We start from the raw sequence: 55731 nt of genomic DNA on the forward strand, positions 1-55731 counted from the left end.
TTCGTCGCCTACGCACCGGCACCTGATCGTCGGGACGGCCGCGAACCGCCGCTTCGCGGCGATCCCTCCTCGAGGTCGGGATGTTGTGGCTGGGAATGCGGTCATGTCGGTCCCAGTCGTGTGTGTCTGCGAATGCGGTTTCGTCGGTGCTGTCGTGGGTGTCCGGGAATGTGGTTGTGGGGCTTTTTGAGTCGGTGGGTGGTGTGGTGTTCGGCGGATGCTCGGGTGGAGGTCGGCATAGGGTGGGGGCATGGTTTCTGAACGGGATGTCATCGAGTTCGTACCAAAGGGTTTGTGGATCGGGTCGGGGGCGGTGGACGCCACGGGTGGGGCCACATTTGCCGTGCACAATCCGGCTGACGGGTCGGTGATCGCGGAGGTCGCGGATGCGACGCCGGAGGACGCGATGCGGGCGCTCGACGCGGCGGTGGCGGCGGGGCGGGAATGGGCGGCGACGCCGTCGCGGGAACGGGGGGAGATCCTGCGGGCGGTGTTCACCGAACTCACGGCGCGGGCGGAGGAGTTCGCGCTGCTGATGACGCTCGAAATGGGCAAGGCGCTGGGGGAGAGCCGCAACGAGGTGCGCTACGGCGCGGAATTCTTCCGGTGGTTCAGCGAGGAAGCGGTGCGGGTGCACGGGCGGTACCTGCACGCACCGTCGGGCACGGGGCGGATCATGGTGGCCAAGCAGCCGGTTGGGCCGTGTCTGGCGATCACGCCGTGGAATTTCCCGCTGGCCATGGGCACGCGCAAGATCGGTCCGGCGCTGGCGGCCGGTTGCACGATGATCGTCAAGCCCGCCTCGGCGACGCCGCTCACCATGCTCGCGCTGGCCCGCCTGTGCAGCGAGGCGGGGCTGCCCGACGGGGTGCTGTCGGTGGTCACCACGAGCCGTTCCAGTGCCGTCACGGGCCCGCTGATCGACGATCCGCGCCTGCGCAAGCTCACCTTCACCGGCTCGACCGAGGTCGGCAAGAAACTGGTCGCGTCGTCGGCGAACCGGCTGCTGCGCACCTCGATGGAACTGGGCGGCAACGCGCCGTTCGTGGTGTTCGACGACGCCGACATCGACAGCGCGGTGGCCGGTGCCATGCAGGCGAAACTGCGCAACGGCGGGGAAGCCTGCACCGCCGCCAACCGCTTCCACGTGCAGCGCGGTGTGGTCGCGGAATTCACCGAGAAGCTGGTGGCGGCGATGACCGAATCGGTGGTGCTCGGTCCAGGCACCGACGATTCCACCACCCTCGGGCCGCTGGTGAGCGCCGAGCAGCGCGAGACGGTGGCCGAACTCGTCGACGACGCGGTGAGCACCGGCGCGAAGCTGCTGCTCGGCGGACAGACCCCCGACGGGCCGGGCTGGTTCTACCCGGCGACCGTGCTCGCCGACGTGCCGCCCGCCGCCCGCATCCTGCGCGAGGAAGTGTTCGGGCCGGTGGCGCCGATCGTCGCCTTCGACACCGAGGAAGAGGGGGTCGCCGCCGCGAACGACACGCGATACGGCCTGGTCAGCTACGTCTACACCCGCGACCTGGACCGTGCGCTTCGAGTCTCGGAGGCGATGGAGACCGGCATGGTCGGCGTGAACCGGGGCGTCATCTCCGACCCGGCGGCGCCGTTCGGCGGCGTCAAGGAGTCGGGCTTCGGCCGCGAGGGCGGCACCGAGGGCATCGAGGAATACCTCGACACCAAGTACATCGCGCTGTCCTGAGCGAAAAAAGAACCGCCCCGGGGGTGTTGTCGCACCCGGGGCGGCTTTTTGTCAGCGGCGCTCTTGGCGAGCGCCGCGTGGTCGGTGTGGCCTAGCGGCCGAGGCGTCCGCGACCGAGGCGGAGCAGGAGCATGGCGAGGGTGTGGCCCTCCTGGCCGAGCTCGCTGAAGCGTTCGAGCACCTTCATCTCACGGCTGTGCACCAGCCGCGGGCCACCAGAGGCCATCCGGGTACGCCCGATGATCCGCGAGATCTCGCTCCGACGTTTGATCGCGGCGAGGATGGTGGCATCGAGTTCATCGATTTCGAGACGAAGCTTCTCGATCTCCGCCTCCGATTGCGGCAGTGCCGCATCGGACCCGGCGGTTGTAGCGGGGGTGCTCATCATTCATCTCCTCGTGTCAGAACTGGGATCGGTCGATACGGACGTCCTGTTACTACCGATCTGTTCCTTCACCCTGAAAAACTTTCCGGCCTCGGCGCCTGCGGTCACGATATCGGATCGGTTGCCGATCCGGGCGGGCGAAGCAGCGCTGACCATGCGGCCCAGTCTGCCACGGGTCGGTAGGTATGCAAAACAGTTGTGTTTGTGAATCAGCTGAGAACATTCACACGGATGGCTACGACCGCGACGCTCGCCCGGTTCACCCCAGGTTTGCCGGTCGGTGGCCGGATCGACGGCGGTTGGCCGCTTGTCGGTGCCCGCCGGTAGCGTGGACAGACGATGGATATCACGGTCGCTCCCTCCGCAGACGAAACGTCGTCCACCGCGCCGAACACGCCGGTCGCGGCACCGGACAACACCGCCGAACCACAGGGTGACGGCGGTGGCGGTGGTGCCTCGACGCGCGGTCTGGCCGAGGCCGCGCTGCGGCACAGCGCCGAGCAGGAACAGCGCCGTAAGGAGCGCGAACAGCGTCGCGTCGAGGAAACCGAACGCCTCCTCGACGGACTCAATCCACAACAGCGCGCCGCGGTGGTGCACGCCGGGTCACCGCTGCTGATCGTGGCCGGGGCGGGCTCGGGCAAGACGGCCGTCCTCACCCGCCGCATCGCCTATCTGCTCGCCGCGCGCGGGGTGCAGACCGGGCAGATCCTGGCGATCACGTTCACCAACAAGGCTGCTGCCGAGATGCGGGAGCGGGTGGCCGGGCTCGTCGGCCCGCGCGCCGCGAGCATGTGGGTGTCGACTTTCCATTCCAGCTGTGTGCGCATTCTTCGCATGCAGGCGGCTTTGCTGCCGGGCTTGAATTCGAATTTCTCCATCTACGATGCCGACGATTCGCGCCGATTGCTCACCATGATCAGCCGCGATTTCGACATCGACACCAAAAAATATTCGGCGCGACTGCTGTCGACGGCCATCTCGAATTTGAAGAACGAATTGATCGGGCCGGAACAGGCCGCCCGCGACGCCGAGGCCGACGACACCGAACTGCCCGCGCTGGTCGCCCGGGTGTACGGCGAGTACCAGAAGCGGCTGCGCGCGGCCAACGCCCTCGACTTCGACGACCTGATCGGCGAAACGGTCGCCCTGTTGCAGAACCATCCACAGGTGGCCGAGTACTACCGGCGCCGGTTCCGGCACGTGCTCGTCGACGAGTACCAGGACACCAACCACGCCCAGTACGTGCTGGTGCGCGAACTCGTCGGGCACGACGGCGATTCCGGCGACGACCGGGTACCGCCGAGCGAGCTGTGCGTGGTCGGTGACGCCGACCAGTCCATCTACGCCTTCCGAGGCGCGACCATCCGCAATATCGAGGAATTCGAACGCGATTTCCCCGACGCCGAAACCATTCTGCTGGAACAGAACTACCGGTCCACCCAGCACATCCTGTCGGCGGCCAACGCGGTGATCGCCCGCAACGAGGGCAGGCGCGAGAAGAAGCTGTGGACCGATTCCGGTGAGGGCGAGCTCATCACCGGCTACGTCGCCGACAACGAACACGACGAGGCCTCGTTCGTCGCGAAGGAAATCGACCGGTTGGTCGACGCGGGTGAGGCCACCTACGGCGATGTGGCGGTGTTCTACCGCACCAACAACAATTCGCGTGCCCTCGAAGAGATCTTCATCCGCATGGGCCTGCCGTACAAGGTGGTCGGTGGGGTCCGCTTCTACGAGCGCAAGGAAGTGCGCGATGTGGTGGCCTATCTGCGCGTGCTGGAGAACCCCGACGACGCGGTGAGCCTGCGTCGCATCCTCAACACCCCGCGTCGCGGCATCGGTGACCGCGCGGAGGCCTGTGTGGCGGTGCACGCCGAGCAGCGCGACGTCGGTTTCGCGGCGGCCCTGCGCGACGCGGCCGACGGCAAGGTGGCGCTGCTCAACACCCGTGCGCAGCGGGCCATCGCCGGTTTCCTCGACCTGCTCGACGAGATCCGGGCGGCGGGGCAGCGCGCCGACAGTGAGTACCCCGATGTCGGCAACGTGGTCGACGCGGTGCTCGACCGCACCGGTTACCGCGCCGAACTCGAGGCTTCCGACGACCCGCAGGACGGCGCTCGCCTGGACAACCTCAACGAATTGGTCAGCGTCGCGCGCGAATTCAGTTCCGAGGCGTTCAACAACGCCGAGGCCGCGCGCGAGGAGGGCCTGCTGCCCGAGGCGGGCGACGGTGAACCCGAACCCGGTTCGCTCGCGGCGTTCCTCGAGCGGGTGTCGCTGGTCGCCGATACCGACCAGATCCCGGACGAGGGCTCCGGCGTGGTCACCATGATGACCCTGCACACCGCCAAGGGTCTCGAGTTCCCGGTCGTTTTCGTCACCGGCTGGGAGGACGGCCAGTTCCCGCACATGCGGGCACTCGGTGATGCGAACGAGCTGGCCGAGGAACGCAGGCTGGCCTACGTTGGCATCACCCGCGCGCGGCAACGCCTGTATCTGTCGCGTGCGGTGGTGCGGTCGGGCTGGGGGCAGCCGGTGTCGAACCCGGAATCGCGGTTCCTGCAGGAGATCCCGCAGCACCTGCTGGATTGGCGCAGGCTCGAGCCGGTGGTGTCGTCGGTGCAGCGTGGCCGCAGGCGCGGCGAGGACAGCGGATTCGATCGGGACTGGACGCGTGGCGACGGCTGGGATCAGCGGCCGGGGGTGCGCGGCGGCACCGGTACCCGTCGGCCCGCACCGGGTGGCGCGGTCAAGCGCAACAACACCGATCTCGTTCTCGCCGTGGGTGATCGGGTCACCGACGACAAATACGGCCTCGGCCGGGTGGTCGCCGCCGACGGCGTCGGCCCACTGGCGACCGTCACCATCGACTTCGGCACCGCCGGAAAGATCCGGCTGATTCCCCAGTTCAGCCGGACCATCGTCAAGCTCTAACCCGGCAACAGGTCGGTGAGGGCTTTGTCGAGGGTGGGGTAGCGGAAGGTGAAGCCGGTTTTCGGCAGCACCTCCGAGGTGGCGTGGCGGCCGGTGAGGCCGAGTGCCGGGTCCGAGCGCAGGACGACGGCGCCCACCGAAAGCAAAGCCTTCGGTGTCGGCGGGGCAGCCGGACGATGCAGGGTGCGGCGTAGGGTGGCCATGAGTTCCGCGTTGCGGACGGGGTTCTCGGTGGCGGCGACCAGGATGCCGTCGGGGATGCTCACCTCGGGCTCGAGGCCGAGGCAGGCGCGCACGATACGCAGCCAGTCCTCGATGTGGATCCAGCTGAACCACTGGTCGCCGGGGCCGACCCGTCCGCCGAGGCCCGCCTTGGTGAGCTGGCTCAGCCGTTTGAGCGCGGGGGCGTCCGGGTCGAGCACGATCGAGGTGCGCAGGATGGTCCAGTGGTCGGCCTGGGCCGGGTCGAACGCTTCCTCCCACGGTTGCGCGACCCCGGTCATCTGCGGGAGCCCCTCGGGCACCGGTGTCGTTTCCGTGCAGCGGGTTTCGCCCGCGTCGGACCAGATGGCAGTGGTGCTGGCCTGCACCCAGTAGTCGACGGGGGTGTCGCGGGTGCGTGCGGCCGCGACCAGGGCGGCGGTGGAATCGACACGGCTGCTACGCAGTTCGGCGATATTGCGTTGGGTCGGACGACAGTCGACGAGCTTGCCCGCGAGGTTGACGACCGCGATCGGGCCCGGCTCGCGCAGCTCGGCGGCCCAGGCACCGACCGAGCGGCCGTCCCATTCGGTCTGGCGGAACGGTAGTGCCGGGTCGCGGCGCCGGGTGAGCAGGGTGACGCGCTGTCCTCGGCAGGTGAGGTCGGCGGCGATCTGCACACCGAGTGCCCCGGTGCCACCGGCGATCACCACGTTCATGGCGTCATCGGCCGGGACGAGGCCCGCGAGCCGGGCCAGTCGCGAGAAGTTCACGCGCGCAGCGGTTTCGATGAACGGCCCGGCGGCCGCCCGCATGGCCGAGGCGGAGACGCCGGTGAAGCGCAGTTCCTGGGTGACGTCGGTTCCGCCGTCGCGCGGTTCGAGACGCCAGGTGAGCAGCATGCTTCCGGCTGGTTCGGGCTGTTCGACGGTCAGTTCACGTTCCGGCACAAAGGTTTTGACGGTGAAGGCGGCGCCGAACCGCTCGTGCACACGCGCCGCGAGATTCCCGTCGGGCACGTAATCGCCGGTGGCACCGGCCGCGACGGCCCCGTGCAGGTGCACCGCACGCACTCCCGGGTTCCACACGGGCCATTGCGTGAGATCCGCCAGTACCGCCCACACCGATTCCGGTGGCAGGGCGATGAACTGGGTGTACTTCGTTGTACCAGCCATACGAAAACGCTACCCCGCTAGCGGGGTAGCGGAACCGTGCTGCTGGTCACCCCTGCTCAGTCGCGCTGGGCACCGAGGCTGATGCCTCGGGTGGCGAGCCACGGGATGGGGTCGATCTTGTCGGTGCCGTTCTGCCACACCTCGAAGTGCACGTGCGGGCCGGTGGAGAAGCCGCGGTTGCCCATGGTGGCGATCTGGTCGCCCGCCATCACGCGTTCGCCCTGCGAGACCGTCGCGGTGTCGATGTGGCCGTAGATGGTGACGGTGCCGTCGTCGTGCAGGATGCGCACCCACATGCCGAAACCGGAGGCGGGGCCCGCCTCGATCACGGTGCCGTCGGCGACGGCGTAGATCGGGGTGCCGATGGGGCCCGCCACGTCGATGCCGAGGTGCTGGACACCCCAGCGGGCGCCGAAACCGGAGGTGTAGTTACCGGTGGTGAACTTGGCGAACAGGGGCCGCAGCTTGGCGGATTCCTGCGCGGCGAGGTCTTCGGCGAACTTCTGGCCCTTGGCGAGGATGTCGTCGAAGTGGCTCTTGTCGGCCACCGTGGTGGCGTCGAGTACCTGCGGCGAGGCGCCGGTGACGTGGTCGGTGACCTCGGCGGTGCTCATCGACTGGGCGGCGATCTCGTGGATCTGGCCTGCGGCTTCGTAGTCGACGCCAGTGTCGGGCTGCGGTGGGGAGGCCATGGCGGCCTGGCCCGCGGCGACGACCGCGCCCGCGGCGACGGCGATGACTGCGGCGCGGCCCTTCAGTGCGGTGGGCGGTGCGGGCACGCGGTGGGCACCGCCGCGGCGCTCGGCGCGACGCGGTGCGGGTGCCGGGGCCTCGGGTTCGGCGGGTGCCCAGTCGGTTTCATAGGTGCCGGAGTCGTAGGTGCCCGACTCGTCGGCGGTCCATTCGTCCTCGGCAGGGGTCCACGCGGTGTTCTCGGCCCAGGCGTCGTTTCCGGACCAGGAGTTCTCGGTGTGCCACGAGTCGGTGCTCGGCCAGGCGGGCTGCTGCGGTTGCGGCGCGGCGGCGCGGGGGCTGCGCGGGTGCGAGGTGAACTCGTCCGCGTACCGGTAACGGTGGCCTGAGCTGTCGCGATCTTCAACTGGGAAGGTGGAGCGGTGGTTCATCGGCTGCGCCTGACGTTCCTCAAGCTTGTCGTCCTCCTCAGTCCTGACCTGCCAGTCGTGACCTGGTTGTCGTGACCTGGTTGTGACATCGACCGCATTGACGGTAACGAAGCGATTGCAGAGTGGCAAGCGCTGGTCGAGAACCTACACTTTCTTGTGAGATTCGTCACCGTAATGCCGCAGAACAACTCACCGATTCGCGACATCTCGGGTGAGGTCTGTCGACGACATAACGTAGTAGATGGCAGGGCCTTTCCCCTTTAGGCGTTCCGACCTGCCACGGGTGGAAAAACTACTCGCCAGTAGCCTTGGCCAGCGGTTTTGGTGACCTCCCCGCACCCGTCGTGACCTGCGCCACTTAGGATGAATGTGGTCGTTTAGCCCTCCCCGTGACTAGTTAGAGTCCGACCGACCCGCTACCGACGTCGGGCCGCCAACAAAGACGTTGTCATAGCAACGCAGACGAGACGGTGAGTACATGGATCTCTTCGAATATCAGGCGAAGGAGCTCTTCGTTAAGCACGGAGTGCCTTCGTCCGAGGGTCGTGTTTGCGACACGGCCGAAGAAGCACGCGCCATTGCCGAGGAGATCGGCAAGCCGGTCATGGTCAAGGCGCAGGTCAAGGTGGGCGGTCGCGGCAAGGCGGGTGGCGTGAAGTACGCCGCCACCCCGGAAGACGCGTTCACCCACGCGCAGAACATCCTCGGCCTCGACATCAAGGGCCACATCGTCAAGAAGCTCCTGGTCGCCGAGGCCAAGGACATCGCGGAGGAGTACTACATCTCCTTCCTGCTCGACCGCTCCAACCGCACCTACCTGGCCATGTGTTCGGTCGAGGGCGGCATGGAGATCGAAGAGGTCGCCGAGAAGACCCCCGAGCGCCTGGCCAAGATCCCGGTGGACGCCGTCAAGGGTGTCGACCTGGCCTTCGCCCGTGAGATCGCCGAGAAGGGCCACCTGCCCGCCGAGGTGCTCGACGCCGCGGCCGTGACCATCCAGAAGCTGTGGGAGGTCTTCACCAAGGAAGACACCACCCTGGTCGAGGTCAACCCGCTGGTGCGCACCCCCGGCGACGAGATCCTCGCCCTCGACGGCAAGGTCACCCTGGACGAGAACGCCGAGTTCCGTCAGCCCGGCCACCTCGAGTTCGCCGACGTCGACGCGACCGACCCGCTCGAGCTCAAGGCCAAGGAGAACGACCTCAACTACGTCAAGCTCGACGGCGAGGTCGGCATCATCGGCAACGGCGCCGGTCTGGTCATGTCGACCCTGGACGTCGTCGCCTACGCGGGCGAGAACCACGGCGGCGTGAAGCCGGCCAACTTCCTCGACATCGGCGGCGGCGCCTCGGCGGCCGTGATGGCAGCGGGTCTGGACGTGATCCTTGGCGACGCGCAGGTCAAGAGCGTGTTCGTCAACGTCTTCGGCGGCATCACCGCGTGTGACGCCGTCGCCAACGGCATCGTGGGTGCCCTCGAGGTGCTCGGTGACGCGGCCACCAAGCCGCTGGTCGTCCGTCTCGACGGCAACAAGGTCGAGGAGGGCCGCAAGATCCTCGCCGAGGCCAACCACCCGCTGGTGACGCTGGCCCAGACCATGGACGAAGGCGCCGACAAGGCCGCCGAACTCGCCGCAGCCAAGTAAGGAACCGCAAACATGTCCATCTTCCTGAACAAGGACAACAAGGTCATCGTCCAGGGCATCACCGGCGGCGAAGGCACCAAGCACACCGCGCTGATGCTGAAGGCGGGCACCAACATCGTCGGCGGCGTCAACGCCCGTAAGGCCGGTACCACGGTCAAGCACACGGACAAAGACGGCAACGAGATCGAGCTGCCCGTGTTCGCTTCCGTGGCCGAGGCCATGGCGAAGACCGGCGCCGACACCTCCATCGCGTTCGTGCCGCCCGCCTTCTCCAAGGACGCCATCATCGAGGCCATCGACGCGGAGATCCCGCTGCTCGTGGTCATCACCGAGGGCATCCCGGTGCAGGACTCCGCCTACGCGTGGGCCTACAACGTCGAAAAGGGCGAGAAGACCCGCATCATCGGCCCGAACTGCCCCGGCATCATCACCCCGGGCGAGGCGCTGGTCGGCATCACCCCGAACAACATCACCGGCAAGGGTCCGGTCGGCCTGGTGTCGAAGTCGGGCACCCTGACCTACCAGATGATGTACGAGCTGCGCGATTTCGGTTTCTCGACCGCGATCGGCATCGGCGGCGACCCGGTCATCGGCACCACCCATATCGACGCCATCGAGGCGTTCGAGAAGGACCCCGAGACCAAGATCATCGTGATGATCGGCGAGATCGGTGGTGACGCCGAGGAGCGTGCCGCGGCCTACATCAAGGCCAACGTGACCAAGCCGGTCGTCGGCTACGTCGCCGGTTTCACCGCGCCCGAGGGCAAGACCATGGGCCACGCGGGCGCCATCGTCTCCTCCGGTGGCGGCACCGCGCAGGCCAAGCAGGAAGCGCTCGAGGCCGCGGGTGTGAAGGTCGGCAAGACGCCGTCCGCCACCGCCGCGCTCGCTCGCGAGATCCTGGAAAAGGCGTCCATCGCGTCCGCCTGACCCGGTCAGGGCCCGGAGGCGGTAGCTTGCGTAACCACGCAGGGCCTCCGGGGCAGGCGAATTGACACTGCCTGACCCGGTCAGGGCCCGGAGGCGGTAGCTTGCGTAACCACGCAGGGCCTCCGGGGCAGGCGAATTGACACTGCCTGACCCACAATTCACAACGTCGAAGGCCGCTTTCAGGTTTAGCCTGGGCGGCCTTCGTCGATTCATCCACAGGCGGTGGTTCATCCACAGCCGGTATCGGTAGGTGATGACCGCGAGCGTGGCGTGCAGTAGCGTCAGGTACCGGATCAGGCACCAGTCAGTTCGACGCGACCGATGCGCACGACTCGACAAGGAGACGACGACATGTCCTACCCGACAGGGGGCTCCGGGTACAACGCACCCGCGACACCCGCCGCGCCCACACCGGGCCCGAGCACCGGAGCCGCCGCGGCCGCGTCCGTGGACGACGCCGGTGCCAAGGGGCTGCCCTTCATTCTCACCGCCGCGGCCACCGGACTCGGTGTTGTCACCTTCCTGCTCGGCTTCGCACCGTTCCACGGATCCTCCGTCGGGGGAACCACCAGAACGTACGACATGTTCGAATCCGGTGCGGACGAGCTCGTACTGCTGATCCTGGCCGCCGCGATCGTGGCCGGACTGTCGTTGCTACCCAAGCTGGGCAACCTCCCGGTGGCCGTCGCGCTGGCCGCCGCGGGATTCGTCGGCATCGTGGTGTCGTTCATCACCTCCGAGAGCGACCTGGAGTGGGGCGCGATCGTCGTAGCCCTGTTCGCCTTCATCGTGACCGTTCTGCTCGTGGTCGCCGTGCTGTTCCAGTTGGGCATCATCAAGCCGCCCGCGCCGCGACCCGCGCAGCCGCAGCAGCCGGGTCAGTACGGGCAGTACGGGCAGCAGGGCTACGGCCAGCAGGGCTACGGCCAGCCGGGCCAGCAGCAGTCGTTCGGGCAGCAGGGCTACGGCCAGGCGTCGACCGGTGGGCAGTACCCCACGCAGTCGCCGTACGGTCAGCAGAGTTCGCCGTCGGTGCCGCAGGCGCAGCCGTCCTACGGTCAGCCGGGTCAGCAGCCGGGGTACGGTCAGGCGCAGCAGCAGTCGCCCTACGGCCAGCAGTACGGTGCCGCTCCGCAGCAGCAGCCCTACGGTGCGGCGCCGCAGGCGCAGCCGCGTCCGGACGAGAGCGCCACGCAGACCTTCGGTGGTCAGCCTGGTGGTCAGCCGTTCGGTGCGCCCAACTACGGTGGCGCGCAGCAGGGCTCGGCTCCCCAGCAGGGCCAGGCCAAGCCGTTCGGCGGCGAGCAGAACGCCGACCCGGCGGCCGACGCGACCACCGCGTTCCGTCCGAGCGACGACCAGAAGTAGAAGAACCGACGGCTGTCGTGGGCACCGCTTCCCCGGCGCGCCTGACCCGCGCTCGCCGGGGAAGCTGCCACGCTGAATTGTCATGAGTTCTCGTAACGCCCTCGTGCGCCGGACCTCCGGGTCGCGCGGCGGGGCGAGTGCCGCCGCACCGTCCGGGCCGGAACCCGCCTGGTGGTCGCTGCCACCGGAGCGGGCAAGGACCCTGTTGCTCGTCGCCGCGCGGCCGACGATCTGCGCGCTGACCGTGATGGTCGTCGTGGTGCTGCTGGTGATGCTCACCTCGGGCACCGAGCTCACCAGTGCGCCCGGTGCCGTGGCGGCGACCTGGCTCGCGGCCCATCAGATTCCCCTCACCGTCGGCCGGACGACCCTCGGGCTGTTGCCGCTGGTGCCGACCGTCGTGCTGGTGTGGCTGGCTGCCCGCGAATGCGCCAGGGCAGTGCCGGATCGGCCGACTCCGGTCGATCTCGGCTGGCTCGCCGCCGCCGTCCTCGCCGGGCCGCTCGTCGTGACGTCGGTGTGTCTGGCCGTGGTCGGTGACGCCGCGGGCGTCACCCCCCTCGAGCCGCCGGGACCGGTCACGGCGTTCGGCTGGGTGCTGGTGCTGTACCTGGCCGCGGCCGCCGCCGGGATCTGCGGTCGCGCCTGGGATTCGCTGTGCGCGCTCGTCTCCGTCGACGTGCCCGAGTGGGCGGTGCTCGGTGCGCGCGCCGCCCGCCGCACGGTGCTGCGCCTGCTCGCCTGCGCGGCGATGGCGACGGTGATCTCGTTCTGCACGCACCTGTCTCGCGTCGGCGAGACGTACCGTCAGGCGCACGACGTGACCGATGTGCTCGGCATGACCGTGGTCTCGCTGCTCTATCTGCCGAATGTGATCGTCGGCGCCGCCGGGATGCTCAGCGGTGCCGCGGTGCAGTTCGGGGCCGGGTCGGTGGGGCTGTTCGGGGTCAGCGCCGGACAGGTGCCGCCCGTGCCCGCGTTGATTCCGCTGCCCACCGGGCCCGCCTCGGCCTGGTGGCCGGTGTTGCTGCTGGTTCCGCTCGCCGTCGGTGTGCTCGGCGGTGTGGAACTCGGTCGCACCAGCGACGACCGGCCGGGCGCCCCGTGGGCCACGCTCACCTGTGCGGGACTGTCCACCTTCACCTTTCTGGTCCTGGCGGTCCTGAGCAGCGGTCAGCTCGGTGCCGTGGGCTGGGTGGGGCCCGACCTGCTGATGCTCGTCGTGTTGATGGTCACCTGGATCGGGTTCGGTGGCTTCGTCGGCATGGTCTTCGCCCGCCGCTTCCTCGCACCGGCCACCGGGTACGCCGATTACGCCTACGACGAGGACGACGACTACTACTACGAAGACGACTACGCCGACGACGACGAGTACACCGACGACGACTACGCCGACGACGACGAATACCCCGCCGACCCGGCCGTGGAAGTCGACGCCGAACTCGTCGAGGACATCGACGACGAACCCGAGGTGAGCATCGCCGCCCCCGGCTCGGTGACCCCGCCGACGGACGAGATCGTCGACGCGGAGGTGGTGGAGCCGGACCTGCCGGAGGGTGACGGGGACACCGGTCGTTAAGCTCGACCCGGCGCACTGTCGACCGCCGCCACCCGACCACACGCAGGAGTAGAGCGCTGACGTCCTCGTTTGCCCCGTGGAAGCCCGCACGGACCCCGGCCACCGTCGTCGTCCTCGCCTCGGGCACCGGCTCGCTGCTCAACGCACTGCTGGCCGCCGCCCGCGAGCCCGGTTATCCCGCGAAGATCGTCGCCGTCGGTGTGGATCGCGTGTGCCAGGCCACCCAGCACGCCGAGGCGGCGGGGATCGACCACTTCCGCGTCGCGGTCAAGGATTTCGACGACCGTGCCGCCTGGGATCGCGGGCTCACCGATGCGGTGGCCGCGTTCGAACCCGACCTGGTCGTCTCCGCGGGCTTCATGAAGATCGTCGGCCCCGCGTTCCTGGAACGCTTCGGTGGCCGGTTCATCAACACCCATCCCGCGCTGCTGCCGTCGTTTCCCGGTGCGCACGGCGTGCGGGACGCGCTGGCCTACGGCGCCAAGGTCACCGGCTGCACGGTGCACCTGGTCGACGGCGGGGTCGACACGGGCCCGATCCTCGCGCAGGAGGCGGTCGACGTGCTGCCCGGCGACGACGAGGCCGCCCTGCACGAGCGCATCAAGGTTGTCGAGCGACGGTTGCTGACGCAGGTCATCGCCGCCGTCGCGACGCGAGGCATTGTCTCCGACGGACGAAAGGCAGAGATACCAGATGAGCGAGCACACCGGTGAGTGAACGTAAGGCGATCCGCAGGGCGCTGGTGAGCGTCTACGACAAGACCGGGCTCGTCGAGCTGGCCACCGGACTGCACGCCGCGGGCGTGGAGTTGGTGTCGACCGGTTCGACCGCGGGCAAGATCGCCGAGGCGGGCATTCCGGTCACCCGGGTCGAGGACCTGACCGGTTTCCCGGAGACCCTCGACGGCCGCGTGAAGACGCTGCATCCGCGCGTGCACGCGGGCATCCTCGCCGACACCCGCCGCGCCGAGCACCTCGACCAGCTCACCGAGCTCGGCGTCGAAGCGTTCGAGCTGGTGGTGGTCAACCTCTACCCGTTCACCCAGACCGTTGCCAGCGGCGCCGGGGTGGACGAGTGCGTGGAGCAGATCGACATCGGCGGCCCGTCGATGGTGCGTGCCGCCGCCAAGAACCACCCGTCGGTCGGCGTGGTCGTCGACGTCACCGACTACGACGACGTGCTCGCCGCCGTGAAGTCCGGTGGCTTCACCCTCGCCGAGCGGACCGCGCTGGCCGCCAAGGCTTTCCAGCACACCGCGAACTACGACGTGGCCGTGGCGAGCTGGATGGGCTCGGTCGCCGTGCCCGCCGTGCAGCCCGAGACCGAGCAGTTCCCGGGCTGGGTCGCCGGTTCGTGGGAGCGTGCCGCGGTGCTGCGGTACGGCGAGAACCCGCATCAGGCCGCCGCGCTGTACACCAGCAACGACGGCACCGTCGGCATCGCCCAGGCGCAGCAGTTGCACGGCAAGGAGATGTCGTACAACAACTACACCGACGGTGACGCCGCCTGGCGCGCCGCGTTCGACTTCGACGAGCCCGCCGTGGCGGTCATCAAGCACGCCAACCCGTGTGGCATCGCCGTCGGCGCCGATATCGCCGAGGCGCACCGCAAGGCGCACGCCACCGACCCGGTGAGTGCCTACGGTGGCGTGATCGCCGCCAACCGTGAGGTGAGCGTCGAGATGGCCGAGCAGGTCGCCGAGATCTTCACCGAGGTGATCGTGGCTCCCGGCTACGCGCCCGGTGCGGTGGAAGTGTTGCAGCGCAAGAAGAATGTGCGCGTGCTGGTGGCCGAGCCGCCGCAGCGCAAGGGGGTGGAGCTGCGTCCGATCAGCGGCGGCGCGCTGCTGCAGGACCGCGACGTGCTCGACGCCGCGGGCGACGATCCGGCCAACTGGACCCTCGCCGCGGGCGACCCGGCCGACGCCACCACCCTGGCCGACCTCGAATTCGCTTGGCGCGCTTGCCGTGCCGTGAAGTCGAACGCGATCCTGCTGGCCGACGACGGCGCCGCTGTCGGCGTCGGCATGGGTCAGGTGAACCGGGTCGACTCCTGCAAGCTCGCGGTGGAACGCGCGGGGGAGCGGGCCAAGGGTTCGGTCGCCGCCTCGGACGCGTTCTTCCCGTTCTCCGACGGTCCGCAGATCCTGGTGGCCGCGGGCGTGCGCGCCATCGTCCACCCGGGTGGTTCGATCCGCGACAAGGACACCGTCGAACTGTGCAAGGAAGCGGGCGTCACGCTGTACCTGACGGGTGCGCGCCACTTCGCGCACTGAGTCAGCTCGTCCCGCAACGGGTGCCGCACCGTACCGGTGCGGCACCCGTCGCCGTTTCAGGCCGCGTCGAGGACCTGCCGGGAGCCCAGCGGCGCGTCGAGGGTGAGTTCCAGCGTGCCGAAGACGGCCTCCATCGTGCACATCCTGCCGACGGCGTCGGCGGGGGTACCGGCGCGCAGCGCGACGGTGACCGTGTCGGCGGTTTCGGTGACCGTGGCGTCGACGCCGTTGCACTGCGGATTGCCGGTCTGGAAGTCGACCGCGATCGTGGTCTCGCCCACCCGCCGCCACGCGGTGAACGGCAGCGGACGCGGGTCGACCAGGTTCGGGTCGGTGGTGAACGGTCGGCCGACACCGGGAGCGGTGCTCTCCGGGCGGGTGTTCGTCGGTGCCGAGGTGGGTGCGATGTCCCCGGAACTCGCACAGGCCGGTACCAGCAGCACGGCCAGGCTCGCGACGAGGGCACAGCGGCGCGACAGCGATCTCATGGCGTCCACCCTAGTCACGCCACGAAAAGGCCCCGGAGCACCAGCTCCGGGGCCATCTCTCACCAGCTCACTTGGTGGTCGTGAACGGCAGCAACGCCATCTCGCGCGCGTTCTTCACCGCGACGGCGACCTGACGCTGCTGCTGCGGGGTCAGACCGGTGACGCGACGGCTCCGGATCTTGCCGCGATCGGAGATGAAGGTGCGCAGCAGGTTGACGTCTTTGTAGTCGACGTATTCGATGCCCGCGGCGATCAGCGGGTTCTTCTTCGGCTTGCGGCCCTGCTCGGCGCGTGCCTTCTTGGACGGTGCTCGCTTCACTGCCATGGGATTTTCCTTCTCACGAGATCAGTGGGTGTCTACCAGCTCGATTTGTGGACCCCAGGGAGCTCGCCCCGGTGGGCCATCTCGCGCACACGTACTCGGGAGAGCCCGAACTTCCTGAGATGGCCGCGTGGCCGACCATCGGCCGCATCCCGATTGCGCAATCGTACCGGACTGGCATCGCGGGGCTGGGCGCGCAGTTCGGCCTGGGCCGCGGCACGCTCGTCGTCGCCGGTGCTCGGCTTGCGGATGATCTCCTTGAGCTCGGCCCGGCGCGCGGCGCAACGCTCGACGATCACCCGCCGCTGCTCGTTACGAGCGATCTTCGACTTCTTCGCCATATCTATCGGCTCCCTTCACTGGGCCTACGTGGTTATGCTTCGCTGCCGCCTGGCGGCCCCTGAGCTCAGGGAGCGTCAGCGCTCCTCGCGGAAATCGACGTGCTTGCGCACGACGGGGTCGTATTTGCGCAGGACCATCCGGTCGGGGTCGTTGCGGCGGTTCTTGCGGGTGACGTAGGTGTAGCCGGTGCCCGCGGTGGACTTGAGTTTGACGATCGGCCGCAGTTCGGTCGACTTCGAGGCCATGCGTGCTCCTAGATCTTGTCGCCGCGAGCACGGATGCGGGCCACCACGGCCTCGATCCCGTCGCGGTCGATGGTCTTGATGCCCTTGGCGGAGACCGTCAGCGTGACGCGGCGGCCCTCGCTGGGCAGGTAGTAGGTCTTGCGCTGGATGTTGGGGTTCCAGCGCCGGTTCGTGCGTCGGTGCGAATGCGAGACGGCTTTTCCGAAGCCGGGCTTGCGTCCGGTGACCTGGCAGTGGGCCGACATGCGACCTCCCTCCACGGTTATGACAACCATTTTCGACAATGCTTATTCCGCACTGTACCGTTGCCGTCGGAGTAAATGAAAATCGTTATCGAAAGGGGTACCGGGTGCTTGACCAGTCCGACCGGAGAACACCCGTGGTGCTGCTGGCCGGTTTCGCCGGACCCGCCATGACCGGCGTCGAGCACATCGCGGCCGTACTGAGCGAGGACGCGGGCACGGTCGTCGTGCACCACGACCTCGCCGAACTGCGCGAGGGCGTGGTCCGGCGCACGGTGCGCACCTCGGGCAACGTGACCACGACGGTGCTCGAACTGGCCCACGGCTGTGTGTCGTGCACGCTGCGCGCCGATCTGCTGCCCATGCTGTGCACGCTCGCGGCGCGCGAGTCGGTGCGGCGCATCGTGCTCGCGCTCGATCCGGCCATCGAGGCCGAGGCGCTGTGCCACGCGATCCAGACCGTCGAGGTGACCGGGGTGGCCGACCGGGTCGACGGCCCCTCGGCCCGGAATGTGCGCATCGAGGCCGTGCTCACCTGCGTGGACGGTAACCAGTGGCTCGCCGACGCCACCGGTGACGAAGCGCTGGCCGACCGCGGGCCGGCCTCCGCCGACGACGAACGCACCGTCGCCCAGGTGGCCGTCGGTCAGGTCGACTTCGCCGACGCGCTGGTGGTGCTCGGCGACGTCGAACCGCTCGACCGCGAACGCCTCGGCGCGGTGCTCGCCCGGTTGGCCCCGGGCGCCCCGACCGCATGGCTGGACGACGCGTCCACCTTCGACGCGATGGAGATCGGTGCGCTGCTCACCCGTGTACCCGCCGACGCCCGGCGCGGCCGCGTCTTCGACGCGCACGCCCCGCTGCTGCGCGGCCAGCCGCCGCTGAGCACCGACTGCGGTGTGTCGATCATCGAATTCGCCGCCCGCAGACCGTTCCATCCGGCCCGGCTGCACGAGGCCCTCGACGTGCTGTTCGACGGTGTGGTCACCGCGCGCGGCCGGATCTGGCTGGCCACCCAACCCGAACAGGTGGTGTGGCTCGAGTCGGCCGGTGGCGGGCTGCGCGTCGGCGGCGCCGGGAAGTGGTTGGCCGCGATGACCCCCGAGGAGCAGGCCGAGGCCGATCCCGCGCGGCGCGCGATGGCGGCGCTCGGCTGGGACGACCGGTTCGGCGACCGCGACGTGTCGCTGGTGATCCTCGCTCACGACGCCGATCCCACCGAGATCCGCCATGCCCTGCACTGGGCGCTCGTCGAGGACGACGAACTGCTGCTCGTCGATCGCGCCCCGGAGCGGGTCGCGCGGTGGGAGGACCCGTTCGGCGAATGGCACGAAGACCCGTGCGCCGACCCCGCCGAGGCTCCGGCCGCGGCGAGCGAGCGCACCAACCCGAGAGGAGAAACGGCATGAAAGCGGGCATCCATCCCGACTACCACCCGGTCGTGTTCGAGGACGCGAGCACCGGCAAGAAGTTCCTGACCCGGTCGACGGCCACCAGCGACCGGACCGTCGACTGGGAGGACGGGAACACCTACCCGCTGCTCATCGTTGACGTGACCTCGGATTCGCACCCGTTCTGGACGGGCACGGCGCGCAATCTCGACACCCAGGGCCGGGTGGAGAAGTTCGAGCGCCGCTACGGCAAGCGCTCGCGCCCGGGTAAGGAGGGCTGAGCGATGGCGGTTCCCAAGCGCAGGATGTCGCGGTCGAACACCAGGAGCAGGCGTTCGCAGTGGAAGGCGGAGGCGCCGCAACTCGTCCCGGTGACCGTGGCGGGTGTCGAATATCGGGTGCCACGTCGTATCGTTGGTGCCGTACGGAAGGGCTTGATCGATCCCGCGCGGATCTCCTGACCTTCCCAGGGTGTTCGAGAGCCGGTTCGGAGGGGACAACCCGAAGCGGGGTATCGGACAAAAATGCAACGGCCTGTCGAGGTGTGAACCTCGACAGGCCGTTGCCCTGTCCGGTGCTAGCCCTCTTGCTCGGCGAGTGCGACCAGGGCGACGGCGAGCTTGATGTACTTGTTGGTGCCCAGGTCGGCGATGGTCTTGATCTTCAGCGCGTCGAGCAGCTGCTGGTCGACGCCGGCGGCCAGCCCGGCCAGGGCCGACGGCGGCGCGGACAGGATTTCCTTCAGCGTCTTGTTCTCGTATTCCTTGTCGAGAACTTTGTCGAGCACCACGTTGACGGCCATGCGAACTCCTTCGAACGAACCTTGGATGTGCCGGGCGAGACGAAAGCGCCCTGCGGGGACGATAACCCGCGCGAAGCACGGATGGGGCCCAACGGCACCATCTTCCGGTCGAGCGGGGAACCTTGGCGTTCAGGGGGCTTGCTGGCCACTTGTCATGCCTGATCAGCGGCTTGCCCGCAGGGGTGGGGCAATCGGCCGGTTATCGGTGTGACGCATGCCACGTGGTCTTGCCGCCGGAGCGGGCTTGCCGGGAGATTGCTGCATACCCAGATACCAACTCGGAGTTTGTTTTTCAGCACAGGAAAAATCCTGAATCACTGATGCGGAGTCATGCACGGGTATGTACTCTCGTGCGGGAGGGCGGGTTCTCCTACCAAGGAGAACCCGCTCATCGCCACTTCAGGGGCTGTTTTCGCCCGAATCCACCACCGCCGGACGGCATTCACGCAGCGGGCTGGAAGTTGGTAACGATCCCGACAAACCGGACGTTAGCCAGTTATCGCGCACCCACGGTTTCAGCCTTCTCGGCCGCCGCGATGGCATCCCGCCGATCGGGCGCCACCAGGATCGCCGTGATGGGCACCGTGAGGCCGAGCGAACCGAGCACGAACATCGGGAACACCAGGTCGAACAGCTGCAAACCGTCGGGCGTGCGCGCACCGGGATTCACGTCGAACTCCAACGCGCCGACCGCCGTGTAGTACAGCGCCGCGACGCCGACGGCGAACAACAGCGCCAGCACCACCCGCAGCGCGATCAGGCGCACCGTCTGACCGGCCCACAGCACACCCGTGCACAGTGCCATCGACATCAGCAGCACGAGCCCGATGAGGCCGAGCGATTCCTCCACGCTGCCCTGCACCGCGAGCGCGTCCAACGTGAGATACGTCGACAGGCCGACGCCGACCCCCATCGTGAGCCCACCGATCACCAGCCGAGGCAGATCGAGACGGCGCCCACCGATCAAGAATCCGGCGAACACGGCGACCACCGCGATGGCCGCGGAGGCCGTGCCGAGCGCGAGGTTGTAGCGCACCGCGCTGCCCTCGACGTGGATGCCGAGCAACGCAACGGAATTCGCCAGCCACAGGCCGACCCCACCGAGCGAGACGGCGGCCATCGTGAGCCAGACGATCCGGAAACGCACCGAATACTTCGCGTGCCGCACACAGGCGAACGCCACGACCGCGCCGACGGCCGACAGATCGAACGCCAGCCACGCCACACCCGTACCGCGACCGAACACCTCCGCTCCGGTCGCGAGGAGATCAACCACGCCTGCCAGCTCCCTCGAACTGCTGCGGCTCGAGCTGGGCGATGGCGTATTCGGTCACCGCCGCCAGCGCCTGACGGACCTCGACGGCATTGCGCGCGTCGATGTCGACGATCGGAATGCCCTCCCGCACCGAGAGCGCCTCGCGCAGTTCGGCGATCGGGAAACGCGGGGCGTTCGGGAAGCGGTTCACCGCGATCAGGAACGGGAGACCGCGCGCCTCGAAGAAGTCGACGGCGGCGAAACTGTCCTCCAGCCTGCGGGTATCGATCAGCACCACCGCGCCGATGGCGCCGCGGATCAGGTCGTCCCACATGAACCAGAAGCGTTTCTGGCCGGGGGTGCCGAACAGGTACAGCACCAGGTTCCCCGGCAGCACGATGCGACCGAAGTCCATCGCGACGGTGGTGGTCTCCTTCTCCGGTGTCTCGGCGAGATCGTCGATACCGTCGGAGAAATGGGTGACCATCGCTTCGGTACGCAGCGGAACGATCTCCGACACCGAGCCGACGAAGGTCGTCTTCCCGGCGCCGAAACCGCCCGCCACCACGATCTTCGTCGAGGCGACCCGTTGCTCGGGTGCCTGCTGGCGCGGTGCGCCCTCAGAGGCCACGGAGTCCACGCAAAGTCCTCTCCATCAGTGATCGGCGTTCGTCGTAGCTCGCCTGCTCGGTCAGCGTCGAGTGCACTCGAAGTATCCCGCCCACAACGAGATCGCCGATCATCACCCGGACCATACCCAGTGGGCGTGACAGGTATGCCGCGATCTCGGCCACCGACAGGCGATGTGTGGCCAGGCGCACTATTTCACTACGCAGATCGCCTGCGGGCCATTCCAGGTGCGCGGTATAGGAAACCGTCTCCACGACCGCCTCGAGTGGCAACGCGATCGCGGGTTCGGTGCGGCCCGCGGTCAGGGCATAGGGCCTGACCCGTGTGGTGGGCCGGATTTCGGATCCGTACGGGCTCGACATCTCACCTCAGCCGGCGGAGCGGGCGGTGGCGGTGACCGCCGAGCCCACCCGGTCGACGAGCAGCGCCATCTCGTAGCCGATACGGCCGATGTCATGGCTCTTGTTGGCCAGAACCGCCAGGTGCGAACCGTTTCCGACGCTCATCACCAGCAGGTACCCACGCTGCATCTCGACGATCGACTGCATCACCTTGCCGCCGTCGAACAGTTGCGCGGCACCGGTCGACAGGCTCGCCAGACCCGCGGTCACCGCGGCCAGCTGCTCGGCGCGATCCGCGGGTAGATGTGGACTGGTTGCCTGCAGCAGTCCGTCGGCCGAGACCAGCACCGCGTGCGAGACACCGGGCACGTCCCGGGTGAAGCGGGCGACCAGCCAGTTCAGATTCTCGTCTGTGGGGTGCGCGTTGCTCATTCGAGGCCTCCGTCGTTGTACTGGATCTCGGCACGGCCACTGCGGACGCCGCTGAGATGTCGGGTCAAGTTGTTGCGGATCTCCTCGGGGTCGCGGGCGCCCGCCTCTTCGGCCGGTGCCAGTCCGCCGGGCACCAGTTGTGCGCCCGGTTTGCGGATCGGCAGGCCACCGGAGGTGCGTGCGGAGGTCGGCGGGGAGTCCGCGCTGGCCGCCGCCGACCATCCCGCGTCACCGGGGGAGCTCCATGATGCCCCGTTCGGCGTGGATTCGCTTGCGGCTGTGGAAGGTTCGACGAGCCATTCGGAAACCATGCGCTGATAGATCGGCGTCGGCGCCTCACCGTTGACCGGCTGCAACCTGGTCGAGGAGGTGGGCACGGGGTCCTGGGTGGTGTCCTCGGCAGGAGCCGGGGCAGCCTGCTCCGGTGCCGAGGCGACCGGTTCGAGCGGCTGGGCGGAGGATGTCGTGTCGTCGTCTTCGCCGCCGTCGGGTCGGTTGAGGTCGGTCGGCTTGTAACGGCGATCGTCGAGGGGTTCCGAATCGGGTCGGCGCGCGGTGTCCGCGGTCTCGTCGCCCAGCAGGTGCGGGCGGGCCGCCGCAGTCTCGTCGGCGGGCGAGTCCGGACGTGGGTCGAGTGGGTGCGGGGCGGACGTGTCCGCGCCGAAGCCATCGAGCGGTTGCAGGCGGGCGGGAGCAGACCGTCCCGAGGCGTCGGAGCGGTCGCGGGTCGGCAGCGGCCAGGCGGCCGTCGACTGGTCGGTCGACGGCCGGACGGGCGGCGGGACCTGCCAGGTCGCGGACGGGGTGCGCTGCGGCAGCCCGGTGGTCTCGGCCTTCGGCTCGGGGAGTTCCTCGACCGGGTGCTCGGCCCACAGACCGCTCGGCACCTCCTCCACCGGCTCGGGTTCGGGGGTCGTCGAAACACGTTGCGGCAGCCCGGCCTTGGTGAGCGGCGCCCGGTAATCACTCGCGTCGTAGGCGCCGGTGGTCGCACCGTACTGCGGCGGCACGAGCGGGTTCGCGGCCGGGATCAGCGGATTCGGGGTGCCGAGACCCACGATCGGGTTGGGCCCGGTGACGTCGGCGGCCGTGAGCCCCGCCGGGACGAGCGGATTCGGCCCGGTCGACACCAGCGGGTTGGGCCCGGTGGCCGGGCCCGACGAGGGCGGCGGCGGCGCGACGAGCGCGCTGGGCAGGTGCACGCTCGCGGTGATGCCCGGCTGCGGCGCCGAGCCGTTGGTGCGGCGCAGGCTCACGGTGATGGTGTGCCGCTTGGCGAGTCTGCCGACGACGAAAAGACCCATCCGGCGGGCGGTTTCGATGGTCACCTCACCACCGGAGGCGAGCCGTTCGTTGGTGGTGCGCAGGTCGTCGGCCGACATGCCGAGGCCGCGGTCGGTGATCTCGATCAGGTACCCACCGTCGACCGCCCGGCCGACGATCACCGCCACCGAGGTGCTCGGCGGCGAGTAGCGCAGCGCGTTGTCGATGAGCTCGGCCAGCAGGTGCTCGATGTCGACGGCCGACTCACCGGCCACCACCCCGTCGGGCACATTGCCGATCTCGACGCGCTGGTAGTCCTCCACCTGCGACACCGCGCTCCAGAGCATGTCCGACAGCGGCACCGGCGGCAGGTGACCTCGGCGCAGCGCGGTACCGGCCAGCACGAGCAGGTTGTCGCCGTTGCGGCGCATGCGGGTGGCGAGGTGGTCGAGGCGGAACAGGGTCTGCAGGCGCGAGGGGTTGTCCTCGTCGTGCTCGAGTTCCTCGATGAGCGCGAGCTGCTGCTCGACCAGCGACTGGCTGCGCCGCGACAGCGTCTCGAACATGTTGCCGATCTGCAGGCGCAGCCGCGCCTGGTCGGCGGCCAGGTTCAGGGCCTGCTCGTGCATCTCGTCGACGGCGCGGGCGAGCTGACCGATCTCGTCGGTGGAGTGCACGCCCACCGGCGCGATCTCCGGCGTCGCGCCGCCGCTGCGCACCACGGCGAGCTCGTCGGGCAGCTTCACGTGCGCCACCTCGAGCGCGTCGCGGCGCAGCCTGCGCACCGGCACGACCAGCGTGCGTGCCACCGCGAGCGCCAGTGCCAGGCCGGAGAGCAGCATGCCGAGGACCAGGGTGGCCTCACGCAGCGCGGCGGTCTGGGCGGTCGAGGTGTTGAGGTCGAGGGTCTTGTCGATCTCGTCGAGCAGGGCCGAGATGGTTGCCGCGTAGGTGTCGGCGCTGACCTGCAGGGTGTTGAGCACCGCCGCGTTGGTCGTCGGGTCGCCGTTGTTCTGGCTGAACACGCTGATCCTGGTCTGCACGGCGTCGAGCAGCGAGGCCATGCTGCCCGCGTTGCCGGGCAGGATCATCGCGTAGGTCTTGATCATGGTCTGCTCGGAACCGAGCTCCACCAGCATCCGTGAGCGCGCGCTCTGGCTCGTTCCCGCGTCGGGCGAGACCACGAGCGTGCGCTCGCGGGTGAGCACCCGGCGCGCCTGGTGCAGCGCGGTGAGCTGCAGGAAGTAGCGCTGCACGACGTAGTCCTCGACCACGGGCGTCTTGGCGAGGGCGTTGCCGATGCGTTCGCCGATCTCGTCGGTCTGCTCGCCGACCATCGCGGGCGAGCCGCTGCGCACGGTGTTGCGCAGGGTGGCGCCGGTGGTGGTCGCGGCGGTGAGTTCGTCGGCGACCGCCCGATCGATGCTTGCCATCCGCAGCGCGCTCTGCACCTCGGCGAGGGCCTGGTCGTAGGTGGTGAGCGCGGCGTCGGTCTGCGGGTCGGCGATCGCACCCCAGTTGGCGGTCGCGGCGACGGCGAGTTGTTCGGTGGCGGTGGCGAATTTGACGACGGGCCGGATGACGGCGGCCTGTTCGGTCGCCGCACCGAGTTGGGTCATGGTCTCGAGTTCGGCATTGATGCGCAGCACGGCGAACGTGGTCGCGAGCATCACCGGCAGCACGAGAACCACACCGACCTTGCGCGTTACCGACCAGTTCGACAGGCTGAATTGCCAGGAGCGCGATGCAGGTTCCATCCGCGTGCGTTGCCTCTGCTTCCACGTGTGACCCCGGCCCGCGCGGGGGAGGTCGCGGACCGATGCGAGCGCAGAACCAACTGAAGGTCTTCTTTTATCGCAGGAAAGATACCGTGCCGGGTGGTCAACGGCAATCCGGGCCGGACAGCGGAGAAATCGCCGAATATGTGCTGACGCAACGCCGACCCGCGACCCTCTCAGTACGTTCTCAGTCGGTCACGGCAAACTGAGGACATGCGCATTCTGGTTGTCGACGACGATCGCGCGGTGCGGGAATCACTGCGCCGATCACTGAGCTTCAACGGCTACACCGTCGACCTGGCCGTCGACGGCATGGATGCTTTGGAGAAAGTCACAACTGCCAGGCCCGATGCGCTCGTTCTCGATGTGATGATGCCCCGTCTCGACGGGCTCGAGGTGTGCCGTCGGCTGCGCAGCACGGGCGACGATCTGCCGATTCTCGTTTTGACCGCGCGCGATTCGGTCTCCGAACGGGTGGCCGGGCTCGACGCGGGTGCCGACGATTATTTGCCGAAGCCTTTCGCGCTCGAGGAATTGCTCGCGCGTTTACGCGCTTTGCTGCGCAGGCGGGCGCCCGATCTCGGCGAAGCGTCCGAAGCGATGGTGTTCGCTGATCTGTCGCTGGACCCGGTGACCCGGGAAGTTTCGCGCGGCGAACGTTCGATCAGCTTGACTCGTACCGAGTTCTCGCTGCTGGAGATGTTGATGACCAATCCGCGCCGGGTGCTCACCCGTGGGCGGATCCTGGAAGAGGTGTGGGGTTACGACTTTCCCACCTCCGGCAACGCGCTCGAGGTCTACATCGGCTATTTGCGGCGCAAAACCGAGGCCGACGGCGAGGAGCGCTTGATCCACACGGTGCGCGGCGTCGGGTACGTGCTGCGCGAGACACCGCCCTAGGCCGCGCGGATGGCACACAAGGAACCCGTGGTCGCCGGGCTCGGCCGCCCGCTCGACCCCGGCGAGATGCGTCCACCGATGCCGCTCACGCGCTCGGTGTCGCTGCGCTGGCGGGTGACCCTGCTGGCCGCCTCGGTGGTGCTGATCGCGGTGGCCGTCACCTCGATCGCGGCGTACGCCATGGTCGCGCGTGCCCTCTACGCCGATGTCGACGCCCAGTTGGAGGCGCGGGCGGCGACCATGATCAACAACAATTTCGAGTCGATCGGGTTCCAGTCGATCGTGCTCGCCGGGTTGTACTCCAACGAGGTCGGTGTGGCGCTGATCTACGCCGATCACAAGCCGTACATGCCGCCGCAGCAGACGATTCCGCCGGTCGGCGCCCAGGAACTCGCGGTGGCCGACGGCAAGCTCAACTCCTCGTTGCGCACCGTCGGTGACCAGCGGGTCCTCGCGGCGCGCACGCACAGCGGCGCGACGCTCATCATCTCGCAGAAGCTCTACCGCACCCGCGAGGTGCTCGACCGGCTGGCCTGGCTGCTGTTCGTCGTCGGCGCGTGTGGCGTCGTGCTCGCCGCCGCGGCCGGAACCGCCGTCGGCCGCACCGGCCTGCGCCCGATCGCCCGCCTGACCGCCGCGACCGAACGGGTCGCCCGCACCGACGACCTGACCCCGATCCCGGTCACCGGTGACGACGAATTGGCCAGGCTCACCGAGAGTTTCAACACCATGCTGCGGGCACTCGCCGAATCGCGCGACCGCCAGCGCAGGCTCGTCGCCGACGCCGGTCACGAACTGCGTACCCCGCTCACCTCGCTACGCACCAACATGGAACTGCTCATCGCCTCGAGCAGGCCGGGCGCGCCCCAGGTGCCCGACGAGGACATGGTGGAGCTGCGCGCCGACGTGGTCGCCCAGATCGAGGAGCTGTCCACCCTCGTCGGCGACCTGGTGGACCTCGCCCGGGAGGATGCCCCGGAAACGGTCTACGAGCGGGTGGATCTCGGGGAGGTCGCCGAGCGGGCGCTGGAACGGGCCAGGCGGCGGCGCGCGGGCATCACCTTCGTGGCCGACCTGTGCCCCTGGTTCGTCTACGGGCACGAAACGGGCCTGGAACGCGCCGTCCTCAACGTGCTCGACAACGCGGCCAAGTGGAGCCCGCCCGACGCCGTCGTGCGGATCACCATGCGCCCCGCCGGCCCGGGACTGCTCGAACTCGCCGTCGCCGACGCGGGACCCGGCATTCCGCCGGGTGAACGCGAGCTGGTGTTCGAACGCTTCTACCGGACCACCGCGTCCAGGTCGATGCCGGGTTCCGGGCTCGGGTTGGCGATCGTGAAACAGGTCGTCACCAAGCACGGCGGGACGATCGCGATCGATACCTCCGACCGGGGCGGCGCTTTGGTCCGCATCGTGCTGCCCGGTGAGGCGGCGCCCGTGGCGGACGATTCGGACCCGGCGTCGTGAGTCTCGGGTAACTGACGGTCCGGTCTCAGGCGCCTCTCAGTAGCCGTCGCCAAGCTTGTCGACAAGCGTGAGAGAAGGTGACCATGAACGACGATGCCAAGCAGTGGTCCGCCGACCACCCCCTCGGGCCGGGGCAGGCGGATCAGCCCGCCACCGTGCCCGGTAGCCACCCGTACGGGCCCGCGCAGCACGGCTTCGGGCCGCAGCCGTATCCCCAGCAGCCTCCTGTCGCCCCGCCGACGCCGCCACGAAAGCCGTTGCGGCTCGGTCTGATCGCCGGGGCCACGGCGCTGGCACTGGTCAGCGGCGGTGTCGGCGGCGTGGTCGGCGTGCTCGCCGCCGACACCGATCCGGCGCCGGTGACCAACGCGCTCGAGGCGCCACGACCCGAGGTGAACAACGCCGCCAACGCGCCCGCCGGGTCGACCCAGGCGGTCGCGCAGCGGGTGCTGCCGAGCGTGGTGATGATCAAGGTCGCGGGCACCCGCGCGTCCGGCGAGGGGTCCGGGGTGGTGCTGTCCTCGGACGGGTTGATCCTCACCAACAACCACGTCGCCGCGGGCGCCGGGTCAGGGGCGAAGATGGAGGTGGTGTTCAACGACGGCAGCACCGCGCCCGCCACCATGATCGGCGCCGACCCTGTGTCCGACCTGGCCGTCATCAAGGCCGACAAGACCGGCCTCACCCCGATCGAACTCGGCACCTCCGACGGGCTAGCGGTCGGGCAGCCGGTGATCGCCATCGGCTCGCCGCTCGGCCTGGCGGGCACCGTCACCACCGGCATCGTCTCCGCGCTCAACCGGCCCGTCTCCACCAGCGGTGAGGGCACACCGAGCCAGGTGAACCCGGTCATCGACGCGATCCAGACCGACGCCGCGATCAACCCGGGCAACTCCGGTGGCGCGCTCGTCGACGGCCAGGGCAAGCTCATCGGCATCAACACCGCCATCGCCAGCCTCGGCGGCGAGATGAGCGGTGCGCAGAGCGGATCCATCGGCCTCGGCTTCGCCATCCCGGTCGACCAGGCTCGCCGCGTCGCCGACGAACTCATCAAGACCGGCAAGGCCACCTACGCCCAGATCGGCATCAAACTGCGTCCGCTCGACACGGCCGCCCGGGTGCTCGAGGCGACCCCGGACGGGCCCGCCGCCAAGGCGGGCATCCCGGCGGGCGCCGTCATCACCCGCCTCGACGACCGGCCCATCGATTCCGGCGACGCCCTCATCGCCGCCGTCCGTTCCCGCCAGCCAGGAGACACTGTGAAGATCACCTACACCGACGAACAGGGCGGAAACGCCAGGACCGTGGACGTCACCCTCACGGCCGCCGCGGCGGAGAGCGGCCGATGATGCGATCGAACGCGGCACTGTCGTGCGTAGGCGCTACGGTGATGACCATGGACATCGATGCTCCCGTGGCAGGGCGGGCACTGGTAGTGGTCGTCGACGACCGGACGGCGCACGGCGGCGTCGACTCGCTCGGCCCGCTCGTCACCGAATTGCTCAACGAGGCGGGTTTTCTGGTCGACGCCTCGGTGACCGTGCAGGCCGACGAGGTCGAGATCCGCAACGCGCTCAACACCGCCGTGATCGGCGGGGTCGACCTGGTGATCTCGGTCGGCGGCACGGGGATGTCGCCGCGCGATGTCACCCCTGAGGCCACCGCGCAGGTGCTCGATCGGGAACTGCCCGGCATCACCGAGGCGCTGCGGGCGTCGGGTCGCGTGGCCGGGTCGCTCGACGCGGGTCTTTCGCGCGGGGTCTCCGGCATCTCGGGCAGCACCCTGGTGGTGAACCTGCCGGGCACCCGTTCGGCGGTGCGCGACGGTATGGCCACCCTCGGCCCGCTGGCGAGCCGGGTGATCGGCGAACTCTCCGGTCTGGACGAGTGATTCGATGAACGCGGCGGACAGCACATCGCCCGAGGAGCGCGAGGCCGCGCGGCACAAGGCCGCCGAAGCGGCTCGGCTCGCGCGGATCTTCGGCGATGTGCTGCCCGAAACCACCGCTGACGAGCGCGGCGACGGTTCGCGCGGTTCCGACGACGACGAGTGGCTGCGTTCGCAAATACCGCCACATCACGGGTGACCGGCCCGTTATCCGCCTATCCCGCTACGTGATAGCCAGCCTCCGTTAATCCGGCATTAACCCGTTGCGAAGCCGCTACATTTCCTCAGGACCACACGCGAAGTGTGGTCCTTTGTCGTATAAGCGACCGTTTCGCGGTTTTGGAAGTGGAGCCGTTCATCCCACTTGACAGGCCCGGGGATCGCAGCATTAATGCACGTCAAAGCATGTGGCAATGTATGAACTTGTGGTGGTTGTCACAGTGAAATTTACGAACTCTTCGGTTGCTGGAACTGCCGCGCGGCGTTTAATGTTCGCCATCCAGAACCACCACAATCGGTCCCCGCAGTACTCAACTTCTGTGTGTTGAACACCGGTGCAGACCTACCCCCGGGTAACTTCACCGACCCCTTCCTCGTATCGCCGAAATAACAGTCGGTTACGTGATGGCAACAAAGGGGCGACACACTGAGCTGGGCCTGTGAGGTCCACCCGTCCGGTCACGAAAGTCGAGACCGGCTGTTAGAGAACACTGATGAGGGGAAGTATGAGCGAGAACCGCACCACCGGTGTGCGCCGCGGCGCCCGTGCCGCGGGCGTCGGCGCTGCCGCGGCCGCCATGGCCATCGGCCTGCTGTCGACCGGTGCCGCCAACGCAGATACCTTCGTGCCGTTGCCGGACGGCCAGAAGGCAGGCCCCGGGGTGACCATCACCCGCACCGGCGAGCACGCCCTGATCTCGCCGTCCCTGGCGGCCAACGGCGCCGGTCGCGTCGTGTGGGTCTCCGGCTCGGCCATCGCCGACGTCACCGCGACCCCCGAGGGCGAGGCAGGCCCCTGGAACGGTCCGAGCGGCCGCGACGGCTCCAACAACTCCTCCACCCACGGCACCTCCCAGCTGAACACCGGCTACATCGTCGGTTGCCAGGTGAGCATCGCCGACGACGCGATCGGCGCCGGTGTGTCCGGTGGCGTGAGCACCGGCGGCGTGAGCGCAGGCGGTTCGATCGGTGTCAACCTGGGCCCCGGTGAGGTCAAGTTCGTGCAGATCAGCTCGAAGGACATCCTGAAGGCCGGTGTCTACGCGATCGATTACCAGGACGCGGAGATCGAGATCCAGGGCTGCGCCGGTTACGCGCAGGCCCGGGCGTACACCGTGGTCGAGATCATCGGCGACCACTACTCGAAGACCACCCTGTACGGCGCGCCGTTCAGCATCGGCTGACGTCTTTCGATCCGGTACGAACTTTCCTCTCGCTACGGCGAACTCACTCCTCGAGGGACAAATCCTATGATCAACCGTAAGTTCATGGCGCGGATGGCGGGCGTCGGCGCCGCGGCCACCGTGGCTGTCGGCCTGTTCTCCACGGGCGCGGCCAATGCCGATACCTTCGTGCCGCTGCCGGGCGGCCACATCACCAAGACCCTGTCCGACGGCACCGTCGTCGACATCAGCCTGGTCGGCGAGTCCGCGCTCATCAGCCCGTCGATGGGTTCCACCCCGGTCCACCGCAACGCGTGGGTGTCCGGTAGTGCCCAGGTCAGCGTCTCCGACGGTGGCAGCGGCAAGATCTACCCGGGCTACACCGTCGGTTGCCAGGTGAACATCGCCGGTGGCGGTGTCTCCGGTGACGGCTCGGTCGAATCCGATTGGGAAGGCAACGCTTCCGGCGGCATCGGCACCGGCGGCGAGCTCTCGCTCGGCCCCGGCCAGGCGAAGTCGTTCTACGTTCTCGACATCGAGAAGGCCGACGACTACGGCAACGAATCGCACAGCAAGAACAACAAGTTCAAGAACGGCAACGGCTCGGTGACCTGGTCGGACACCACCATCGGCCTGTCCGGCTGCGCCGGTTACGCGCAGGCTCGTGCCTTCGTGAGCGTCGAGGTCGAGACCGACAACGTGATCAGCTGGGTCACCCTGTGGGGCCAGCCCTTCAGCCTCGGCTGACCTGTTGTCCCGCCTCCCCGCGAATTCAGGCCAGACCTGGGCGCGGGGAGGCTTGCGTCGGCGGCCGGACCAGGATGGTGGCGGGGTCAGCCCGTCCCCGGCGAGTTACCCATGTCGGTGCGAGATCAGCTGATCGGTAAGCGAAAGGGCCCGTGCGTGTGCACGGGTCCTTTCGGTGTTCGCTGGACATAGCCAAGGGCTCTCATTATGTTTGTTGCGAATCGACCGCTCTCGCGGTCGGATTCGTCCGTGTTTCGTTCGCCGATCGGCTGAGCTCGCGCCGATTCGGCGACCGCCAGCTTCTCGATCCACCTCCCGGCAGGACTGTCTGTCCTGTTGCCAGCGGTGCTCTGCCCTTGCGGCACACTCGGCTGGGTCCGGGCGCTCGACAGATATCGACCTCGATGGTCGAGGTCGATTTGCGTATACCTCGAGGGGAACAATGAGCGAGAACCGCACCAATCGTGTGCGCAGCGCCTGGAGCGCAGGCGCCGCGGCGGCGGTGGCGATCGGCCTGCTGTCGGCCGGTGCCGCCAACGCCGATACCTTCGTGCCGCTGCCCGACGGCCACAAGGCTGGGCCCGGTCTGAACATCACCCGCGTTGGCGAGCGGGCGACCATCTCGCCGTCGCTGGCCGCCAACGGCGCGGGCCGGGTGGCCTGGGTGACCGGCAGCGTCGTGGCCGACGTGCAGCAGACACCCGAGGGCGAACCGGGACCGTGGAACGGTCCGTCGGGTCGTCCCGGCTCCAACAATTCGTCCACCCACGGCACGTCGCAGCTGAACACCGGCTACATCGTCGGTTGCCAGGTGAGCATCGCCGACGACGCGATCGGCGCCGGTGTGTCCGGTGGCGTGAGCACCGGTGGCGTGAGCGCCGGTGGTTCGATCGGGCTCAATCTCGGCCCGGGTGAGGTGGCGTTCGCGCAGATCAGTTCGAAGGACATCACCAAGCCCGGCGTCTACGCCATCGACTACCAGGACGCCGAGATCCAGGTCCAGGGCTGCGGCGGCTACGCGCAGGCCCGCGCGTACACGGTGGTCGAGATCATCGGCGACCACTACTCCAAGACCACGCTCTACGGCATGCCCTTCAGCATCGGCTGAGCCGGGCGATTCACCGAAAAACCTGCCAGCTCGATCGAATTCACCCTCGAGGGGTCTACTGAGATGATCAATCGCAAGAGTCTGACGCGGGCGGCGGGCGTGGCTGCCGCCGTGTCCTGCACCATCGGATTGTGCTCCGTCGGTGCCGCCCATGCCGACACCTTCATCCCGCTGCCCGGCGGCGAGATCACCAAGACGCTGTCGGACGGAACCGTCGTGACCATCAAGATGGTCGGCGAATCGGCAACCATCAGCCCGTCGATGGGTTCCACTCCCGTGCACCGCAATGCCTGGGTGTCGGGCAGTGCCCAGGTGTCGGTGTCCGGTGGTGGTGATGCGTCCGGAGGCAAGATCTACCCCGGCTACACCGTCGGTTGCCAGGTGAATATCGCCGGTGGTGGAGTGAGCGGCGAGGCCGAGGGCGAGATCGACAACGCGGGCACGGGAACCGGCGGCATCGGCACCGGCGGCGAGCTGTCGCTCGGTCCGGGCCAGGCGCAGTCGTTCTACGTGCTCGATCTCGAGAAGGCCGACGACTACGGCAACGAATCGCATTCCAAGAACAACAAATTCAAGGGTTCCAACGGCTCGGTGACCTGGGCCGACGAAACCATCGGCCTGTCCGGCTGCGGCGGCTACGCGCAGGCGCGCTCGTTCGTCAGTGTTGAGGTCGAGACCGACAACGTCATCAGCTGGGTGACGCTGTGGGGGCAGCCCTTCAGCCTCGGCTGATCGCGCATCGGAACAGTCCGCGCTACCGGGGTTTCGGGGTCGTGCTGTGTGCGCGACCCCGAAACCTCGTGTCCGCGAACCGAACCGGTCGCCGAGCGGCATCAATGGAAAACCACCGTCAGTGCCGTGCGTAACGACGCACCGGCCACAGCGGTCGCGTACTCGGTGGCCAGCGCTACGAGCACAACTCGCTCAGCTCGCCGATCGGCTGACGCGGTGACCAGCACGACGGCCGCATCCGTGGCGAGAGTGCGTGCCCGGGCAGCCGAGTCACCTGTGTCTTCCACGCCGACCACGTCCACCCGGTCACCCGCGCGCAGCACCTCGGCCACCGCCGAATCGGCCAATCGGATCGGCACGATGCGGGCGTCCTCGGTACCCGCCGCGGCTGCCGCCAATCGTGGCCCGACCACCCGCAGATCGGTGAATGTCTCGCCCGCGCGCATCGCCCCGGTGAGGGTCGCACCGAGTAGGGGAGCGGTGTCGGTGGCGAAACCGGTTGGCAGCGTTCGGGTTTCGTGCTGATCGACTCGCATGTCGTCGGCGGTGAGCACCCGGCCCGGCGCCAGATCGTTGGCCGCGACCACCACGGATTGTCGCGCCCCTCCCGGATCGCCGCGCACGAACAGGACCACCGCGACCACCGCGAGCGCGGCGGCGACGATTCGCCGCGCCAGCAGAGCATCGGCCCAGGCGGGGCGATTACCGAGGGCGAACCGCCAGGAGCTGCCACGTCCCAGGTCGGCAAGGCTGCGAGTCATGCCCGAAGCCTAGGAACGCGGCGGGGTCACCGACAGCGGCGAAAGCCCGCCTGTGGACAACTCGGGGGTGTGGAGAACTTTCGATCAGCTGGCGGCGGCCGGAGCGGCGGCGCTCGACGACGACCCGCTCGACGACGACCCGCTCGTGGAGCTGCCGTTACCGTCCGAGGTCTTCGCGGGCTCGCTCGCGGTCGACGCGCCACCACGGCTGTCGGTGCGGTAGAAACCGCTGCCCTTGAACACGATCCCGACCGAGTTGAACAGCTTCCGCAGCTTCCCCGTGCACTGCGGGCATTCCGTCAGTGAATCCTCGGAGAAGGACTGAACGATGTCGAAGCGGTTGTCACACTCGGTGCACGCGTATGAATAAGTTGGCACAGGATCCTCCGCAAGTCTCGTCGATCTAGCACTCTACCGCCGACACTGCCAACCTCGCCAATCGCCTTTTCATTCCGCCGCTCGCGCGGGGGAATCGCCCAGTTCGCCGAGCCCTGCTCCGGGGGTCAACGCCCAGCCCATCCGCCGGTCGTGCGGTTCCTCGGGCAGCTCGGCCACCAGCTCGGCGTCCCGGACGACCGCGATCAACCGAGCGTCCGCGTCGGCCGCGCCGAGCGTGCGGTCGTAGTAGCCCGCACCGCGGCCGAGCCGTACGCCACGCCGGTCGACCGCCAGCGCGGGCACCAGAATCGTCGCGGCGTCGGCGACCGTCGCGGGCGGCAAGGTCTCGGTGGTCGGTTCGAGCAGGCCGTAGCGCGCGCGACGCAGCGAATCGGCGCCCGCGTAGCGCGCCCAACTCAGCGGACCGGGCGCTCCGGTGACCGGCAGCAACACTGTGGCGCCGCGCTCGCGCAGGGCGTCGAGCATGCGTAGATCGCCCGGTTCGCCACGGGTCGGCACGTAGGCGCACACCACCTCGTCCGCCCCGGCCAGCAGGGCCGCGGCCGCCGCGAGGGCACTCGCCTCGCGGGCGTGTTCGGCGGGTCCGAGGGCCGCCCGGGTGGCCAGGATCTCACGTCGCCACGCATATTTCGTGCGCTCACCGGGCATCTCCACAGCGACCACCCTAAGCTCTTGCCGACGCCGGATCGTCGCGACGGGCGATCGGACGGCACGCTGAATGGATAGGGTATGCGCATGACAGACAAGACTTCCGGTTTCCGCACTGCGGTTGTCCCCGCGGCCGGACTCGGAACGCGTTTTCTGCCTGCGACCAAGACGGTGCCCAAGGAGCTGCTGCCGGTGGTCGACACGCCCGGCATCGAACTGGTCGCGGCCGAGGCGGCCGATTCCGGCGCCGACCGGCTGGTGATCGTCACCTCGCCGGGCAAGGACGGTGTGGTCGCCCACTTCGTCGAAGACCTGGTCCTGGAGAGCACGCTCGCCGAGCGCGGCAAGTTCGCGCTGCTCGAGAAGGTACGCAAGGCGCCGGGCCTGCTCGACGTCACCTCCGTCGTGCAGGAGGAGCCGCTCGGTCTCGGTCATGCCGTCGCCCAGGCCGAGCCCGTTCTCGACGCCGACGAGGACGCGATCGCGGTGCTGCTGCCCGACGACCTGGTGCTGCCCTGCGGTGTGCTCGAGACGATGAGCCGGGTGCGCCGGGAGCGTGGCGGCACTGTGCTGTGCGCCATCGACGTGCCGAAGTCACAGGTCAGCGCCTATGGCGTGTTCGACGTGGAGGACCTGGCCGAGGGCGCGGAGGCCGACGTCCTGCGGGTGCGCGGCATGGTCGAGAAGCCCGACCTGGCCGACGCGCCGTCGACGCTGGCCGCCGCCGGTCGCTACCTGCTCGACCGCGCGATCTTCGACGCCCTGCGCCGCATCGAGCCGGGCGCGGGCGGCGAGTTGCAGCTCACCGATGCCATCGCCCTGCTCATCGCCGAGGATCACCCGGTCCATGTAGTGGTCCATCGTGGGTCGCGCCACGATTTGGGCAACCCGGGCGGTTATCTTCGAGCTGCCGTCGATTTCGCCCTCGAGCGGGACGAATACGGGCCGCAACTGCGCGAGTGGCTGAAGTTCCGGCTCAGCCCGGAATGGGACCCGCAAGCGCCGGTCGCGTAAAACGATGGGAACCGGCGAAGCCGTCGCCGATACACACAGGAGCTCGATGCGCTCGGTTGAGGATCAGCTGATCAAGGTCACCGCGGCAGCGGTCGCGCCCCGGCCGGTCCGGGTGGCGATTTCCGAGGCCCAGGGTTTGCTGTGCGCCGAGGACGTGGTCACCGAACGGCCGCTGCCCGGCTTCGACCAGGCCGCCATCGACGGCTACGCGGTGCGCAGCGTCGACGTGAGCGCCGCCGGTGCCGAGGTGCGCGACGAAGAGGGCGAACTCATCGACCTCACCCTGCCGGTGGTCGGTGAGGTGGTCGCGGGTTCGCGTCAGCCGATCCGGCTGCAGCCGAGGCAGACGGTGCGCGTCGACACCGGCGCACCCATGCCGACGCTGGCCGACGCGGTACTCCCGGTCGACTTCACCGACGGCGGGCGGGCCAGGATCAAGGTGTTCGAGCCCGTGCGCTCCGGCGACTACGTGCGCCGCGTCGGCGACGATGTGCAGCCCGGTGATGTGGCGGTGCGTGCCGGAACCATCATCGGCGCGGCCCAGGTGGGCCTGCTCGCCGCCGTCGGCCAGGACAAGGTGCTGGTGCATCCGCGGCCTCGGCTGTCGGTGATCTCCATCGGTGGCGAACTGATCGATATCGACCGCACACCCGGCCCCGGCCAGGTCTACGACGTGAACTCCTACGCGCTGGCCGCCGCCGCACGTGACGCGGGCGCCGACGTGAACCGGGTTGGCATCGTCAGCGCCGACCCGCGTCGCCTGCGCGATGTGGTCGAAGGCCAGCTGGTGCGCTCGGAGGTCGTGGTGATCGCGGGCGCGGTCGGCGGGTGGGCCTCGGAGCAGGTACGCGAGGCGCTCGACGGGCTCGGCGAGCTCGAGGTGGACCGGGTGGCCATGCACCCCGGGTCCGTGCAGGGCTTCGGACGGCTCGGGCGCGACGAAGTGCCGACCTTCCTGCTGCCGTCGAATCCGGTGAGCGCCCTGGTGGTGTTCGAGGTGATGGTGCGGCCGCTGATCCGCATCGCGCTCGGACGGCGTCAGCCGATGCGGCGAATCGTGAACGCGCGCACCATCACTCCCATCACCTCGATGCCGGGCCGCAAGGGCTACCTGCGCGCCCAGCTGCTGCGTGACGAGGCCACCGGTGACTACCTGGTGCAGCCGCTCGGCAACGGCAACGGCGGTTCCTCGCACCTGCTCGCGACGCTGGCCGAGGCCAACAGCCTGATCGTGGTCGAACCCGACGACACCGATTTCCGCACCGGTGACGAGGTGCGGGTCGCGTTCCTGGCGCAGCGCGGCTGAGAAGTGGAGTCCATGAACGTCTTCCGGGCCGGTCAGCATCCCGGGTGGCCCGCTCGTCTCGGGCCGGTGATCGTGGCGGGCGGCCAGGTCACGTTGCGGCCGGTGCGTTTTCGCGACGCCGCCGCCTGGAGTCGCATCCGGCTGCGCGATCGCGACCACCTCGAACCGTGGGAACCGACCGGCCGTGGCAGTTGGGAGGCGCGCAATCACGCCTCCAACTGGCCGTCGCTGTGGACCAGTCTCAAGGCCGAGGCGCGGCGCGGCGCGATGATCCCGCTGGTCATCGAGGTCGACGGGCAGTTCAGCGGGCAGCTCACCATCGGCAACATCGTGCGTGGGGCGCTGCGTTCGGCCTGGATCGGGTACTGGGTGGCCAAGGATCTCGGTGGCCAGGGGGTGGCGACGGCGGCGCTCGGGCTCGGCCTCGACCACTGCTTCGGGCCCGTCGGACTGCACCGGGTCGAGGCCACGGTGCGGCCGGAAAACCTTGCCAGCCAAGCTGTCCTGCGCAACGTCGGGTTCCGGGAAGAGGGTTTGCTGCGGCGTTACCTCGACGTGGACGGTGCGTGGCGCGATCACCTGCTGGTGGGCTTGACTGTCGAAGAAGTAATGGGCACCGTCGTCGATCGCCTGGTCAGGGAGGGTCGAGCGGCGCTGCCGTGAAAATTCTGTTACTCATGTGGCAGGTGTGCACGGCGCGCCTGCCACACGGGCGCGCGTGCCCGAATTAACCTACGGACGTCGGTAGTGCGTCCACGGATGGACGACACGTTGGCGGGGACGGGAGGTGATGACCGCGATGCCTAATTCGATCCTGTGGATCGGACTGGTCGTTCTGTGGGTATTCGTCCTGTTCCCGATTCTCGCGGACCGGCATCCCCGGATCCGCCGCACCACCGACGCCGCACTCGCCACGCGCGTGCTGCACCGTGGCGGGGCCGAACGACGGATTCGCATCGGGGCGGCGGGCGGTCACGAGAGTGACCCCGACTACCGCCCCCGTGCGCTGAGCAAACGCCCCCACCGTACCGATTCGGAGGATCGGATGACGACCGATGAGCCCGTCACCGAAGGCGATGACGAAAAGCCCACCGTCACAGCAGAACTCGACAATCCCGAGCACGGCCCCGACGAAGATCCCGGCGACACCGCCGAACTCACCGACGCCGAGGTCGAAGACGAAGCGGCCGAAGCCGATCCGGACGAGGACGGCACGCAGGAGCCGTCGGTCGCCGCGCGCATCCCACCCGCGCCGCCCGCCCGCCTCGACGATCTGCCCGAACCCGCTGTCGAGGACGACGATGACGACTTCGTCCCGTCGCGGCGCGGACGCGGCGGCTACGACCCCGAGGCCGACGCCATCGCCCGCGCCGCCCGCTACAGCTTCCGTCAGCGCGCGGTGCTCGGTCTCATCATCGCGGTCATCCTGTTCGCGGCCTTCGGGCTGCTGCTGAACTCGATGTTCTGGTGGGCCTGCGGTCTGTCCGCCGCCGTGCTCACCGGCTACCTGGCGTACCTGCGCAAGCAGGTGCACGTCGAAGAGGAGATCCGGCGTCGCCGCATGGCCCGCCTCGCCCGCGGCCGCACCCGCGACACCGACACCGCCACCCCCGAGGCGGCCACCACCCGCCGCACCATGGACCGCGACACCGCCCGCGCCCTGCGCCGCCGCTCCACCCTCCTCGACACCGACGACGAGGACCCGATGTTCGAACACCTCGAAACCTTCGACCCGGCCACCGCCCGCGCCCTCCGCCACCGCGTCGAAGACCTCGGTCGAGCAGTCGGCGAATAGTCGAAGATCCGCAGGTCAGGATGCCGATTCGGTATCCGGCCGCACCGCCTGATACAGTGTCACAGCGCGGTTCGCCAGAGCCGCACGGGGCTATAGCGCAGTTGGTAGCGCGTCTCGTTCGCATCGAGAAGGTCAGGGGTTCGATTCCCCTTAGCTCCACAAAAAGGCTCATGTTCTCCGGAACATGAGCCTTCTGTGTTGTCCGGTCAGTGGGCTGGTGTGCCGTTCGCTGAGCGCTCACAACGGCTCCTCGGGGACAATCCCCCGGTGACGCTCACTCTCGCCGAACTCACCGGCTATACCGATCGGGGTCTCGACGCCGATCTGGCCCGCTGGTTTCCGGACGCCGACCCCGTATCGATCCCCACCGAAACCCGGGCGGTCGAACCATTTCTCGAACGACTCGCCCCGGCCGACGCCGCCGCGCTCGCGGCCTTCGATCGCAGAGTCCGCTCCGGACGGATGCCGCAATTCCTCGACATCTTCGAGTGGTCCTACGCGTTCGACTTCGCTGCCAACGGCTGCGGGATCCTCGACGCGGACTACAGCACCGAACTGGCTGACGACGACGTGTTCTCCCTCGGCGCCGACGGGGGCGGCAACCTGTATGTGCTGCTCACCACCGGGCAGGTCGCGGTGTGGTTCCACGAGGAGGAAGTGCTCGAGGGCGACACCCGTTTCGACAACCTCGACGTCTTCCTGTGGTCGTACGTGCGCTACCGAGCGGTGCGTGCGGGCAGGCTGGCGCTCGCCGATATCGAGGCCGACTTCACCGCGCTCGGCCAGGACGGTGCGCTCGCCGAGGAACTCGGGTTGTTGAGCCGGATCTCCCAGTAGCCGGGGCCGCCGACTCCGCTACGCGCTCACGTCCGCTCGGTTCAGCCGATCAGGGAGCGGAGGATCAGGAAGCGGGCCAGGCCCACGGTGGCCATGATCGCCAGCATGGTGGTGGCCTGGGTGAGGTTGCCGAGGGTGGGGGCGAGGGAGTCGAGGGTGGCCAGGGCGGCGGTGGTGATGCCGAGGCCGATCAGGGCGAGGCCGGTGCCCTGGCATTGGGCGGTGAACCAGGGGACGGCGGTGGTGCGGAAGGTGAGGCGGCGGTGTAGTTCGTTGGCGATCGCCGTGCTCACGACGGAGCCCGCGATGTTGGCGGTGAGGGGGCCGAGGTCGGCGCAGGCCGTGAACAGCAGGAGGTAGGCGATGTTGCTGGTGCCACCGACCACCGCGAAGCGCAGGAGCTGGGCGAGGGGGTGATCGCCGAGCGCGAAGCGACGGGCCCAGGCGTACAGACGGGACCAGTCCGGTGCGGGGACGACGAGGGGACCGACGACGGGGGCGATGGCGATGCTGTTCACGAGAAGAACCGTCGCCCGCTGTGCTGACGCGGAGCTGACGCCGGACTGACAGACACCGCCTCGGACAGATGTCAGCGGGGGTGTCAGTGCGCCGTCAGCACGGTATCAGCGGGCCGCCCGAATGTTGTCGGCATGAACAGCACAGCAATCGCCGCCTCGGGGCTGCGGAAGTCCTACGGGGACAAGAAGGTGCTCGACGGCATCGATCTCACCGTCGAGGCGGGCACCATCTTCTCCCTGCTCGGCCCCAACGGCGCGGGCAAGACCACCACCGTCAACGTCCTCACCACACTGCTGCGGGCCGACGCGGGCACCGCACGGGTGGCGGGCCACGACCTGACGACCCAGACCAGGGCGGTCCGCAAGGCGATCGGCGTCACCGGCCAGTTCGCCGCCGTCGACGACCTGCTCACCGGTGCGGAGAACCTGCGCCTGATGGCCGACCTGCACCGCCTGCGCGGCGCGGCGGGCAGACGGGTGGTCGCTGACCTGCTCGAGCGCTTCGACCTGGTCGACGCGGCGAACAAGCAGGCGGGCAGCTACTCCGGCGGCATGCGCCGCAAGCTCGACCTCGCGATGACGCTGGTGACCAAGCCGCGGATCATCTTCCTCGACGAGCCGACCACCGGCCTCGACCCGCGCAGTCGCCGCACCGTGTGGGACATGGTGCGCGAACTGACCGGTGCGGGCGTCACGATCTTTCTCACCACCCAGTACCTGGAGGAAGCCGACCAGCTCGCCGACAAGATCGCGGTGCTCGACCAGGGCAGCATCGTCGCCGAGGGCACCGCGAGCGAACTCAAGCGCCGAATTCCCGGCAGCCACATCAGATTCCGCTTCGCCGACAGCACCGAGCTCGCCGCCGCCGCGCGGGCCGTGGCCGGTTCGACTCCCGACGCGGACGATCTCACGCTGAGCGTCCCTGGCGACGGTGGCACGAGAAACCTTCGCGCGCTGATGGATCAGCTCGCCGCCCACCACCTCGAGGCCGACGAGGTCTCCATCCACACCCCCGATCTCGACGACGTTTTCCTCGCCCTCACCGGGCGAGCCACCCAGGAGGCCGAAACCCGATGAGCACCACCACCAATGCGCTGTTCGACTCGTCGGTGATGTTGCGGCGCAACTTCACCCACATCACCCGCAGCCCCGTCGCCCTCTTCAACGCCGCGTTGATGCCGGTGATGGCGATGCTGATCTTCGTCTACGTCTTCGGTGACGCCTTCGACGTCGGCGCGAACTACATCGACTACGCGGTGCCGGGCATGCTCATGCTCGCCATCAGCTACGGGCTGTCCGGCACCGCGGTGTCGGTGAGCTCGGACATGACCAAGGGGGTCATCAACCGGTTCAAGGTGATGGATGTGTCGCGGGGTGCCGTACTCACCGGCCACGTCGCGGCCAGCATCGTCACCAACGTGATCGCCCTGACGGCCGTGCTCGGCGTCGGCTTCGCGCTCGGCTTCCGTTCACCGGCGAGCGCGGTGCAGTGGCTCGGCGCGCTTGGTGTGCTGCTGGCCACCGCCTTCGCCGCCGCCTGGCTCACCGTCGCCCTCGGCATGGCCGCCGAAAGTCCGGAGGGCGCGGGGATGTCGGTGGTCCCGATGCTCATGCTGCCCTTCGTGAGCAGCGCGATCGTGCCCGCCGAGAAGATGGGGCCCGGAGTGCGGCAGTTCGCCGAGTACCAGCCCTTCACGCCCATCATCGAGTCGGTGCGCGGGTTCCTGGCCGGTACGCCCTCCGGCGGGCACACTCTCGCCGCGCTGGCCTGGTGCGCCGGGTTCGCCGTGATCGGCTATCTGTGGTCGCGTTCGACCTTCAGCAAGCGAGTGTGAGGCCGACCAGTTCGGCCACATCCGCGTCCGCACCACCAGCCACTGCCTCGGCGAAGCCCGCTTCGCCGAGGCTTCGGCGTGCCTGCTCCTCGATACGGGCCACGTCGGGCAGCGACACGTCGGGCACGCCTCGGGTGGCGGTGGCGGCACCGAGCAGTCGGGCGGCCTGTTCGGGCTGTCCGGCACGCAACGCCAGATCCGCGATGCCGACGACGATCTGGGCGAGCAACGCGGCGTGACCGGCCGCCGACGCCGCCTGGAAGGCCGCCCGGTGACTGGCCCGGGCCTCGTCGAGGTCGGCGGCGAGGTAGCCGCGCAGGTCGTGGGCCATCGCGCTGACCACGGGCTGGTCGGCCTCGTCACCGAGCAGCTTGCGGGCCAGCTCCATCTGCTGCTGCGCCGCCGCGGATTCGCCACTCCACCTGGCCAATTCGGCGCGGATGAGCGCGACCTCGGCCAGCGACGTCGGCCAGCCGGTGCGGTCCGCGCACTCCTGCGCGTCGGCCAGCGCCGCCTCGCTCGCCTCGGTGTCGCCGAGCAACCAGTACAGCTGGGCCTGTCGACCGCGCACCCGCACCACGGCCTCGAGCGTGCCGACCTCGGTGACCACCGCGACCGCTTCCTCGAAAAGGGCGCACGCGGCGTCGAATTCGCCGCGCAGGGCGGTGCGGTTGGCCAACTCGGTGAGCGCGAACGACATGCCCCAGCGCTCACCGATCGCGCGGAATTCGGCGAGTGCCTGTTCGAGGAGTTCGTCGGCCGCCCGACCCGGATGACCGAGCACGGTGCGCAGCTTGCCCAGTTGTAGCCGGGCCAGGGCGCGCACCCACGGGTCGTCGTCGGCGAGCAGCGATTCGAACGCGGGCAGGTAGTGCTCGGGACCGGCCAGGATGCGCTCGAGCGCCCCGGTGAACCGCAGCGCGGGATGGCCGCCCCTGATGTCGCGGCCGTACCGGTTGGCCTTGCGGATCCATTCGCCGACCTCGTGTTCACCGCTGCGACCGCCGCTGAGGAAGTGCACGACAAGGGCGCACACGGTCGCTCGCGTCTCGTCGTCCACCTCCCCGGGCAGTTCGGCGGCGGCGAGGACGAAGTCGGTGCCCTCGCCCTTGTGACCGGCCAGCCACCAGTACCAGCCCGCCGCGGCGGCCAAGCGCATCGCGGCGTCGGAGTCCGCCGAGGCGAGGGCGGTGCGCATGGCGACCGCGAGGTTGTCGTGGTCGGCCTCGAGCACGGCGAGCCAGTCGAGCTGCTCGGCACGGCGCAGATGCGGTTCGGCCGCGGCGGCCAGGGCTGTGAAGTGTGAGATGTGCGCTCGCCGTGCGGATTCGGTGTCGCCCGCCGCGTCGAGGCGTTCGGCGGCGTACTGCTTGATGGTCTCGAGCATGCGGTACCGGGGCTGCGGATTCTCCGACACGGTGAGCAACGACTTCTCGGTGAGTGTCGTGAGGTGTTCGAGGACCTCCCAGTCCTCGACCGTCGCACTCGCGCAAACCTTTTCGGCCGCCTCGAGGCTCGCGCCGCCGGAGAACACCGAGAGCCTGCGCAGTACCGTCTTCTCGGCGTCCGACAGCAGTTCCCAACTCCAGTCGACGACCGCGCGCAACGTGCGGTGCTGTGCGATCGCGGTGCGGCTGCCACCGGTGAGCAGGCGGAACCGGTCATCGAGGCGATGGGCGAGCTGCTCGAGCGACATGGTGCGCAACCTGGCCGCCGCCAGCTCGATGGCCAGGGGGATGCCGTCGAGGGCACGGCAGACCCGGGCCATCGTCGCCAACGCCGCCGCGTCGGAGCCGAGGTCGTTGCGCACCGCGCTCGCCCGATCACGCAGCAGGACGACGGCGGGGGAGGCCGCGATCGCCCGCGGATCGGCGTTCTCCCTCGGCACCGTGAGCGGCGCGACCTGCCACAGCGCCTCGCCGGTGATGCCGAGCGGTTCCCGGCTCGTCGCCAACACGCGCAGGCCCGTGCACTCACCGAGGATCCGGTGGGCGAAGGTGGCGGCCGCCTCGATCACGTGCTCGCAGTTGTCGAGGATGAGCAGGGTTTCCCGGTCGCCGACGGCAGCGACGAGCCGGTCCATCGGTTCGGCGTTCGGGGTGTCACCGATCAGAGCGTCGCGGCGGCCGAGGGCCGCGAAGGCCAGCTGCGCCAGGTCGCCGCCCGCGTCGGTGGCGGCCAGTTCCACCAGCCAGGCGCCCTCGGGGAGATCGTCGAGCATGGTGCGAGCGGTTTCCACCGCGAGCCGGGTCTTGCCGGAGCCGCCCGGTCCGGTGATCGTCGTCAGGCGATGGTTGGCGAGGAGTTCGCGCACCACCGCGATGTCGCCGTGCTTGCCGATATAGCTGGTGAGCTCGGCGCGCAGGTTGGTGCAGCGTTGCGTCGGCCGGGCGCCGACCTCGCCGCGCAGGAGCGCGACGTGCAATTCCGACAGCTCCGGTGACGGGTCGACACCGAGTTCCTCGGCCAGTGCCTCGCGGGTGCGCTGGTACACCACCAGCGCCTCGGGCCCGCGCCCCGCCGCGCCGAGCGCGCGCATCAGCGCGGCGACCAACCGTTCCTGAACCGGGTGCCGCGCAACGACTTCGGTGAGTTCCGCGACGACCTCCTGGCCGCGACCCAGCTGCACCTCGGCCTCGTATCGGTCCTCCAGCGCGGCCAGCCGCAGGCCGTGGAAACGGGTGACGACCGGGTCGAAGGGGGCGCTGTCGGCGACGTCCTGCAGCGGTTCGCCACGAAAGAGTTCCAGCGCCTCGCGCAGCAGTTCGGCACGGCGGAGGTCGTCGGTGCCCCGCGCCTCGTCGAGCAGCCGTTCGAACCGCACGGTGTCGACGGCATCGGGGTCGACGGCGAGACGGTAGCCGCCTGCCCGCACCTCGAGTGAACCGTCCGGGAGGAGTCGGCGCAGTCGGGACACCAACGCCTGCAAGGCGTTCGCCGCGTCGGCGGGCGGTTGTTCGTCCCAGATCAGGTCGACCAGGCGGGTTTTCGGGACGGCCCGGCCGGGTTCCAGTGCGAGGGCGATGAGCAGGGCCCGCAATCGGGCGCCGGGTATCGCTATCGATCCACCGTCCTGGGTCCGGATCTCCAGCGGTCCGAGCATTCCGATCTGCACGTCGCCCATTGTGCACCGGGTCACCTGGCCACGCCCAGCACAGCTGGTCGCTTGTCCGGATATGGTGTGCTCGGGTGCGTCAGGGTGGTGTCAGCTCTGTGTCAGCGCCGGTCGCGACAGTATGGTCATCAACCGAACGGATTCACCGAGGAGCACCCGATGTACACCTTCGCCACCACCGCGCCGGTCACCGTCAGCGTCGATGTCCTGTCGGCGGGGGTCACGGTCATCGCCTCCGACCGCACCGATGCCGTCGTCACCGTCGCACCGTCCGACGCGGGCAAGAAAGGCGATGTGCGCGCCGCCGAACAGACCCTGGTCGAATTCGCCGACGGCACCCTCACCGTGGTGACACCCAAGAGTTGGCGCACCCACAGCCCGTTCGGTGGCAACCCGTCGATCGAGCTGACCATCGAGGTGCCCGCCGGTTCGCACCTCACCGGCACGGCCGGGGTGGGCCAGCTGCGTGGCAACGGCGCGCTCGGCGCCTGCGACCTGTCGATCTCGCTCGGCGACATCGTGCTCGAATGCCCGCAGGGACCGGTCACCGCGAAGGTCGCCAAGGGCGACATCCGCATCGGCGAGGTGACCCGCGGCGAGATCCAGGTGGAGACCTCCATGGGTGAGCTGGAGGTGGGGATCCGTCCCGGCACCGCCGTGCAGTTGGAGACCGAGACGGCCGTCGGTGCCGTGCGCAACACCATCGTCCCGGCCGCCCCGAACGGCGAATCGGTGCGCCTGCACGCCCGGAACTCCGTCGGCGACATCATCATCCGACCGGCCGTCCCGGCCTGACGAGCGGCGTCCGGCACACGGGCGCCGCCGCTGAGTTCCCAGGATCCTTCCAGACAAGGTCCAGGGCCCTCCCCGGTTCGACACGAAGTATCGGTGGTACCGAGTTCGCCGAGTGTCAGACCGAAGGAGACACGGATGACCCGCATACCCGAACCCCTCTCGACCCCGGCGGGGCCCGCCTATGAAGGCCGCCTGCTCGACAGACCGACCGAGGAGGTGGTCGATCAGGGCGCGGGCTTCGACATCGCCACCCTCGTCACCCGCCGCCGGGTGCTGGGTGTCGTCGGTGCCGGGGCAGGCGCGATCGCACTCGCCGCCTGCTCGGGTGACACCGGTGCCGCGCAGCCCGCCGCCGCGAGCGCAGCCGTGCGCGAGATCCCCGAGGAGACCAACGGGCCCTACCCGGCGGACGGCACGAACGGTGTCAACATCCTCGGGGAATCGGGCATCGTCCGCAGCGACATCACCTCCAGCCTCGAGGGCGGAACCAGGATCGCCGGGACACCACTCACGCTCGACCTCACCGTCATCGATGTCGCCAACGGCGACAAGGCTTTCGCGGGCGCCGCCGTGTACGTCTGGCAATGCGACGCACAGGGCTTGTACTCGATGTACTCCGAGGGCGCCGAGGACGAAACCTATCTGCGTGGCATCCAGGTCGCCGATGCCGAGGGCAAAGTCAGCTTCCGGACCATCGTGCCGGGTTGCTACGCCGGTCGCTGGACCCACATCCACTTCGAGATCTACCCCGACGCCGCCGCCGCGACCGATGTCGCCAACGTGATCGCGACCTCGCAGATCGCCTTCCCGAAGGACCTGCTCGACCCGGTCTACCAGCTCGACGCGTACCCGGCATCGGCACAGAACCTGGCCCGGGTCGGCAGCATCGACGACGACGGGATCTTCCGCGACGGCTACGACACACAGCTGCCGACCTACTCCGGCGACGCCGCCTCGGGCTTCGTCGCAGCGCTGACGGTCGCGGTGGACACCACCACCGAACCCGGCGCACCCGGCGGTGGCGCGCCCCCGATGGGCAACGGCGCGCCCCCGACGAACTGACCACCATCACCCGAAGGGAAAACCCATGCTGCACAACCTCACCGGCTGGCACGCCCTCATCGTGCTCGCGATCCTGCTCCTCGTCTTCGGCTCGACCAAACTGCCCTCACTCGCCAAGGGCGTCGGTCAGTCCCTGCGCATCCTCGAGGACGAGGTGCGTGAGGAGACACCGGCGCGCGACCGCGCGGCATGACCGCGACCACCGCCGCGCGGGGCACGATGCCGCTCAGCGGGCACCTGCGCGAGGCGCGCCGCCGCGCGACGCGTGCGGCGGTATCACTGCTGGTCGGCATCGTGCTCGGATTCGTGCTCTCCGATCAGATCCTCGACATCCTGCGCGCACCCGTGGAAGAACTCGCCCGCACCCGGCAGGCCAGTCTGAACTACGACACGGTCACCGGTGCGTTCGACCTCGAACTGAAGATCGCGCTGTTCTCGGGCGTGATCCTGTCGAGCCCGGTGTGGTTGCGTGAACTGTTCGCCTACATCACCCCCGGCCTGACCCGGCGCGAGCGCGCACACGTCCTCGGTTTCTCGGCTGCCGCCGTCCCGCTCTTCGTCGCCGGGTGTGCGTTCGGATTCCAGATCTTCCCGCGCATGGTCGGTGTGCTCGTCGGCTTCTCCGCCGACCAGGACAGCACGATTCTCAACGCCTCGTACTACGTGGATTTCGTGATGAAGATCGTGCTTGCCACCGGTCTCGCCTTCGTGCTGCCCGCACTGCTGGTGATGCTGAACTTCCTCGGCATCGTTTCCGCGCGAACGTTGCGCGGCAGCTGGCGGATCATCGTCGTGACCATCGTCGTGTTCAGCGCGCTCATCACCCCGGCGGCCGACGTGTTGTCCATGTTCCTGGTGGCGGTGCCGATGTCGGCGCTGTTCGGTGCCGCTCTCGCGATCGCGACACTGCACGACCGGCGCTCGGCCCGCCACCCCGATCCCAGGAAATCCGGAGCATCGCCATGTTCGGTCTGACCTTCGAAAAGCTGTTCCTCGTCGCCGTCGTCGCGGGGTTCGTGCTCGGCCCGGCACGCCTGCCCGGCTACGCCAACCAGCTCGCCCGAACCGTCCGGGCGCTGCGCGAGTTCGTCGAAACGCAGCGCACCGCCGCGGAACGGGAGATCGGTGTGCCTCTTCAGCGCAGCGAATGGGAGTCGTTGCGTCGGTACGATCCTCGTCGCATCGTGGGCGACGCCCTGCGTGACCCCGTCGACGTACCCGCGGTCGACGACAACCACGCCGCGGCCGCCCGGGTGCGGCCCGGTCAGCAGTACCTGGTGACCGGGACGACCGCGCACCCGCGGCGGGTCCGCATCGACTCCCTGCCCGACGACGACCCCCGGCGCGTCGCGGCCCGATCGGTCGACATGGTGCCGGTATCCCTCGACCGACACGACGAAGCCCCCCGTTGGTGAACGGGGGGCTTCGGGGGAACGGGTCAGTTCTTGACCAGCTCCGGGGTCTCCTCTTCCGCGTCCAGCACCGGCGGGGCCGCGTGCGGATCGCTCTCCGCACGGGCCGGGAGCAGCACGGCCATGGCGATCACGATCAGAGCGAGGACAGCCGAGACGCCGAAGGCCAGGCGCATACCGTCCAGGCCCGCCGTCGCCGGATCGGTGCCCGCGTCGATGAGCGAGGTGCTGCGCGCCGACATCACGGTGACGACCAGCGCGGTGCCGAAGGCAGCGGCCACCTGCTGCAGGGTGCCGAGCATCGAGCTGCCGTGCGAGTACAGGTTCATCGGCAGGGCACCGAGGCCGAGGGTGAACACCGGGGTGAACGTGGCCGCCAGCGACACCATCATCAGGATGTGCAGGCCGAGCAGCTGCCAGTAGGGCATGTCCGTCGAGATCTGGGTGAAGCCCGCCAGCGACGCGGTGATGCCGATCGAGCCGGGGATCACCAGCACGCGCCCACCGAACTTGTCGAACAGCTTGCCGACGGTCGGACCGAGCAGGCCCATCGCCAGACCACCCGGCATCACCAGCAGGCCGGTCTCCAACGGGCTCAGGTGCCGCAGGTTCTGCAGGTACAGCGGCAGCAGGATCATCGAACCCATCATCGCCAGGAACGCCACCGACATCAGCACGAGTGCCTTGGTGTAGGTGCCCGCCAACAGCACGCGCAGGTCGAGCAGCGGCGTACCGGTGCGCTGCAACCGCACTTGACGCAGGGCGAACACACCGATCAGCGCCAGGCCGACGGCGACGATCACGATCGCGGTCGTGTAGTCGTCACCGTGGAACTTGCTCAGCCCGTACACCAGCCCACCGAAACCGAGCGCCGCCAGCGCGACACTGAACAGGTCGATGGACCCGGCCACCGGTTCGCCGACGTTCTCGAGCTGACGAAGACCCAGCCAGGTGACGATCGCGGTGATCGGCAGCATCACGACGAAAAGCAGTCGCCACGAGTCGATCTGGGGCACGCTCACCTGCAGGATCAGCCCGGACACCACCGGACCCATCGCGGGGGCGACCGAGATGGCCAGGGTGACGTTGCCCATCACCCGGCCGCGATCCTTCTCCGCGACCACGGTCATCAGCGTGGTCATCAGCAGCGGCATCATCACCGCGGTGCCACCGGCCTGGATGATCCGGCCGATCAGCAGCACGGCGAAGGTCGGCGCGACGGCCGAGAGCACGGTGCCCGCCATGAAGGTGGCCATCGCGGTGGCGTAGGCCGTCCTGGTGGTGACGCGCTGCAGGAACCAGCCCGTGGTGGGGATGATGGCGGCCATGGTGAGCATGAACGCGGTGGACACCCACTGCGCGGCCACCTCGGTGACCTTCAGATCCTCCATCAGACGGGGGATCGCGTTGATCATGATGGTTTCGTTGAGGATCACGACGAAGGTCGCGAGCACCAGCACCCGGATGACAGTGGGCGTCCGCTCCTTCGCGGCAGGTGCGGATATGTCGGCTGGCATGCGGGGTAAACCTCCGGGGCGGGGAACGGCGGGTGTGCGGGCACCACAAGAAAGAAGACGGGGGCCGTCGGTCCAACTCATCGGGCGCGGGCAAGTATTCCGGTCACCACCGACACAAATCATCTGGTTTTCCGGGGGCCGCGCCCCCGGCTGTCGGCGAAAACAGCAGCTCACCAGCGCCTCGTAGAACACACGTCCAGGCGACAGTGAGCCTGGTCACCATCCGGCGGCGGTGTCGGCCGAGGGTGTGTGGTTGCGTGTCGAACACGAGATCAGGGGGTATACCAGGGCGGTGACTACATCGAGGGCGTGGCTTGCTGTGGTGTGCGCGATCGTCGCCGTGGTCGGTGGGGGCCGGGCGGCAGCCGATCCGGGGGCTCATGTGACGGGGGAGGCGCCGTTGGGTGGCCGGGCCGCCCAGATCGACGTGTACTCGCCCGCGATGGGGCGGGTCATCCAGAACAAGGTCATCAAGGCGGCCGGTGCGGGGGCACCGACGCTGTACCTGCTCACCGGCGCGGGCGGCGGCGCCGACGGCATCTCCTGGTGGGACAACACCGATGTGCGGCACTTCTTCGCCGACAAGTTCGTCAATGTGGTGATGCCGGTCGGTGGCGCGTTCACCCTGTACACCGACTGGATCTCCGATGATCCGGCCGTCGGTCGAGTGCGGTGGGAGACCTACCTGACCCAGGAACTGCCCGGCGTGATCGACGGACTCCTCGGCACCAACGGTCGCAATGCCATCGCGGGCGTATCGATGAGCGCGGCGTCGGCCCTTGACCTGGCGATCCAGGGCGGCCCGAGGTTCTCGGCGGTCGCGGCGCTCAGCGGATGCCCGTGGGCGGCGGACCCGACGGGGATCGCGATGGCGAGCGCCCAGGCCGTGCGCGGCGGCGGCAACCCCGGCAACATGTGGGGCGTGCCGGGCGGACCCGCGTGGCGCGAGCACGACGTGTTCGCCAATGCCGGTCGCCTCGCGGGCAAGGCGATCTTCCTCGCGGCCGCGACGGGCGCACCGGGTGCGGCCGACCGTGGTCTGCCGATGCCGCCGCTCGAGACCATCGCCGGTGCCTGCACGGCCGCCTTCGCGGGCCGCCTCGCCCAGCTGGGTATCCCGGCCGTGCACGTGCATCGGCCGACCGGTTCACACACCTGGGGTCAGTTCGAGTCGGACCTCCACGAAGCCTGGCCGCACCTGGCCGCCGCCATCAGCTGACCGCGACGCGAGCGCGCTCGGCGGTCGTTTCCTCGACCGCCGGTCCGTCCGTGCGCCGATACCACCAGTGCAGCGCACCGATCGCCAGCACCGCGAGCAACGCCGCCGCGAGACTGATCGACAGGCCGGGCGGACGCCAGGTGACGGTGAGTTCGGCTTGGTGGGTGCCGGGCGGGATATCGACGGCGAGGAAGGTTCCCGCCACCGCCCGAGTCGGGATCTCGCTCGCCCCGAGGGTGGCGGTGTACCCGGGCCAGGCCAGGCGGGCGAACACGATGCGGCCACCGGTGCCGGAGGACACGGTCGCGCGGTTGGTGAGCCCGGCCTCGGGCATCACGGTGGCGTGCACACCGGATCCGTGGGCGATCATGTCGCCGGGGGAGGGCAGCGGATTCACCCGTTCCAACACCCAGATCTGGTGTTCGTGGCCGGGATAGCGCACGAACATCCAGCCCGAGGGCGCGGGCTTCTCCCCGGCGTCGGGGTACTGGGCGCGTTGCAGCACCACCCGGTCCAGCCGCATCAGGTCGACGATCGGCGTATCGGTCGACGGTTCGACGGCGAACACCCGGCGATAGGCGTCCGGGCAGGTGCCACCGTCCCACGCCATGCACAGCAGTCCGGCGAAGGCGGCGTGCCCGACGGGGGTGTAGCCGTTCACGTACTGCAGGCCCATGTTCTTGGCGTAGCTGCCGAGTGCGATCGAGCCGTATGTGCCCGCCAGCGTGCGTTCCTCGTCGCGCACCGCGATGCGGTCGGCCAATTGCAGTGTGCGCCCGCCGAAATCGGGGAACGTTGCCAGCATCTCCGAGCGTCGCTCCGGGAACCCGTAGGACAGCGGTGTTTCGGGAGCGGCCGCGACCTGCGCGAACGCGATGGGCATGGTCGCGGCGATCATCGCCGTCGCCGCCGCTGCCACGCCACGGTGACGCGCGAGCCACAGCGCGCCCGCGCCCATCGCCACGACCACGACGACCGCGAGCACATGCCGGACGAGCAGTTCCGGTGCGGCCGAGAAGGACCGGATGAACAGCAGCCCGATCAACGCGCCCGCCGCCGCGTATCGGCGCCGCGAGGAGACGAACACCCCGTACCGGCTGAGCAGGACGCAGACCAGCACGAGCACGGCGATGGCGAGCATCGGCAGCACGCGGGCGGGCCAGCGCAGCGGCCCGATCGCGCCGGGTCCCGCCGTCCACATCAGCGTCGCCACGCCGAACAGCGCGATCCCGCTCCACTCGCTCGCCGACTTCGCCGCCGCCTTCCAATCGATGAAGGCCAACGCCGGAATCACGAACCACGCGATGTAGACCATCGGCAGCGGTTGCACATGCCCCCACCAGGCGGTGAACGCCGGAACCGTGCTCGGCAGACTGGCATTGAGCGATTCCGACCACGGCACGGTGAGGAACGGGTCGTTGTGGATGGTCGAGACGTCACCGCGCCAGGTGGCCTGCGACGACAGCAGCAGCGGCAGATTCGCGATCAGCGAGGCGAGCGCGGCGAGACCGGCGGCGGTGAGCATCCGCAGCACGGGTGCCCACTCGCGCCGGTACAGGTACTCCCCGGCGGCCACGGCCACGATCATCAGCGCGGCTTCGACCGCGGGGAAGACGTACTGGATCGTCAACGCCAGGTACAGGAAGACGAACAGCGGGATGGGGCCGGACCGTTTGCGCGCGTAGAGCACCGCCGAGGCCCAGGCGTGCACGAGCCACGCGGTGCCCGTCTGCGAGGTGAACCAGCTGGCTTCGTCGAAGAACAGGAACCAACCGCTGAAGGGGAACGCCACGCCCGCCAGCGCCGCCAACGGCGCCCGCGCACCGTAGGCCAGGCAGATGCGGAACACGCCGAGCGCGGCGATCGCCGAGAAGACGAATTTCACGGCCGTGGCGTACCCGGCCAGATTGTCGAACGAGGGCGCGAGCAGATACACCAGCAGCTGAGCGGGGTTGTAGAGTCCGGCCTCCTCGAGGCTGTAGTTGCCCGCCATCCATTCCCACGGGACCATCGCCGGGAACCGGCCCGCGCGCAGTTCGGCGCCGAGCAGCTGCCACATCGGCACGTACTGTGCCTCGGTATCGTCGGTGTAGAAGTGCCGCGCGTCGCCGAGCAACACCGCGATGTACCCCGCCAGGACCGCGACGACGACAAGTCCTGCCCATCGCATCACTTGTTTTCGCGGTTCGAGCGCCGCGCGTACCCACACGAGCGCGGGAGCTTAGGGCATGGAGGTGAATCGGACAATGCCCAGCGTGGTGATGGACGTTTGACCAGCTCAGCTGTGGTTAGGTGGGGTCGACCGATGTTGATAGCATGGCCCAACCGTGCCGACCTTCGAGAGAGTCATCAATGCAGTTCGAAATCGTCGAGCGGGACGAGACCTGGGTGGCCGGTTTGCCGGTCCGCAGTCCCAAACGCGCACTCGGTAAGCTGCGCGACCACGACCTCGAAGCCGCCTGGTCGGCGGTCCTGCACCAGGATCTCGGCGGGCCTCTTGCCAGCGCCTATACCGACTTCAGTGGCGATCTCGGCACCTACAACACCCAGATCGTCGGCTACCAGTGCGACGCGCTCGATCAGGTGACCCGTGGCCACCTCACCGCCCGGCTCCCGCGCGGCACCTATGCCCGCTTCTCCTCGGTCGGTAACTTTCCCCAGGTGATGACGGATCTGTGGACCCAGATCGCCTTCGCCGAGGAACACAACCAGATCAAGCGCACGTTCACCGGCGATTTCGAGTGCTACCCGCACGCCTACAAGATCGACCTCTACCTGGCGGTCGATCCGCGATGAGCTACACGATCGTGGTCCGCGGCGGGGCGCTCTACGGCGGCCTGGTCGTGCCGAGGGTCCATCCCAGTTTCAAGGTGTCCAACAGCGATCTGATCGAGTTCCTCAAGGACCGGCTGCGCGACCGGCCCGATGGCAACGAACCGCTGCACACGGTCTATGTGCCCGACCCGGCGGGTAACTGGAACGCCCTGGTCGCCCGTGAATTCGCCACGCCAGGTGAGGTGCCCGTCGGCGACCTCATGGTCGTCGTGCCCAAGGGTATCTACGCCCGTTTCGCGCCCAACGGCGACTATCACGACCCGGTCGAGGACGTCTGGGCCCAGGTCGACGACGCCACCGCCTCGGCCGAGATCTCGCGCGCCTATCGCGAGGAGATCGAGGTCTGGCACGGGCCGAGCGACGTGGAGTTGTTCGTGTCCATCCAGGTCGATAACTGACGGGTAGCTGTATTCGGACCGTACGGTCTGCAAAAATCTACTCAGTGCACCCTAACCGCTTCTGACCTGCGGTTATTTCAACTGGCTCAGAAGGTTTCCGGGAAATTAGCCACTTGTCTGGTGGATTCGTAACCGATGACGGATACTGCACCAGTCGGCATCGGTGGGACGCCGACCCCTCGCGGGCGTGGAGCATGGAGTAGGAACCCGATGGCTGTCGAAGCAGCATGCGGCGAAACCCGGTTGCGGCGGATTCACCGTCACGCCGACGTGGTCGCGACGGCACGTTCTCGTGGGGTCGATCGATAGATGGCGGCACCAGCACCACAGACGGCGGAGTATCGGCCGCGTCTGCTCGATCCGCGTGATCCCACCGACCGGGCAACCCTGCGGCAGCTCACCGAGAGCCCCGGCGTCCAAACCATCGATCTGCGCGTCGGACTGCGCGCCGAACTCGACCGGCTCATCAATCCACCACCGGGACTCGACCCCGACGAGGAACGCTGGGTGTACTACCCGTGGCGAAACGCCCTCGTCGCCGTCCTCGGACCCGACGCGTTCGCCGCGATCCGCTCGGACCGCAACCGCAACAAGCTCACCCGCGATGAACAGCGCAAGCTGCGGGCACTGCGGGTCGGCGTCGTCGGCCAGAGCGTCGGCCATTCGGTGGCCTACACGCTGGCCCTCGAGGGCACCTGCGGCCTGTTGCGCCTGGCCGACTTCGACACCATCGAGCTGTCGAACCTCAATCGGGTGCCGACCGGGCTCTTCGACGTCGGCGTGAACAAAGCGGTGGTCACCGCCCGCCGGATCGCCGAACTCGACCCCTATCTGCCCGTGGAGATCTGGCGCGACGGCGTGCTCGCCGAGACCGCCGACGAATTCCTCGACGGACTCTCCGTCGTCGTCGAGGAATGCGATTCGCTCGACATCAAATTCGCGGTCCGCGAAGCCGCTCGCCGTCGGCGCGTCCCGCTGCTGATGGACACCAACGACCGTGGCCTGTTCGACGTCGAACGCTACGACCTCGAACCCGGTCGTGAACCGTTCCACGGGCTGCTCGGCGCGACGACCGGCGCCGCGCTCGCCGGGCTGGACACCCGATCGAAAGCGCCGCATGTGCTGCGCATCCTCGACCCGACCCAGCTGTCGGCGCGGATGGCCGCGAGCCTGGCCGAGGTCG

57 protein-coding genes and 1 tRNA gene (1 of these 58 only partly in view) are annotated in these 55731 nt (G+C 68.8%); 37 read left to right on the plus strand and 21 right to left on the minus strand.

Translation table 11 applies throughout. The features are described from left to right. Positions 1-250: 250 nt before the first annotated feature. Entirely contained in the window at positions 251-1708 is a 1458-nt protein-coding gene (locus tag NC7_RS05880) for an NAD-dependent succinate-semialdehyde dehydrogenase (protein ID WP_067979963.1), read from the plus strand. Positions 1709-1799: 91 nt separating this feature from the next. Here NC7_RS05880 and NC7_RS05885 read toward each other — a convergent pair whose 3' ends face one another. Next, positions 1800-2093, minus strand: coding sequence for a chorismate mutase (locus NC7_RS05885; RefSeq protein ID WP_084458054.1), 294 nt, complete (start codon positions 2091-2093; stop codon positions 1800-1802). A gap of 339 nt (positions 2094-2432) precedes the next feature. Here NC7_RS05885 and pcrA point away from each other — a divergent pair, with 339 nt between their 5' ends. Continuing rightward, on the plus strand, positions 2433-5030 hold the full coding sequence (pcrA, locus tag NC7_RS05890) for a DNA helicase PcrA (protein WP_067979968.1): 2598 nt from the start codon (positions 2433-2435) through the stop codon (positions 5028-5030). On the opposite strand, the gene NC7_RS05895 is transcribed toward pcrA, so the two are convergent. Both NC7_RS05895 and NC7_RS05900 read right to left on the minus strand, forming a co-directional pair. Further along, positions 5027-6406 (minus strand): DUF1731 domain-containing protein, encoded by a 1380-nt coding sequence (locus tag NC7_RS05895; protein ID WP_084458030.1) that lies wholly within the window; start codon positions 6404-6406, stop codon positions 5027-5029. The genes pcrA and NC7_RS05895 overlap by 4 nt on opposite strands. A gap of 56 nt (positions 6407-6462) precedes the next feature. Further along, positions 6463-7530 (minus strand): M23 family metallopeptidase, encoded by a 1068-nt coding sequence (locus tag NC7_RS05900; protein ID WP_067979971.1) that lies wholly within the window; start codon positions 7528-7530, stop codon positions 6463-6465. 478 nt (positions 7531-8008) lie between these two features. On the opposite strand from NC7_RS05900, the gene sucC reads away from it, so the two are divergent. From sucC to purH, 6 genes are all read left to right on the plus strand, one after another. Then, positions 8009-9175: an ADP-forming succinate--CoA ligase subunit beta gene (gene sucC, locus NC7_RS05905; protein WP_067979973.1), complete on the plus strand. Its 1167-nt coding sequence runs from the start codon at positions 8009-8011 to the stop codon at positions 9173-9175. A gap of 12 nt (positions 9176-9187) precedes the next feature. Continuing rightward, positions 9188-10105 (plus strand): succinate--CoA ligase subunit alpha, encoded by a 918-nt coding sequence (sucD, locus tag NC7_RS05910; protein ID WP_067979976.1) that lies wholly within the window; start codon positions 9188-9190, stop codon positions 10103-10105. A gap of 351 nt (positions 10106-10456) precedes the next feature. After that, positions 10457-11473 (plus strand): DUF5336 domain-containing protein, encoded by a 1017-nt coding sequence (locus tag NC7_RS05915; protein WP_067979979.1) that lies wholly within the window; start codon positions 10457-10459, stop codon positions 11471-11473. Positions 11474-11555: 82 nt separating this feature from the next. Then, the gene (locus NC7_RS05920; RefSeq protein ID WP_084458032.1) at positions 11556-13052 is read left to right on the plus strand and encodes a cell division protein PerM; all 1497 of its coding nucleotides are present in this window, start codon (positions 11556-11558) and stop codon (positions 13050-13052) included. Between the two features lie 56 nt (positions 13053-13108). After that, a complete protein-coding gene (gene purN, locus NC7_RS05925) occupies positions 13109-13765 on the plus strand; it encodes a phosphoribosylglycinamide formyltransferase (RefSeq protein WP_084458034.1) in 657 nt (218 codons plus the stop codon). Next, positions 13762-15327 (plus strand): bifunctional phosphoribosylaminoimidazolecarboxamide formyltransferase/IMP cyclohydrolase, encoded by a 1566-nt coding sequence (gene purH, locus NC7_RS05930; RefSeq protein WP_067979990.1) that lies wholly within the window; start codon positions 13762-13764, stop codon positions 15325-15327. Before purN ends, purH begins: the two co-directional genes overlap by 4 nt. A 56-nt stretch (positions 15328-15383) precedes the next feature. On the opposite strand, the gene NC7_RS05935 is transcribed toward purH, so the two are convergent. From NC7_RS05935 to rpmB, 5 genes are all read right to left on the minus strand, one after another. Continuing rightward, positions 15384-15815 (minus strand): hypothetical protein, encoded by a 432-nt coding sequence (locus NC7_RS05935; RefSeq protein WP_067980122.1) that lies wholly within the window; start codon positions 15813-15815, stop codon positions 15384-15386. Between the two features lie 67 nt (positions 15816-15882). Beyond that, positions 15883-16140, minus strand: coding sequence for a 30S ribosomal protein S18 (rpsR, locus tag NC7_RS05940; protein ID WP_067979995.1), 258 nt, complete (start codon positions 16138-16140; stop codon positions 15883-15885). 32 nt (positions 16141-16172) lie between these two features. Further along, the gene (rpsN, locus tag NC7_RS05945; protein ID WP_067979999.1) at positions 16173-16478 is read right to left on the minus strand and encodes a 30S ribosomal protein S14; all 306 of its coding nucleotides are present in this window, start codon (positions 16476-16478) and stop codon (positions 16173-16175) included. A 75-nt stretch (positions 16479-16553) separates the two neighbouring features. Next, complete coding sequence (rpmG, locus tag NC7_RS05950; RefSeq protein ID WP_011211511.1) at positions 16554-16724, minus strand: 50S ribosomal protein L33; 171 nt, start codon at positions 16722-16724, stop codon at positions 16554-16556. 8 nt (positions 16725-16732) lie between these two features. Then, positions 16733-16969: a 50S ribosomal protein L28 gene (gene rpmB, locus NC7_RS05955; protein ID WP_067485415.1), complete on the minus strand. Its 237-nt coding sequence runs from the start codon at positions 16967-16969 to the stop codon at positions 16733-16735. Between the two features lie 104 nt (positions 16970-17073). Between rpmB and mrf the strand changes: the two genes are divergently transcribed. The 3 genes from mrf to rpmF are packed head-to-tail and all read left to right on the plus strand — an operon-like array spanning position 17074 to position 18818. Beyond that, a complete protein-coding gene (gene mrf / locus NC7_RS05960) occupies positions 17074-18375 on the plus strand; it encodes a ribosome hibernation factor-recruiting GTPase MRF (RefSeq protein WP_174550197.1) in 1302 nt (433 codons plus the stop codon). Beyond that, positions 18372-18638, plus strand: a complete 267-nt coding sequence (locus NC7_RS05965; RefSeq protein ID WP_067980002.1) for a type B 50S ribosomal protein L31 — start codon at positions 18372-18374, stop codon at positions 18636-18638. Before mrf ends, NC7_RS05965 begins: the two co-directional genes overlap by 4 nt. Positions 18639-18641: 3 nt before the next feature. After that, entirely contained in the window at positions 18642-18818 is a 177-nt protein-coding gene (gene rpmF, locus NC7_RS05970) for a 50S ribosomal protein L32 (RefSeq protein ID WP_067485420.1), read from the plus strand. A 116-nt stretch (positions 18819-18934) separates the two neighbouring features. On the opposite strand, the gene NC7_RS05975 is transcribed toward rpmF, so the two are convergent. The 6 genes from NC7_RS05975 to NC7_RS06000 all read right to left on the minus strand — a co-directional run bounded on the left by NC7_RS05975 (position 18935) and on the right by NC7_RS06000 (position 24837). After that, positions 18935-19159: a hypothetical protein gene (locus tag NC7_RS05975; protein WP_067485421.1), complete on the minus strand. Its 225-nt coding sequence runs from the start codon at positions 19157-19159 to the stop codon at positions 18935-18937. Between the two features lie 496 nt (positions 19160-19655). Beyond that, positions 19656-20435 (minus strand): MHYT domain-containing protein, encoded by a 780-nt coding sequence (locus NC7_RS05980; RefSeq protein WP_067980005.1) that lies wholly within the window; start codon positions 20433-20435, stop codon positions 19656-19658. Next, the gene (locus tag NC7_RS05985; RefSeq protein WP_225278646.1) at positions 20428-21054 is read right to left on the minus strand and encodes a GTP-binding protein; all 627 of its coding nucleotides are present in this window, start codon (positions 21052-21054) and stop codon (positions 20428-20430) included. Before NC7_RS05985 ends, NC7_RS05980 begins: the two co-directional genes overlap by 8 nt. Continuing rightward, the gene (locus NC7_RS05990) at positions 21035-21406 is read right to left on the minus strand and encodes a DUF742 domain-containing protein (RefSeq protein WP_067485423.1); all 372 of its coding nucleotides are present in this window, start codon (positions 21404-21406) and stop codon (positions 21035-21037) included. The genes NC7_RS05985 and NC7_RS05990 overlap by 20 nt, the downstream gene beginning before the upstream one ends. Positions 21407-21412: 6 nt before the next feature. Further along, positions 21413-21817 (minus strand): roadblock/LC7 domain-containing protein, encoded by a 405-nt coding sequence (locus NC7_RS05995; protein WP_067485424.1) that lies wholly within the window; start codon positions 21815-21817, stop codon positions 21413-21415. Further along, positions 21814-24837 (minus strand): sensor histidine kinase, encoded by a 3024-nt coding sequence (locus NC7_RS06000; protein ID WP_067980008.1) that lies wholly within the window; start codon positions 24835-24837, stop codon positions 21814-21816. Before NC7_RS06000 ends, NC7_RS05995 begins: the two co-directional genes overlap by 4 nt. Before the next feature lie 234 nt (positions 24838-25071). Between NC7_RS06000 and NC7_RS06005 the strand changes: the two genes are divergently transcribed. The 9 genes from NC7_RS06005 to NC7_RS06045 all read left to right on the plus strand — a co-directional run bounded on the left by NC7_RS06005 (position 25072) and on the right by NC7_RS06045 (position 33082). After that, positions 25072-25758 carry a response regulator transcription factor gene (locus NC7_RS06005; protein ID WP_067980010.1) on the plus strand — a complete coding sequence of 229 codons (687 nt, stop codon included), beginning with the start codon at positions 25072-25074 and terminating at the stop codon, positions 25756-25758. Between the two features lie 9 nt (positions 25759-25767). Next, positions 25768-27225 carry a sensor histidine kinase gene (locus tag NC7_RS06010; protein WP_067980013.1) on the plus strand — a complete coding sequence of 486 codons (1458 nt, stop codon included), beginning with the start codon at positions 25768-25770 and terminating at the stop codon, positions 27223-27225. Between the two features lie 83 nt (positions 27226-27308). Next, a complete protein-coding gene (locus NC7_RS06015) occupies positions 27309-28574 on the plus strand; it encodes a S1C family serine protease (RefSeq protein WP_084458041.1) in 1266 nt (421 codons plus the stop codon). Beyond that, positions 28574-29116, plus strand: a complete 543-nt coding sequence (locus NC7_RS06020; protein WP_181696798.1) for a MogA/MoaB family molybdenum cofactor biosynthesis protein — start codon at positions 28574-28576, stop codon at positions 29114-29116. The genes NC7_RS06015 and NC7_RS06020 overlap by 1 nt, the downstream gene beginning before the upstream one ends. A 4-nt stretch (positions 29117-29120) precedes the next feature. Beyond that, complete coding sequence (locus NC7_RS06025) at positions 29121-29312, plus strand: hypothetical protein (RefSeq protein WP_067980016.1); 192 nt, start codon at positions 29121-29123, stop codon at positions 29310-29312. A gap of 526 nt (positions 29313-29838) precedes the next feature. Beyond that, a complete protein-coding gene (locus NC7_RS06030; RefSeq protein ID WP_067980018.1) occupies positions 29839-30516 on the plus strand; it encodes an MspA family porin in 678 nt (225 codons plus the stop codon). A gap of 66 nt (positions 30517-30582) precedes the next feature. Next, positions 30583-31242 (plus strand): MspA family porin, encoded by a 660-nt coding sequence (locus tag NC7_RS06035; protein WP_067980021.1) that lies wholly within the window; start codon positions 30583-30585, stop codon positions 31240-31242. Between the two features lie 442 nt (positions 31243-31684). After that, positions 31685-32350, plus strand: coding sequence for an MspA family porin (locus NC7_RS06040; protein ID WP_067980023.1), 666 nt, complete (start codon positions 31685-31687; stop codon positions 32348-32350). Between the two features lie 63 nt (positions 32351-32413). Further along, entirely contained in the window at positions 32414-33082 is a 669-nt protein-coding gene (locus NC7_RS06045) for an MspA family porin (RefSeq protein WP_067980026.1), read from the plus strand. Between the two features lie 101 nt (positions 33083-33183). On the opposite strand, the gene NC7_RS06050 is transcribed toward NC7_RS06045, so the two are convergent. The 3 genes from NC7_RS06050 to NC7_RS06055 form a co-directional block, all read right to left on the minus strand. After that, a complete protein-coding gene (locus NC7_RS06050; protein ID WP_067980029.1) occupies positions 33184-33843 on the minus strand; it encodes an SAF domain-containing protein in 660 nt (219 codons plus the stop codon). An 84-nt stretch (positions 33844-33927) separates the two neighbouring features. Next, positions 33928-34221: an FmdB family zinc ribbon protein gene (locus tag NC7_RS28370; RefSeq protein ID WP_084458043.1), complete on the minus strand. Its 294-nt coding sequence runs from the start codon at positions 34219-34221 to the stop codon at positions 33928-33930. Positions 34222-34290: 69 nt separating this feature from the next. Further along, positions 34291-34890 (minus strand): 5-formyltetrahydrofolate cyclo-ligase, encoded by a 600-nt coding sequence (locus NC7_RS06055; protein ID WP_067980131.1) that lies wholly within the window; start codon positions 34888-34890, stop codon positions 34291-34293. Positions 34891-34977: 87 nt separating this feature from the next. On the opposite strand from NC7_RS06055, the gene NC7_RS06060 reads away from it, so the two are divergent. The 6 genes from NC7_RS06060 (at position 34978) to NC7_RS06085 (ending at position 39842) form a co-directional block, all read left to right on the plus strand. Continuing rightward, entirely contained in the window at positions 34978-35904 is a 927-nt protein-coding gene (locus tag NC7_RS06060; RefSeq protein WP_067485930.1) for a UTP--glucose-1-phosphate uridylyltransferase, read from the plus strand. Positions 35905-35950: 46 nt separating this feature from the next. Further along, positions 35951-37210, plus strand: a complete 1260-nt coding sequence (gene glp, locus NC7_RS06065; protein WP_067485931.1) for a molybdotransferase-like divisome protein Glp — start codon at positions 35951-35953, stop codon at positions 37208-37210. Between the two features lie 12 nt (positions 37211-37222). Beyond that, entirely contained in the window at positions 37223-37873 is a 651-nt protein-coding gene (locus NC7_RS06070; RefSeq protein WP_067485934.1) for a GNAT family N-acetyltransferase, read from the plus strand. Between the two features lie 136 nt (positions 37874-38009). After that, positions 38010-39005 carry a divisome protein SepX/GlpR gene (gene sepX, locus NC7_RS06075; RefSeq protein ID WP_084458058.1) on the plus strand — a complete coding sequence of 332 codons (996 nt, stop codon included), beginning with the start codon at positions 38010-38012 and terminating at the stop codon, positions 39003-39005. Positions 39006-39091: 86 nt separating this feature from the next. Continuing rightward, positions 39092-39164 (plus strand) — tRNA-Ala (locus NC7_RS06080). A 108-nt stretch (positions 39165-39272) separates the two neighbouring features. Beyond that, positions 39273-39842, plus strand: coding sequence for a hypothetical protein (locus NC7_RS06085; protein ID WP_067980134.1), 570 nt, complete (start codon positions 39273-39275; stop codon positions 39840-39842). Positions 39843-39883: 41 nt separating this feature from the next. Here NC7_RS06085 and NC7_RS06090 read toward each other — a convergent pair whose 3' ends face one another. Beyond that, a complete protein-coding gene (locus tag NC7_RS06090) occupies positions 39884-40360 on the minus strand; it encodes a GtrA family protein (protein WP_067980035.1) in 477 nt (158 codons plus the stop codon). 132 nt (positions 40361-40492) lie between these two features. On the opposite strand from NC7_RS06090, the gene NC7_RS06095 reads away from it, so the two are divergent. Beyond that, positions 40493-41437, plus strand: coding sequence for an ATP-binding cassette domain-containing protein (locus NC7_RS06095; protein ID WP_067980038.1), 945 nt, complete (start codon positions 40493-40495; stop codon positions 41435-41437). Then, a complete protein-coding gene (locus tag NC7_RS06100) occupies positions 41434-42195 on the plus strand; it encodes an ABC transporter permease (protein WP_067980043.1) in 762 nt (253 codons plus the stop codon). The genes NC7_RS06095 and NC7_RS06100 overlap by 4 nt, the downstream gene beginning before the upstream one ends. Here the strand turns inward: NC7_RS06100 and NC7_RS06105 are convergent. Then, a complete protein-coding gene (locus tag NC7_RS06105; protein WP_067980137.1) occupies positions 42179-45310 on the minus strand; it encodes a BTAD domain-containing putative transcriptional regulator in 3132 nt (1043 codons plus the stop codon). The genes NC7_RS06100 and NC7_RS06105 overlap by 17 nt on opposite strands. Positions 45311-45469: 159 nt before the next feature. Here NC7_RS06105 and NC7_RS06110 point away from each other — a divergent pair, with 159 nt between their 5' ends. The 5 genes from NC7_RS06110 (at position 45470) to NC7_RS06130 (ending at position 48582) form a co-directional block, all read left to right on the plus strand. Then, positions 45470-46105, plus strand: a complete 636-nt coding sequence (locus tag NC7_RS06110; RefSeq protein ID WP_067980047.1) for a DUF4097 family beta strand repeat-containing protein — start codon at positions 45470-45472, stop codon at positions 46103-46105. A gap of 135 nt (positions 46106-46240) precedes the next feature. Then, on the plus strand, positions 46241-47167 hold the full coding sequence (locus NC7_RS06115; protein WP_067980050.1) for an intradiol ring-cleavage dioxygenase: 927 nt from the start codon (positions 46241-46243) through the stop codon (positions 47165-47167). A gap of 25 nt (positions 47168-47192) precedes the next feature. Continuing rightward, positions 47193-47360 carry a twin-arginine translocase TatA/TatE family subunit gene (locus tag NC7_RS06120; protein ID WP_067980053.1) on the plus strand — a complete coding sequence of 56 codons (168 nt, stop codon included), beginning with the start codon at positions 47193-47195 and terminating at the stop codon, positions 47358-47360. After that, positions 47357-48142: a twin-arginine translocase subunit TatC gene (gene tatC / locus NC7_RS06125; protein ID WP_067980057.1), complete on the plus strand. Its 786-nt coding sequence runs from the start codon at positions 47357-47359 to the stop codon at positions 48140-48142. The genes NC7_RS06120 and tatC overlap by 4 nt, the downstream gene beginning before the upstream one ends. After that, complete coding sequence (locus NC7_RS06130) at positions 48130-48582, plus strand: Sec-independent protein translocase subunit TatA/TatB (protein ID WP_067980059.1); 453 nt, start codon at positions 48130-48132, stop codon at positions 48580-48582. Before tatC ends, NC7_RS06130 begins: the two co-directional genes overlap by 13 nt. Before the next feature lie 23 nt (positions 48583-48605). On the opposite strand, the gene NC7_RS06135 is transcribed toward NC7_RS06130, so the two are convergent. Beyond that, positions 48606-50096: an MDR family MFS transporter gene (locus NC7_RS06135; protein ID WP_067980062.1), complete on the minus strand. Its 1491-nt coding sequence runs from the start codon at positions 50094-50096 to the stop codon at positions 48606-48608. A 292-nt stretch (positions 50097-50388) separates the two neighbouring features. Between NC7_RS06135 and NC7_RS06140 the strand changes: the two genes are divergently transcribed. Further along, the gene (locus NC7_RS06140; RefSeq protein WP_236573097.1) at positions 50389-51315 is read left to right on the plus strand and encodes an alpha/beta hydrolase; all 927 of its coding nucleotides are present in this window, start codon (positions 50389-50391) and stop codon (positions 51313-51315) included. Here NC7_RS06140 and NC7_RS06145 read toward each other — a convergent pair. Continuing rightward, positions 51308-53485, minus strand: a complete 2178-nt coding sequence (locus NC7_RS06145; protein WP_067980142.1) for a hypothetical protein — start codon at positions 53483-53485, stop codon at positions 51308-51310. The genes NC7_RS06140 and NC7_RS06145 overlap by 8 nt on opposite strands. A gap of 182 nt (positions 53486-53667) precedes the next feature. Here NC7_RS06145 and NC7_RS06150 point away from each other — a divergent pair, with 182 nt between their 5' ends. From NC7_RS06150 to NC7_RS06160, 3 genes are all read left to right on the plus strand, one after another. Continuing rightward, the gene (locus NC7_RS06150) at positions 53668-54111 is read left to right on the plus strand and encodes a GyrI-like domain-containing protein (protein ID WP_067980065.1); all 444 of its coding nucleotides are present in this window, start codon (positions 53668-53670) and stop codon (positions 54109-54111) included. Then, positions 54108-54548, plus strand: coding sequence for an AraC family transcriptional regulator (locus tag NC7_RS06155; RefSeq protein WP_067980067.1), 441 nt, complete (start codon positions 54108-54110; stop codon positions 54546-54548). The genes NC7_RS06150 and NC7_RS06155 overlap by 4 nt, the downstream gene beginning before the upstream one ends. 309 nt (positions 54549-54857) lie before the next feature. After that, positions 54858-55731, plus strand: partial view of an Rv1355c family protein gene (locus tag NC7_RS06160; RefSeq protein WP_067980070.1) — the start only. 1271 nt of this gene lie beyond the right edge of the window; the window shows 874 of its 2145 coding nt (coding positions 1-874); the start codon lies at positions 54858-54860; its stop codon lies off the right edge, out of view.

Source organism: Nocardia caishijiensis NBRC 108228 (assembly GCF_001612825.1).
GTDB classification, from domain to species: Bacteria; Actinomycetota; Actinomycetes; order Mycobacteriales; family Mycobacteriaceae; genus Nocardia; species Nocardia caishijiensis.

Excerpts from the sequence above, each read along its gene's own strand:
- NC7_RS06120 (WP_067980053.1), top strand. The coding sequence starts at position 47,193 with ATGCTGCACAACCTCACCGGCTGGCACGCCCTCATCGTGCTCGCGATC.
- NC7_RS05900 (WP_067979971.1), bottom strand. The coding sequence starts at position 7,530 with ATGAACCACCGCTCCACCTTCCCAGTTGAAGATCGCGACAGCTCAGGC.
- NC7_RS05935 (WP_067980122.1), bottom strand. The coding sequence starts at position 15,815 with ATGAGATCGCTGTCGCGCCGCTGTGCCCTCGTCGCGAGCCTGGCCGTG.
- NC7_RS06115 (WP_067980050.1), top strand. The coding sequence starts at position 46,241 with ATGACCCGCATACCCGAACCCCTCTCGACCCCGGCGGGGCCCGCCTAT.
- rpsN (WP_067979999.1), bottom strand. The coding sequence starts at position 16,478 with ATGGCGAAGAAGTCGAAGATCGCTCGTAACGAGCAGCGGCGGGTGATC.
- rpsR (WP_067979995.1), bottom strand. The coding sequence starts at position 16,140 with ATGGCAGTGAAGCGAGCACCGTCCAAGAAGGCACGCGCCGAGCAGGGC.
- NC7_RS06145 (WP_067980142.1), bottom strand. The coding sequence starts at position 53,485 with ATGCGATGGGCAGGACTTGTCGTCGTCGCGGTCCTGGCGGGGTACATC.
- NC7_RS06155 (WP_067980067.1), top strand. The coding sequence starts at position 54,108 with ATGAGCTACACGATCGTGGTCCGCGGCGGGGCGCTCTACGGCGGCCTG.
- rpmG (WP_011211511.1), bottom strand. The coding sequence starts at position 16,724 with ATGGCCTCGAAGTCGACCGAACTGCGGCCGATCGTCAAACTCAAGTCC.
- NC7_RS06050 (WP_067980029.1), bottom strand. The coding sequence starts at position 33,843 with ATGACTCGCAGCCTTGCCGACCTGGGACGTGGCAGCTCCTGGCGGTTC.
- NC7_RS05920 (WP_084458032.1), top strand. The coding sequence starts at position 11,556 with ATGAGTTCTCGTAACGCCCTCGTGCGCCGGACCTCCGGGTCGCGCGGC.
- sucC (WP_067979973.1), top strand. The coding sequence starts at position 8,009 with ATGGATCTCTTCGAATATCAGGCGAAGGAGCTCTTCGTTAAGCACGGA.
- tatC (WP_067980057.1), top strand. The coding sequence starts at position 47,357 with ATGACCGCGACCACCGCCGCGCGGGGCACGATGCCGCTCAGCGGGCAC.
- sucD (WP_067979976.1), top strand. The coding sequence starts at position 9,188 with ATGTCCATCTTCCTGAACAAGGACAACAAGGTCATCGTCCAGGGCATC.
- NC7_RS06150 (WP_067980065.1), top strand. The coding sequence starts at position 53,668 with ATGCAGTTCGAAATCGTCGAGCGGGACGAGACCTGGGTGGCCGGTTTG.
- NC7_RS06100 (WP_067980043.1), top strand. The coding sequence starts at position 41,434 with ATGAGCACCACCACCAATGCGCTGTTCGACTCGTCGGTGATGTTGCGG.
- NC7_RS06025 (WP_067980016.1), top strand. The coding sequence starts at position 29,121 with ATGAACGCGGCGGACAGCACATCGCCCGAGGAGCGCGAGGCCGCGCGG.
- NC7_RS06060 (WP_067485930.1), top strand. The coding sequence starts at position 34,978 with ATGACAGACAAGACTTCCGGTTTCCGCACTGCGGTTGTCCCCGCGGCC.
- NC7_RS06070 (WP_067485934.1), top strand. The coding sequence starts at position 37,223 with ATGAACGTCTTCCGGGCCGGTCAGCATCCCGGGTGGCCCGCTCGTCTC.
- NC7_RS06035 (WP_067980021.1), top strand. The coding sequence starts at position 30,583 with ATGATCAACCGTAAGTTCATGGCGCGGATGGCGGGCGTCGGCGCCGCG.
- NC7_RS06135 (WP_067980062.1), bottom strand. The coding sequence starts at position 50,096 with ATGCCAGCCGACATATCCGCACCTGCCGCGAAGGAGCGGACGCCCACT.
- NC7_RS06030 (WP_067980018.1), top strand. The coding sequence starts at position 29,839 with ATGAGCGAGAACCGCACCACCGGTGTGCGCCGCGGCGCCCGTGCCGCG.
- NC7_RS05995 (WP_067485424.1), bottom strand. The coding sequence starts at position 21,817 with ATGAGCAACGCGCACCCCACAGACGAGAATCTGAACTGGCTGGTCGCC.
- NC7_RS06055 (WP_067980131.1), bottom strand. The coding sequence starts at position 34,890 with ATGCCCGGTGAGCGCACGAAATATGCGTGGCGACGTGAGATCCTGGCC.
- NC7_RS05990 (WP_067485423.1), bottom strand. The coding sequence starts at position 21,406 with ATGTCGAGCCCGTACGGATCCGAAATCCGGCCCACCACACGGGTCAGG.
- rpmB (WP_067485415.1), bottom strand. The coding sequence starts at position 16,969 with ATGTCGGCCCACTGCCAGGTCACCGGACGCAAGCCCGGCTTCGGAAAA.
- glp (WP_067485931.1), top strand. The coding sequence starts at position 35,951 with ATGCGCTCGGTTGAGGATCAGCTGATCAAGGTCACCGCGGCAGCGGTC.
- NC7_RS06015 (WP_084458041.1), top strand. The coding sequence starts at position 27,309 with ATGAACGACGATGCCAAGCAGTGGTCCGCCGACCACCCCCTCGGGCCG.
- NC7_RS06045 (WP_067980026.1), top strand. The coding sequence starts at position 32,414 with ATGATCAATCGCAAGAGTCTGACGCGGGCGGCGGGCGTGGCTGCCGCC.
- NC7_RS06010 (WP_067980013.1), top strand. The coding sequence starts at position 25,768 with ATGGCACACAAGGAACCCGTGGTCGCCGGGCTCGGCCGCCCGCTCGAC.
- NC7_RS05965 (WP_067980002.1), top strand. The coding sequence starts at position 18,372 with ATGAAAGCGGGCATCCATCCCGACTACCACCCGGTCGTGTTCGAGGAC.
- NC7_RS06130 (WP_067980059.1), top strand. The coding sequence starts at position 48,130 with ATGTTCGGTCTGACCTTCGAAAAGCTGTTCCTCGTCGCCGTCGTCGCG.
- NC7_RS05975 (WP_067485421.1), bottom strand. The coding sequence starts at position 19,159 with ATGGCCGTCAACGTGGTGCTCGACAAAGTTCTCGACAAGGAATACGAG.
- NC7_RS06110 (WP_067980047.1), top strand. The coding sequence starts at position 45,470 with ATGTACACCTTCGCCACCACCGCGCCGGTCACCGTCAGCGTCGATGTC.
- NC7_RS06005 (WP_067980010.1), top strand. The coding sequence starts at position 25,072 with ATGCGCATTCTGGTTGTCGACGACGATCGCGCGGTGCGGGAATCACTG.
- NC7_RS06040 (WP_067980023.1), top strand. The coding sequence starts at position 31,685 with ATGAGCGAGAACCGCACCAATCGTGTGCGCAGCGCCTGGAGCGCAGGC.
- NC7_RS06020 (WP_181696798.1), top strand. The coding sequence starts at position 28,574 with ATGCGATCGAACGCGGCACTGTCGTGCGTAGGCGCTACGGTGATGACC.
- NC7_RS05895 (WP_084458030.1), bottom strand. The coding sequence starts at position 6,406 with ATGGCTGGTACAACGAAGTACACCCAGTTCATCGCCCTGCCACCGGAA.
- NC7_RS05885 (WP_084458054.1), bottom strand. The coding sequence starts at position 2,093 with ATGAGCACCCCCGCTACAACCGCCGGGTCCGATGCGGCACTGCCGCAA.
- NC7_RS05880 (WP_067979963.1), top strand. The coding sequence starts at position 251 with ATGGTTTCTGAACGGGATGTCATCGAGTTCGTACCAAAGGGTTTGTGG.
- NC7_RS06095 (WP_067980038.1), top strand. The coding sequence starts at position 40,493 with ATGAACAGCACAGCAATCGCCGCCTCGGGGCTGCGGAAGTCCTACGGG.
- pcrA (WP_067979968.1), top strand. The coding sequence starts at position 2,433 with ATGGATATCACGGTCGCTCCCTCCGCAGACGAAACGTCGTCCACCGCG.
- sepX (WP_084458058.1), top strand. The coding sequence starts at position 38,010 with ATGCCTAATTCGATCCTGTGGATCGGACTGGTCGTTCTGTGGGTATTC.
- NC7_RS05915 (WP_067979979.1), top strand. The coding sequence starts at position 10,457 with ATGTCCTACCCGACAGGGGGCTCCGGGTACAACGCACCCGCGACACCC.
- NC7_RS06000 (WP_067980008.1), bottom strand. The coding sequence starts at position 24,837 with ATGGAACCTGCATCGCGCTCCTGGCAATTCAGCCTGTCGAACTGGTCG.
- rpmF (WP_067485420.1), top strand. The coding sequence starts at position 18,642 with ATGGCGGTTCCCAAGCGCAGGATGTCGCGGTCGAACACCAGGAGCAGG.